General features: G+C 33.2%; 46 protein-coding genes (2 of these 46 cut by a window edge). 40 read left to right on the top strand and 6 right to left on the bottom strand.

Annotated elements, in window-relative coordinates:
• The 12 genes from ABZP37_RS14810 to ABZP37_RS14865 all read left to right on the top strand — a co-directional run.
• Window positions 1–1,405 carry the 3' portion of an MBL fold metallo-hydrolase gene (locus ABZP37_RS14810; protein WP_366183870.1) on the top strand. 17 nt of this gene lie to the left of the window's left edge, so only the last 1,405 of its 1,422 coding nucleotides appear in the window; its start codon lies off the left edge, out of view; the stop codon is at window positions 1,403–1,405.
• Window positions 1,406–1,446: 41 nt separating this feature from the next.
• Window positions 1,447–1,836 carry a DUF202 domain-containing protein gene (locus ABZP37_RS14815; protein ID WP_366183871.1) on the top strand — a complete coding sequence of 130 codons (390 nt, stop codon included), beginning with the start codon at window positions 1,447–1,449 and terminating at the stop codon, window positions 1,834–1,836.
• Window positions 1,829–2,659, top strand: a complete 831-nt coding sequence (locus ABZP37_RS14820; RefSeq protein ID WP_366183872.1) for a methyltransferase domain-containing protein — start codon at window positions 1,829–1,831, stop codon at window positions 2,657–2,659. Before ABZP37_RS14815 ends, ABZP37_RS14820 begins: the two co-directional genes overlap by 8 nt.
• On the top strand, window positions 2,656–2,865 hold the full coding sequence (locus ABZP37_RS14825; protein ID WP_366183873.1) for a hypothetical protein: 210 nt from the start codon (window positions 2,656–2,658) through the stop codon (window positions 2,863–2,865). Before ABZP37_RS14820 ends, ABZP37_RS14825 begins: the two co-directional genes overlap by 4 nt.
• Entirely contained in the window at window positions 2,855–3,160 is a 306-nt protein-coding gene (gene trxA, locus ABZP37_RS14830) for a thioredoxin (RefSeq protein WP_366183874.1), read from the top strand. The genes ABZP37_RS14825 and trxA overlap by 11 nt, the downstream gene beginning before the upstream one ends.
• A gap of 190 nt (window positions 3,161–3,350) precedes the next feature.
• Window positions 3,351–3,944, top strand: a complete 594-nt coding sequence (locus ABZP37_RS14835; RefSeq protein ID WP_366183875.1) for a TetR/AcrR family transcriptional regulator — start codon at window positions 3,351–3,353, stop codon at window positions 3,942–3,944.
• Window positions 3,941–5,194, top strand: coding sequence for a TolC family protein (locus ABZP37_RS14840; RefSeq protein ID WP_366183876.1), 1,254 nt, complete (start codon window positions 3,941–3,943; stop codon window positions 5,192–5,194). Before ABZP37_RS14835 ends, ABZP37_RS14840 begins: the two co-directional genes overlap by 4 nt.
• 14 nt (window positions 5,195–5,208) lie before the next feature.
• Complete coding sequence (locus ABZP37_RS14845) at window positions 5,209–6,102, top strand: HlyD family efflux transporter periplasmic adaptor subunit (RefSeq protein WP_366183877.1); 894 nt, start codon at window positions 5,209–5,211, stop codon at window positions 6,100–6,102.
• 181 nt (window positions 6,103–6,283) lie between these two features.
• Complete coding sequence (locus ABZP37_RS14850; protein WP_366183878.1) at window positions 6,284–7,201, top strand: ABC transporter ATP-binding protein; 918 nt, start codon at window positions 6,284–6,286, stop codon at window positions 7,199–7,201.
• Window positions 7,198–7,923 (top strand): ABC transporter ATP-binding protein, encoded by a 726-nt coding sequence (locus ABZP37_RS14855; protein ID WP_366183879.1) that lies wholly within the window; start codon window positions 7,198–7,200, stop codon window positions 7,921–7,923. The genes ABZP37_RS14850 and ABZP37_RS14855 overlap by 4 nt, the downstream gene beginning before the upstream one ends.
• 253 nt (window positions 7,924–8,176) lie before the next feature.
• Window positions 8,177–9,283 carry an ABC transporter permease gene (locus ABZP37_RS14860; RefSeq protein ID WP_366183880.1) on the top strand — a complete coding sequence of 369 codons (1,107 nt, stop codon included), beginning with the start codon at window positions 8,177–8,179 and terminating at the stop codon, window positions 9,281–9,283.
• Window positions 9,284–9,309: 26 nt separating this feature from the next.
• A complete protein-coding gene (locus ABZP37_RS14865) occupies window positions 9,310–10,434 on the top strand; it encodes an ABC transporter permease (RefSeq protein ID WP_366183881.1) in 1,125 nt (374 codons plus the stop codon).
• Here the strand turns inward: ABZP37_RS14865 and ABZP37_RS14870 are convergent.
• On the bottom strand, window positions 10,431–14,951 hold the full coding sequence (locus ABZP37_RS14870) for a PAS domain S-box protein (protein ID WP_366183882.1): 4,521 nt from the start codon (window positions 14,949–14,951) through the stop codon (window positions 10,431–10,433). The two genes, ABZP37_RS14865 and ABZP37_RS14870, sit on opposite strands and share 4 nt — an antisense overlap.
• A 201-nt stretch (window positions 14,952–15,152) precedes the next feature.
• Here ABZP37_RS14870 and ABZP37_RS14875 point away from each other — a divergent pair, with 201 nt between their 5' ends.
• From ABZP37_RS14875 to ABZP37_RS14970, 20 genes are all read left to right on the top strand, one after another.
• Window positions 15,153–15,608 carry a MarR family transcriptional regulator gene (locus ABZP37_RS14875; protein WP_366183883.1) on the top strand — a complete coding sequence of 152 codons (456 nt, stop codon included), beginning with the start codon at window positions 15,153–15,155 and terminating at the stop codon, window positions 15,606–15,608.
• 8 nt (window positions 15,609–15,616) lie between these two features.
• Entirely contained in the window at window positions 15,617–16,249 is a 633-nt protein-coding gene (locus tag ABZP37_RS14880; protein ID WP_366183884.1) for an NAD(P)H-dependent oxidoreductase, read from the top strand.
• 25 nt (window positions 16,250–16,274) lie between these two features.
• Window positions 16,275–16,841, top strand: a complete 567-nt coding sequence (locus ABZP37_RS14885; RefSeq protein ID WP_366183885.1) for a YceI family protein — start codon at window positions 16,275–16,277, stop codon at window positions 16,839–16,841.
• A 224-nt stretch (window positions 16,842–17,065) separates the two neighbouring features.
• Window positions 17,066–17,632: a YceI family protein gene (locus ABZP37_RS14890; protein WP_366183886.1), complete on the top strand. Its 567-nt coding sequence runs from the start codon at window positions 17,066–17,068 to the stop codon at window positions 17,630–17,632.
• Window positions 17,633–17,896: 264 nt separating this feature from the next.
• Window positions 17,897–19,297: an anthranilate synthase component I family protein gene (locus ABZP37_RS14895; protein WP_366183887.1), complete on the top strand. Its 1,401-nt coding sequence runs from the start codon at window positions 17,897–17,899 to the stop codon at window positions 19,295–19,297.
• Between the two features lie 78 nt (window positions 19,298–19,375).
• Window positions 19,376–19,942 (top strand): aminodeoxychorismate/anthranilate synthase component II, encoded by a 567-nt coding sequence (locus ABZP37_RS14900; RefSeq protein WP_366183888.1) that lies wholly within the window; start codon window positions 19,376–19,378, stop codon window positions 19,940–19,942.
• A gap of 62 nt (window positions 19,943–20,004) precedes the next feature.
• Window positions 20,005–20,847: a cytochrome c gene (locus tag ABZP37_RS14905; RefSeq protein ID WP_366183889.1), complete on the top strand. Its 843-nt coding sequence runs from the start codon at window positions 20,005–20,007 to the stop codon at window positions 20,845–20,847.
• Window positions 20,848–20,954: 107 nt separating this feature from the next.
• The gene (trpD, locus tag ABZP37_RS14910; RefSeq protein ID WP_366183890.1) at window positions 20,955–21,947 is read left to right on the top strand and encodes an anthranilate phosphoribosyltransferase; all 993 of its coding nucleotides are present in this window, start codon (window positions 20,955–20,957) and stop codon (window positions 21,945–21,947) included.
• Window positions 21,948–21,976: 29 nt separating this feature from the next.
• The gene (locus ABZP37_RS14915; RefSeq protein WP_366183891.1) at window positions 21,977–23,212 is read left to right on the top strand and encodes a sodium:proton antiporter; all 1,236 of its coding nucleotides are present in this window, start codon (window positions 21,977–21,979) and stop codon (window positions 23,210–23,212) included.
• 94 nt (window positions 23,213–23,306) lie between these two features.
• Window positions 23,307–24,086, top strand: a complete 780-nt coding sequence (gene trpC / locus ABZP37_RS14920; protein ID WP_366183892.1) for an indole-3-glycerol phosphate synthase TrpC — start codon at window positions 23,307–23,309, stop codon at window positions 24,084–24,086.
• A 108-nt stretch (window positions 24,087–24,194) separates the two neighbouring features.
• Window positions 24,195–24,824, top strand: coding sequence for a phosphoribosylanthranilate isomerase (locus ABZP37_RS14925; protein WP_366183893.1), 630 nt, complete (start codon window positions 24,195–24,197; stop codon window positions 24,822–24,824).
• A 44-nt stretch (window positions 24,825–24,868) separates the two neighbouring features.
• Window positions 24,869–26,050: a tryptophan synthase subunit beta gene (gene trpB, locus ABZP37_RS14930; protein ID WP_366187549.1), complete on the top strand. Its 1,182-nt coding sequence runs from the start codon at window positions 24,869–24,871 to the stop codon at window positions 26,048–26,050.
• Window positions 26,051–26,287: 237 nt separating this feature from the next.
• Entirely contained in the window at window positions 26,288–26,608 is a 321-nt protein-coding gene (locus tag ABZP37_RS14935; protein WP_366183894.1) for a gamma-glutamylcyclotransferase family protein, read from the top strand.
• A 55-nt stretch (window positions 26,609–26,663) separates the two neighbouring features.
• Complete coding sequence (gene trpA / locus ABZP37_RS14940) at window positions 26,664–27,425, top strand: tryptophan synthase subunit alpha (RefSeq protein ID WP_366183895.1); 762 nt, start codon at window positions 26,664–26,666, stop codon at window positions 27,423–27,425.
• Window positions 27,426–27,754: 329 nt separating this feature from the next.
• Window positions 27,755–28,585: a DUF4339 domain-containing protein gene (locus tag ABZP37_RS14945; protein WP_366183896.1), complete on the top strand. Its 831-nt coding sequence runs from the start codon at window positions 27,755–27,757 to the stop codon at window positions 28,583–28,585.
• Window positions 28,586–29,736: 1,151 nt separating this feature from the next.
• A complete protein-coding gene (locus ABZP37_RS14950; protein WP_366183897.1) occupies window positions 29,737–30,108 on the top strand; it encodes a PH domain-containing protein in 372 nt (123 codons plus the stop codon).
• A gap of 518 nt (window positions 30,109–30,626) precedes the next feature.
• Window positions 30,627–32,015, top strand: coding sequence for a hypothetical protein (locus ABZP37_RS14955; RefSeq protein ID WP_366183898.1), 1,389 nt, complete (start codon window positions 30,627–30,629; stop codon window positions 32,013–32,015).
• 281 nt (window positions 32,016–32,296) lie between these two features.
• Complete coding sequence (locus ABZP37_RS14960; RefSeq protein WP_366183899.1) at window positions 32,297–32,959, top strand: hypothetical protein; 663 nt, start codon at window positions 32,297–32,299, stop codon at window positions 32,957–32,959.
• 246 nt (window positions 32,960–33,205) lie between these two features.
• Window positions 33,206–34,003 (top strand): carbohydrate-binding family 9-like protein, encoded by a 798-nt coding sequence (locus ABZP37_RS14965; protein WP_366183900.1) that lies wholly within the window; start codon window positions 33,206–33,208, stop codon window positions 34,001–34,003.
• Between the two features lie 189 nt (window positions 34,004–34,192).
• On the top strand, window positions 34,193–35,035 hold the full coding sequence (locus tag ABZP37_RS14970) for a tetratricopeptide repeat protein (protein WP_366183901.1): 843 nt from the start codon (window positions 34,193–34,195) through the stop codon (window positions 35,033–35,035).
• 14 nt (window positions 35,036–35,049) lie between these two features.
• Here the strand turns inward: ABZP37_RS14970 and ABZP37_RS14975 are convergent, their stop codons facing one another.
• Window positions 35,050–36,846: an SLC13 family permease gene (locus tag ABZP37_RS14975; RefSeq protein WP_366183902.1), complete on the bottom strand. Its 1,797-nt coding sequence runs from the start codon at window positions 36,844–36,846 to the stop codon at window positions 35,050–35,052.
• A gap of 414 nt (window positions 36,847–37,260) precedes the next feature.
• On the opposite strand from ABZP37_RS14975, the gene ABZP37_RS14980 reads away from it, so the two are divergent.
• The gene (locus ABZP37_RS14980; RefSeq protein WP_366183903.1) at window positions 37,261–38,382 is read left to right on the top strand and encodes a hypothetical protein; all 1,122 of its coding nucleotides are present in this window, start codon (window positions 37,261–37,263) and stop codon (window positions 38,380–38,382) included.
• A 107-nt stretch (window positions 38,383–38,489) separates the two neighbouring features.
• On the opposite strand, the gene ABZP37_RS14985 is transcribed toward ABZP37_RS14980, so the two are convergent.
• Together ABZP37_RS14985 and sucC are read right to left on the bottom strand one after the other, a co-directional pair.
• Complete coding sequence (locus ABZP37_RS14985) at window positions 38,490–38,828, bottom strand: hypothetical protein (protein WP_366183904.1); 339 nt, start codon at window positions 38,826–38,828, stop codon at window positions 38,490–38,492.
• Window positions 38,829–39,214: 386 nt separating this feature from the next.
• Entirely contained in the window at window positions 39,215–40,408 is a 1,194-nt protein-coding gene (gene sucC / locus ABZP37_RS14990) for an ADP-forming succinate--CoA ligase subunit beta (protein WP_366183905.1), read from the bottom strand.
• A 416-nt stretch (window positions 40,409–40,824) separates the two neighbouring features.
• Here sucC and gltB point away from each other — a divergent pair, with 416 nt between their 5' ends.
• From gltB to ABZP37_RS15010, 4 genes are all read left to right on the top strand, one after another.
• The gene (gltB, locus tag ABZP37_RS14995; protein ID WP_366183906.1) at window positions 40,825–45,339 is read left to right on the top strand and encodes a glutamate synthase large subunit; all 4,515 of its coding nucleotides are present in this window, start codon (window positions 40,825–40,827) and stop codon (window positions 45,337–45,339) included.
• Window positions 45,340–45,343: 4 nt separating this feature from the next.
• Window positions 45,344–46,798 (top strand): glutamate synthase subunit beta, encoded by a 1,455-nt coding sequence (locus ABZP37_RS15000; protein ID WP_366183907.1) that lies wholly within the window; start codon window positions 45,344–45,346, stop codon window positions 46,796–46,798.
• Between the two features lie 1,396 nt (window positions 46,799–48,194).
• Complete coding sequence (locus tag ABZP37_RS15005; RefSeq protein WP_366183908.1) at window positions 48,195–48,977, top strand: ABC transporter ATP-binding protein; 783 nt, start codon at window positions 48,195–48,197, stop codon at window positions 48,975–48,977.
• Between the two features lie 160 nt (window positions 48,978–49,137).
• Window positions 49,138–49,989, top strand: a complete 852-nt coding sequence (locus ABZP37_RS15010) for a hypothetical protein (protein ID WP_366183909.1) — start codon at window positions 49,138–49,140, stop codon at window positions 49,987–49,989.
• Window positions 49,990–50,066: 77 nt separating this feature from the next.
• Here the strand turns inward: ABZP37_RS15010 and ABZP37_RS15015 are convergent, their stop codons facing one another.
• Together ABZP37_RS15015 and ABZP37_RS15020 are read right to left on the bottom strand one after the other, a co-directional pair.
• Window positions 50,067–50,522, bottom strand: coding sequence for a tRNA (cytidine(34)-2'-O)-methyltransferase (locus ABZP37_RS15015; RefSeq protein WP_366183910.1), 456 nt, complete (start codon window positions 50,520–50,522; stop codon window positions 50,067–50,069).
• A gap of 31 nt (window positions 50,523–50,553) precedes the next feature.
• The gene (locus ABZP37_RS15020; protein ID WP_366183911.1) at window positions 50,554–51,141 is read right to left on the bottom strand and encodes a pseudouridine synthase; all 588 of its coding nucleotides are present in this window, start codon (window positions 51,139–51,141) and stop codon (window positions 50,554–50,556) included.
• Window positions 51,142–51,357: 216 nt separating this feature from the next.
• Between ABZP37_RS15020 and cas9 the strand changes: the two genes are divergently transcribed.
• From cas9 to cas1, 3 genes are all read left to right on the top strand, one after another.
• Window positions 51,358–55,401, top strand: a complete 4,044-nt coding sequence (gene cas9, locus ABZP37_RS15025) for a type II CRISPR RNA-guided endonuclease Cas9 (RefSeq protein WP_366183912.1) — start codon at window positions 51,358–51,360, stop codon at window positions 55,399–55,401.
• A 1,346-nt stretch (window positions 55,402–56,747) separates the two neighbouring features.
• A complete protein-coding gene (gene tnpA, locus ABZP37_RS15030; RefSeq protein WP_366183913.1) occupies window positions 56,748–57,179 on the top strand; it encodes an IS200/IS605 family transposase in 432 nt (143 codons plus the stop codon).
• Window positions 57,180–57,364: 185 nt separating this feature from the next.
• On the top strand, window positions 57,365–57,671 hold the start of the coding sequence (gene cas1, locus ABZP37_RS15035) for a type II CRISPR-associated endonuclease Cas1 (protein WP_366183914.1). It continues 587 nt past the right edge of the window; only the first 307 of its 894 coding nucleotides appear in the window; the start codon lies at window positions 57,365–57,367; its stop codon lies off the right edge, out of view.

The following is a 57,671-nucleotide window of genomic DNA, read 5'->3' on the forward strand; positions in this document are numbered from 1 at the left end:
ATATACCGGTTGTCTAGCACAAGGAGCTTACTACATCACTTCCAACGGCGAGGCGGCTATCATTGACCCATTAAGAGAAACACAACCGTACATTGACCGTCTTGAAAGAGACAAAGTAAAATTGAAATACGTTTTTGAAACCCATTTTCACGCTGATTTTGTTTCTGGACATGTTGATTTGAGCGAAAAAACAGGAGCGCCAATTGTTTATGGACCAAATGCTAATCCCGAATTTGACGCTATTATCGCTACAGATAATCAAGAATTCAAAATTGGTGATATTACTATCAAAGTTTTGCACACACCAGGTCATACGATGGAAAGTAGCACTTACTTACTATTAGATAAAAACGGAAAAGAACACGCTATTTTCTCTGGCGATACCTTGTTTATTGGCGATGTAGGTCGTCCTGATCTAGCACAAAAAGCCGCTTCGATGACGCAAGAGGATTTAGCCGGAATTTTATTCCACTCACTACGTGACAAAATTATGACTTTGCCAGACGACGTGATTGTATATCCTGCACACGGAGCAGGAAGTGCTTGTGGAAAAAACATGAGCAAAGAAACCGTTTCGACTATTGGCAACCAAAAAGAAACTAATTACGCCTTGAGAGCCGACATGACCGAAGCCGAATTCATCAAAGAAGTAACGGACGGACTATTGCCTCCTCCCGCTTATTTTGGAATGAACGTAGCCATGAACAAACAAGGGTACGAGAGTTTTGAAACCGTACTAAACAACGGAATGCAAGCCATAAATGTAAGTGATTTTGAGGCCATTGCCGAAAATTCAGACGCTTTGATTTTGGACAGTCGCGACAGTCAACCTTACTCAGAAGGACATATTCCGCAATCCATCAACATTGGTATTGACGGGAGTTTTGCACTTTGGGTGGGCGAATTAATTATCGATGTCAAGCAACCAATTATCCTGGTTACAGAGGCTGGTCGTGAAGAAGAAACCGTAACTCGTTTAAGCCGCGTAGGTTTTGATAATTTACTAGGACATTTAAAAGGTGGTTTTGAAGCATGGAAAAATGCCAAAAAAGAAACCGATACCGTACACCGAATCACAGCTACAGCTTTTGAAAAAGAAGTAAAAATTGGCGAAAGCAAAGTAATCGACATCCGTAAAGAAAGTGAGTACAAAGCCGAACATGTAGAAGATGCTTATTTGAGACCACTAGCAAACATCAACGATTGGATTGAAGACATCAACCCAAAAGAACATTTTTACCTTCATTGTGGTGGAGGCTACCGTTCCATGATTGCGGCTTCGATTTTACAGTCCAGAGGTTTTAGAAATTTCACCGAAATAGATGGTGGTTTTGCAGCAATTGCTAAAACTGATTTGCCTAAAACTGATTTTGTTTGTCAAAGTAAAATTTTGAAAAAGGATTAAAAAAACGTATTTTTAAGGTTGCTATTTCAAAAACATAATTTATGATTTCTTTATCAAAGATAGATTTTGCAAGATTGTTAAAATTTAGGCGGAAAGTAAAAGAAAATGAACCTTCAGTGAGACCTAACAAGGTAGTAGAAACTTTAAAAAAGGATTTAATACTAAGAGAACAACTTGCTTTGCAACGTACCATATTAGCCAATCAAAGTACTTTTTTAGCTTTTCTACGTACTTCTATGTATTTTTCTATTGTAGCTTTAAGTGCTCGTAATTTACTTCAAATAGAAAATAGTTTATTGGTTGAGATTATATTTTTTATAATCTCTGGGTTTATTTTGCTTTTTGGTATTATTAATTTTTTTCGACATAAAAGAATGATTAAGAACAACAGAAAACACATAGGAGACTATCAACTACAATATCATGAATAAAGAAAAATGCTGCACCATTTCTTGCGAAAAACCCTTGGATCAAGACTATTGGGACGCTCAATACAAAGCCAATAGTACGGGATGGGATTTAGGTTGTGTTTCACCTCCAATTCAATCTTATATCAATGCGTTAACAAATAAAGAACAAGCTATTTTGATTCCAGGTTGCGGAAATACGCACGAAGCAGAATATTTGTTGCAAAAAGGTTTTTCCAATGTAACAGTAATTGATATTGCTCCTACATTAGTTGAGATCCTAAAACAAAGATTTAAAGTCAATCCCAACATTAGGATCGTTTTAGGAGACTTTTTTGAACATCAAGGTAAATATGATTTAATATTAGAACAAACATTTTTTTGTGCTTTACCACCTTGGATGCGACAAAAATATATTTGGAAAATGCACCAACTTTTAAATACAAACGGAATATTAGCAGGTGTATTGTTCAACAAAGAATTTGAATCAGGCCCTCCATTTGGTGGAAACCAAAAAGAGTATGAACATCTTTTTAAAAATGCTTTTGAACTAACGTCAATAGAGACCGCTTGTAATTCAGTGCTACCGAGAGCCAATTGTGAATTAGCTTTTAAGTTTAAAAAAAATAATGAAGTTGTTGTAACGCTTTATTCGATTGAAGGAATCACTTGTAAAGGATGTAAAGAAATCGTTATCCAAAAGTTTTCTGAAATAAATTCCATTTTAAATGTCAGCATGAACAACACCTTTACGTCTATTTTAATAGTTAGTAAAACCGAAATTCAACTAACCGAATTGCAATCTATTATTGCTAATGACGGTAACTATAAAATAACAAAATTATGAAAAATATAATATTCAATAATTGGCATACTATGCGCTGGATCCGTTTAGCTATTTCTCTATTTCTGATCCAACAAACGATTCAACATCATGAAATATTATTCGGATTTATGGCTGCATTTTTTTTATTCCAAGCAGTATTCAACCGAGGATGTGGTTTGAATAGCTGCACAATTCCAACTTCTAAAATTAAGAATCATGAACAGTAATTTTAACAACATTATCAATTCAGACAAACCTGTATTAATTGACTTTTTTGCCACTTGGTGCGCACCTTGTAAAACACTCAGTCCTATACTTAAAGAAGTAAAAGACAGTCTAGGTGAGAAAATTACCATTGTAAAAATTGATATCGATAAAAACCCTTCAGTAGCGAGTAAATACCATGTCAGAAGTGTTCCAACAATGATTTTATTTCAAAATGGTGAACAACTCTGGAAACAATCAGGAGTGTTAGATAAAAACGAAATCATTACTACAATCGTTCAAAAAGCTAAAATTTAAACATTCAAACAAACCACTAATAACTAGGATTTTGAACATTAAATTAAAAAGTGAAAATTGAACTAAAAACAACAAATTAAAACTATAATTATTTAGTTTTTTTTAAAAGATTAAAATTAAAAAAAGTAACCCATTACTTTTTTTTCTATCTTTGTTAACCAAATGGTTAAACTGATTAGTTAAATACGAAATGAACACTGAAGAAAAAATATTTGAAGCTGCGAAAGTTATTTTTCATAAAAAAGGATTTGCTGGAGCACGTATGCAAGAAATAGCAGATGAAGCAGGTATCAACAAAGCCATGCTACACTACTGTTTTAAAAGTAAACAGGTATTATTTGAAGCCGTATTCAAAAAAGCTTTTAGTCAATTGGCTCCACAAATAAATACAATCTTTACTTCAGAGAAAAGTTTGTTTGAGAAGATTACAGAATTTACCCAAAGCTATATTTCGTTTGTTATTGAAAATCCATTTTTACCGGCGTTTATTATTCAAGAAATGAACAACAATCCTGAATTTGTAATGTCATTTATGAAAACTGAAAACAGGCCAAACCCCACTGTTTTAATTACACAAATTGAAAGCGAAATTGAAGCAGGAACGATTAAAGCAATCAAACCCAAACAACTATTATTGAATATATTTTCATTAACTGTTTTTCCTTTTGCCGCACACATGTTAGTCAAAAGCATGCTACATCTTTCGCCTGAAGAGTTCCTTCAAATGATGGAAGAACGCAAAACAACTATTGCACAACAAATTATTAATTCGATTAAAAAATGAAAAAAACACTCCTCCTTTACTTGATCATTTTTCCTTTTTTCTCCTTTGGGCAACAAATCCTAACACTCGAAAACTGTTATGATTTGGCAACCAAAAATTATCCAACAGCCAAGCAAAATGATTTGCTATCTCAAAAATCAGCTTTAGAAATTGAAGCATTAAACACCGGAAAATTACCTAAAATTGATATTAATGCACAGGTAACCTATCAATCGGAAGTGACACAATTACCTATCAAATTACCCGATTTGACCGTTACACCGCCCAACAAAGACCAATACAAAGCCACTTTAGATGTGCAACAGTTGATTTATAACGGCGGTGTGATCCAAGCCAATACCGACATAAAAAATGCACAAACCAAGACACAACAGCAACAACTAGAGGTGAGCTTGTACCAACTCAAACCAAGAATCAATCAATTGTATTTTTCAGTTTTACTGTTACAGGAAAAATTTAAAATCTTAAAATCAAAGCAAGATCAACTTTTGGTAAAAATCAAAGAGATAAAAACGGGGGTGAAATTTGGTGCACTCCTTCCTGCCTCTGAACAAGTTGTAGAAGCCGAAAATTTAAAAATAAAACAACAGTTGATTGAGATTGATTTTGACCGAAAAAAAGGACTCGAAAACCTAGCGTCGCTCACCTACTCGACTATTGATAAAAACACCCAACTGGCTTCTCCTTCGATAAAAATAAATAGTGTAGTAGAAAATAATCGTCCAGAATTGAAATTGTTCGATTTCCAAACAGAACAACTAACCGCTGCCAAAAACGGAATTACAAAAGGCAACTTACCCAAAGTAAACGCTTATGGACAAGCAGGATACGGAAACCCCGGTTTGAATATGTTGGACAACTCTTTTCAGCCTTTCTACATGGTTGGTGTTAAAGCGAATTGGAATGTTTTTGATTGGAATAAATCCAAAACAGAAAAACAAGCTTTGACGGTTTCAGAATCTATCATTGCAACCGAAAAAGAGACCTTTTTACTGAACACTCAATTACAATTGCAAGAAATCGATTCAGACAGAAACAAATTGGAAGCTATTATTGCTACTGATAATGAAATTATTCAACTGCGGGAATCAATTTTAAAAACTACTGACTCTCAATTACGTAACGGCGTCATCACCAGTTCTGATTATATCATTGAGATTACCAATTTATTTGAAGCCAAAACACTTCAAAAAACACACGAAATTCAGCTCGCACTAGCACAAGCAAATTACCAATTAGTAAAGGGTTAAAATAAAAATTGACAATGAAAACATATATAACAATGAGAAAAATAGTTATTTTAACACTAACATTCAGCTTTTTGGCTTGTTCCAAAAACGATGACAAAGCCGATGGTTATGGAAACTTTGAAGCTACTGAAATCACGGTTTCAGCTGAAGCAAATGGACAAATCAATTACCTCAATGTAGAAGAAGGTTCAGTTCTAGAAGCTAACACTACTGTTGGATTGATTGACACCACGCAATTGTATTTTAGCAAACAACAATTGAAAGCTTCGATTAACACTGTCACGTCCAAATCTGCAAACATATTGTCTCAAAAGAGCATTTTACAGCAACAACTAAATACCACTACTATTGAGCAAAAAAGAATCCAAAATATGTTTGCAGAAAATGCCGCTACGCAAAGACAAGTAGATGAAATCAACGGACGTGTAAAGGTATTGCTAGAGCAAATGAAAAGCATTGGAACTCAAAATGCTCCTATTGCTAATGAAACCAAATCGATTGAGGTACAAATTGAAAAAATTAACGACCAAATTGAAAAAAGCAAAATCATCAACCCTGTTCAAGGAACAGTTTTAGCAAAATATGCTGAAGCCAAAGAAATTACGGCTTTTGGAAAACCAATTTATCAAATCGCAGATCTTTCTGAAATGACTTTGAGAGTGTACCTCAGCGAAACACAATTGCCTCAAATAAAAATAGGGCAAAAAGTAACTGTAAAAATTGATGGTAAAAAGGAAATGAAATCATATAACGGAACTATCTCATGGATTGCCGCTCAAGCTGAATTCACGCCAAAAACAATTCAAACCAAGGAAGAAAGAGTCAACCTAGTCTATGCCGTGAAAGTGAAAGTAAAAAATGATGGTAGTTTAAAAATTGGAATGCCCGCAGAAGTGTGGATACCGTAAACCATTTTTTATCTAAATTAATTTAACAACAAAGAGAATACAAGGTTTATAAAACTTTTTTGAAATTATTTTTTGATTAACGAATAACGATTTTTGATGTAATCGGTGAAGATGACGTTATTATTTAAATTGCCTTTTGACATTACAATTGATTTTAGATTTTTTTTTAATTCACAAACACATGAGTATTCTTGTACAAAATATTTCTAAATCTTATTCTTCTACCCTAGCCGTGGATAAGGTTTCTTTTGATGTAAATGAAGGAGAATTATTTGGTTTAATTGGTCCAGATGGCGCTGGGAAAACCACGGTTTTCCGAATTCTGACAACGCTCCTACTTGCTGATGAAGGAATTGCAACGGTTACAGGATTTGATGTAAAGGAAGAATATAAAGCCATTCGGAATTCCGTTGGATATATGCCTGGTAGATTCTCCTTATACATGGATTTGACTGTAGAAGAAAACCTCACTTTTTTTGCCACTATTTTTGGGACTACTATCAAACAAAATTACGATTTGATTCATGATATTTATGTTCAAATCGAGCCTTTTAAAAATAGACGTGCTGGAGCTTTATCTGGTGGAATGAAGCAAAAACTAGCCTTATGTTGTGCTTTAATACATAATCCAAGTGTACTTTTTTTAGATGAACCTACCACTGGAGTAGATCCTGTTTCTCGAAAAGAATTTTGGGAAATGCTTCAACGTTTAAAACAAAAAGGCATCACAATACTAGTCTCAACTCCTTACATGGATGAAGCAGCTTTGTGTGACCGAATTGCCTTAATTCACAAAGGGAAAATTTTGCAAATTGATAGTCCGCAACATATAATTGACAGTTTTACTAGAACGATTTACAATGTTCAAACTAAAAACATGCACCAATTGATTGAAGATTTAAAACAATATTCAAGTCAACATAGTGTATTTGCTTTTGGTGAATACGTCCATTATATGGATCAAAAAACCGACTTTTATCCTGAAAAACTTTCAAATTACTTAAAGGATAAAAACCATTTAGATATTAAAATTGATATAGCCAATACAACGATTGAAGATGTTTTCATGGATTATACTGCACAAAAAACCACAAGATGAAAATCATAGAAGTAAAAAACCTCAGCAAAAAATTTGGTGATTTCACGGCAGTGAATTCCATTTCGTTTGATGTTAAAAAAGGAGAGATTTTCGGTTTCTTGGGTGCCAATGGTGCTGGAAAGACGACAGCTATGAAAATGTTGATCGGGATTTCAACTCCCACGGAAGGCGAAGCTTTAGTAGCGGGATTTGATGTGAAAACACAAACGGAATTAGTCAAAAAAAGCATTGGATACATGAGTCAAAAATTTTCAATGTATGATGATTTAACACTCAAAGAAAATATCACATTTTTTGGTGGAATCTATGGATTAAGTCGAAAACAAATTAAAGAAAAAACAGCACAACTTATTACTGACTTGGGCTTAGAAGATGTGGCGAACAAACTCATTAGTGAATTACCGCTAGGATGGAAACAAAAACTATCCTTTTCAGTTGCTTTGTTACATGAACCCAAGATCGTTTTTCTAGACGAACCCACAGGTGGTGTAGATCCTATTACCCGCAGGCAGTTTTGGGAAATGATATACGCTCAAGCTGCCAAAGGTACCACGATATTTGTGACCACACACTATATGGATGAAGCGGAGTATTGTGATCGGGTTTCGATCATGGTGGATGGAAAGATTGAAGCATTGAATACTCCAAAGAATTTAAAAGCTCAGTTTGGTGTGAATAGTATGAATGCTGTGTTTTTGAAATTAGCCAGAAATATTGAATAGGAATAAGAAATGAGAATAGAAACAAGCGTAAAGATTGAAAATCTACGACCATATATGACATCCGTCTTTATTTTTTTTTAATAGATTCGTGCCATTTTTTAAGGCATAAAATATAGAACACTATAACCAATTTGTGTAATATGAGTTTGCTTGTTTTTAATAGATTAGTGGGAGTTTGTAAAATTAGTGTTTGCTTTTATTAAAACACAACGGTTAATAATAAATACTATCAAACAGTAAGAATTAGAATAATATGAAAAGATTTAGAGGTTTTGTACAAAAAGAGTTTTACCATATTTTCAGAGATAAGCGTTCTATGTTTATTCTTTTTGGGATGCCTATTGTCCAAATTATGCTTTTTGGTTTTGCCATTACTAATGAAATCAACAATGTCAATATTGCGATTCTAGATCATGCAAAAGACACCGAATCGAAAGAGATTGTAAACAAAATAAATGCTTCAAAATATTTCCATATTCTACAATCTTTAAAAAGTGAATCTGAAATTGAATCGATTTTCAAAAAAGGCCAAATTAAGGCAGTTTTAGTTTTTGAACCTGATTTTGCTAAAAATAGAGAAACAAAATATGTTGGAAAAATTCAAGTAATTTCAGATGCAACTGATCCTAATATTGCGAATTCTATCACAAATTATGTGAATGCTATTTTACAAAATTATGCTATTGAGAAAAATAGCAGTAATCAAGCATCCCCTTTAATACAAACGCAAACTCAGCTGTATTATAATCCAGAACTCAAAGGCGTTTTTACCTTTGTCCCTGGCGTAATGACAATCATTTTGATGTTAGTTTCAGCCATGATGACCTCAATTTCTATCACACGTGAAAAAGAATTAGGAACAATGGAAATTTTATTAGTCTCCCCTTTAAAACCTTTTCAGGTGATTATAGGCAAGGTATTCCCGTATATTTTCTTATCGATAATCAATGCTATGATTATTTTATTGTTAGGTTATTTTGTCTTTAAAATGCCAATGCAAGGAAACTTATTTTTATTAGCTTTTGAAACTGTTTTGTTTATTGTTACAGCATTATCACTAGGTATTTTAATTTCAACCATTTCAAACTCACAGCAAACTGCCATGATGATCTCACTAATGGGACTGATGCTCCCGGTAATCATATTATCGGGGTTTATATTCCCCATTTCAAGTATGCCATTACCCTTAAGAATAATTAGCAACATCATCCCTGCCAAATGGTTTATCATCATACTTAAAGCTATTTTACTAAAAGGAGCTACTCTTAGTACGATTTGGAAAGAAACGGCAATTTTATTAGGGATGACTATGTTTTTCATGGGATTAAGCATTAAAAAATATAAAATCAGACTGGAATAATTTTAAATAATTAGTACAAAAAAATTATGAAAACAATATTATTCATCATACAAAAGGAATTTAGACAAATATTTAGGAACAAAGCCATGTTGCCTATGTTGTTTATCATGCCCTTCATGCAATTATTGATCTTATCAAATGCTGCTAGTTTTGAAGTGAAAAACATTGCTTTTTCATACATCGACAACGATCATTCTTCTTCCTCCCGAGAGTTAATCAGTAAATTTGAAGCATCACCTTATTTCAACGTTAAAGCCTCTTATCCATCGAAAAAAGAAGCCGTACTCGATATGCAGAAAGGAAAAGTATCCGTCATCGTAGAGATCCCTCAGAATTTTGAACAAAATATGGTTAAGAACCATAAATCAATGCTTTCAGTTGCTATTGACGCAATTGATGGTGCCGCTGCAGGGGTAGAAAACGTATATATTTCTCAGATTGTTTCTAATTATAGCCAAAACATACAAACTACATTATTACAACACAATAATGGGAGCTTTATTGTACCCAAAAACATACTTGTAATCCCTTCTTTTTGGTATAACAAAACCTTAAATTATAAAACCTTTATGGTGCCTGGCATCTTGGTTTTATTAGTTACAATGTTATCTCTTTTCCTTTCATCTATGAATATAGTCCGAGAAAAAGAATTGGGAACATTGGAACAGATTAATGTAAGTCCTATACAAAAACACCAATTTATCATTGGAAAATTATTTCCGTTTTGGATTATTGGATTGGTTATTTTAACAATTGGATTATTGATTGCTAAACTAGTATTTGATGTTCCTATGTTAGGTAATATTGGGTTGATTTACTTATTCACTACTGTTTATTTATTGGTCGTTTTAGGTATTGGCTTATTCATATCCAATTATACAGAAACCCAACAACAAGCCATGTTTATTGCTTGGTTTTTCATGGTAATTTTTATCCTAATGAGCGGACTTTTCACCCCAATAGAAAGCATGCCTAACTGGGCACAGACGATTACATTATTCAACCCTATTCGGTATTTTGTTGAAATTATTCGTTTAGTACTATTAAAAGGAGCTACTTTTTCTGACATAAAGATTCAATTCTTAATTATCTCCTTATTTGCTCTTTGCTTAAATACAATTGCCATTTGGAGTTACAAAAAAACTAATTAATTACTACACCATTTCACTAACATTTGCTCTAAATCTAAGAAAATAATAGGCTTAGATAAGTAATCATTCATACCAAATTGAAAACATTTTTCTTTCTCACCTACTAATATTCCGGCAGTCAAAGCAATTATCGGAACATTAGCGTATGATTCTATCTTTCTAATTTCATCAGAAGCTTCATAACCGTTTTTTATAGGCATTTGAATATCCATAAAGATGACATCTATTTGTTTAGATATACATTTCTCTATAGCCTCTAAACCATTATAAGCTTCAAGTATTACACAATTAGGCATCACTTTTTTGATTAATATTTTAGCCAAAAGCATATTAATTTTATTATCTTCAACTAATAAAATAGTTTTGGAACTTAATATTTTTAAAACTGGAGGGGGCACATTACCTGTTTCATTTTTATTTTGAAATACGCTCTTAAAACGTACCGAAAAAAAGAAATCACTACCCACACCAAATTTTGATTTTAATTCTAACTTACTTCCCATTAATTCCAATAACTGATTGGAAATTGCCAATCCTAAACCTGTTCCTCCAAATTTTCTACTAGTGGAGTTATCTTCCTGTACAAATGAATTAAAGATTTTACTATTATTATATGATTTAATACCAATTCCTGTGTCTTTTACTGAAAAATGAATGTTCGTAAAATCATTATCGCCCGCTACTTTTGGATAAACCATCAATCTCACCTCTCCAAGTTCTGTGAATTTCAGTGCGTTACCCATCAAATTAACCAAAATTTGTTTCAATCGAACGGCATCTGTCAATATAAGTGGTGGAATATTTTGATCAATATCTAGCACTAAAGCTATATTTTTTTGATTAGCTTGATGTTTAAACAAATCAATAATCTGATTACATAATTCTACAAGATTAACTTCATTAACCTCCAATTCTAGATTACCTGATTCAATTTTAGAAAAATCAAGAACATCATTAACAATCTGCATTAAGCTATTGGCTGATTCATTAATTGTAGTCAAATATTCTTTTTGGTTTTCAACAGAATCAGAATCTATCAACAAATGAGAAAAGCCTATAATTCCATTTAAAGGCGTTCTAATTTCATGACTCATATTAGCTAAGAAATCTGTTTTTGCTCTATTTGCTGCTTCAGCTTCTTCCCTAGCTTTCGTGATTTCATTTTCCATTAGCTTTTGTTCTGTAATATCAATAAAGCTAATTACTATTTCATCAATTTCTCCATTCTCATTCCACAAAGGAAAACCATTAACTAAAACCCAAACTATCGAATTATTCTCAGGGTTTTTGAAAGCTGTTGTTAAATTTTTAATCGATTTATTGGTTCTTATTATCTGGTTTACTGGATAATTATCAAAAGGAATCTCTTTTTGATGGTGATCTATAAAAATCAACTTTGATACAACTTGCTTCAAAATTTCTTTATTCTCAGCATCAATACGAAACAACTCCGAAGCTTTATTATTACTCATAATAATAGATTTATCAGGACTGAATACAATAATTGCAGCATCTAGATTCCCTAACAAACCCCTATATCTTCTTTTGCTTTTTACTAGTGATTCCTCTATTTTTTTAGTTGGTGTAACATCTCGCGAAAGACATATGAAATTAGTTTCAGTAAAATCCTTATTCTCTAATGTTGACATGGAAAGTTCAAACCAATGTTTGCCACTAGGTAGTTCTAACCAATATTGTTTACCTGTAGAATAACCTTTTTCAAAAGATTCATTTATAGCCTCTTCACATATTTTTGCCGCTTGAGGGGGTAATATTTCACTGTATTGTTTTCCTAAAAATTGTTCTGAGGGAACGGTTAATAATTCATCTCGATGAGAATGATAACTTTTAATAATTCCATCTCCACCTATTTCAAATAATAAGTCAGGAAGTGCATTAAGCACCCCTTCTAATTTTTTATTTACCTCTCTAAACTCTTCTTCTGTTTTCTTGAGTTCAGAAATATCCAACATTGAGCCCAAAATTCGAATCGGTTTTCCTGACTCATCTCTAATGATGACATCTCTTTCATAAAAGAAACCATAATTCCCATCTTTTTTCAGAAATCTAAATTCTGATGCCCAATAATTCAAATTTTGTTCGATAACATCCTCGAATGATTTAATTATTCTCTCTCTATCTTCAGGATGTAACCTAGAGCGCCATAACTTTTGATTCTCTTGTGCAGTGAAGTTATCATCATAAAAACCTAAAATTTCATTATAACTCTTATTGTGCCAGCTTTTACCACTTACTAAATCTAATTCAAAAACGATATCATTTGTAGTTGAAGTAATTTTTTCAAACCTTAAATTGTTTGTCCTTATTTCTACTTCTGCTAATTTTATTTCTGAAATATCAGTTAAACTACCGATAAAGCCTACCACCTGATTCAAAGAATCTTTTTCAGGAATTGCATTTCCTAAAACCCAAATAATTGTTCCATCAGATTGTACAAAACGAAATTCTTTAGATTGCTCTTCTCTTTGATCAATTAAATCATTCCATAAATTAACGACACACTTTCTATCATCAATGTGCACTGCTTTTATCCAATCACAATTTTTAAAATCTTCAAATGACAAACCAGACATTTGCTTCATATTAGAACTAGCATAGGTAATCATCCCGTCTAAATTAGAACGAAAAATCCCAACAGGTGACACTTCCGCTAGGGTATGATACCTTTGCTCACTTTCTATTAACTCCTTTTCGACATTGATTCTCATTGCTTCTTTATCAAATAACTCTAAAGCAAATGCAACATCTCCTGTAGCCTCTTCAAGTAAAGCTTCTTCTTCTTTATCAAAAAAATCAACTTCATCTGAATAAAAGACAAAAACCCCCACAACAGATCCAAATTTCTTAATAGGAAGCGACATCAAGGAACGGAAATCACGTTTTAAGGCTTCTTCTCTCCATGGAGCCATAGTTGGATCAGTAGCAATGTCATTACAAAAAACGATTCTACCTTCTCTTAAACTTTTCCCTACAGGCCCTCTACCAAGGGGAATATCACCAATAGTGATCGTTTTTAAAATCTCTAAATACCCATCGTCAGCTCCAGCTGACATCTGTGGAATAAATTTTTTGGTGTCTTCATCCAGCAAACCAATACAGGCCATTTTAAACTTACCTAGGTCTACAGCAATTTCACAAGCTTTACTGAACAATGTTTCTTGATCAGTTGTTTGAACAATCATTTGATTGATTTGGCTAATAAAAAAATATAGACGACTGGCTTTTACTATTTTTTTATTAGCATTCACTTTTTCAGTGATATCAGTGATTATTCCATGACAAATAACCGTGCCTTCAGGTTCCAAATCTGGTAATGAGTTGACTTCGTGCCAAAGCATGCCTTTTACTGGATGGTAATAACGGTATTCATGCCTTAAGGGGACCAACTCAGATTTAGCTTTATGGATTTTACTCATTAACGCTGTGATATCCTGAGGATGAATGGACGAGAAAATCAAATTAGGATCTTTATCAATTTCATCATAGGTAAAACCACAAATCGTTTGTATAGCCTTACTTGCATACGGAAAAGATAATGAATCGTCTAGATTCTGTCTCATGGAATAAATCATTCCTGGTGAAGTAGCAGTAATTTTAAGAAACTTATCACGCTCAATAGTTAAAGCATTGGTGATTTTTAATTTTTCAGTTACATCTCTTATGTTTACAATAATTCCTTCAACAGCTACATCACCCAGTTTATTAATCATTGAGCCCTCTAGCCATATATAATTCCCGTGCTTGTGTTTCACTTGTATTAAAATAGGAACTAACACATCAGGACTAGCAACGGATTCTTTTATTTTATCAGCTAAATATTCCAAATAATCTGGATGAACATATTCTTCTGTCGAAATCCCTTCACGTTCTTCATGTGACCAACCTGTAATTCTAGCAGCTGCAGCACTCCTGAAAACCAAATTCATATTTTTATCAATGATCGAAATAATTTCGTCATTATTTTCAACTAAAGCCCTGAATCTTTTCTCACTTAATTCTAGTAGCTCTTTATTTCTCTTTTGGATAGTAATATCTTTAAAAAACACAGAAATTCCGTCGAGTGAAGGGTAGATATGATTTTCAAACCATAAATCAAGTGAAGGATAATATTCTTCTAAGTAAGCATATTCTTGATTTTTAAATGCTGTATGATAAACCTCGTAAAAAGGTAACTCTTGGCCCAAAGGAAATACATCCCAAATGCATTTACCAATAATTTCTTTTGGATTAAATTCTAAGTACTCTCCCGCTTTTTGATTTATATAGGTATAACACCAATTTGAATCTAGTGCAATAAACGCATCTGTTATTCGCTCAAAAAAAGTATTTAGGATTACCTCTCCATCTTTATTATTATCAAAAACGGTATTGTCTTTTTGGCTATTTTCAATACTAGAACTCAGTTTTTCTTTTTCATTATACAACCCATCAATAACTAACTCTAGTTCAGCTATTTTTAATTGTAATTCTTCGTACGTAGGTTTCACTTCATCCATAATAGATAACTTATATTGTAATCAATCCCCTATATCCTTAAACAATAAATATAATATATTTTTATTAAAAATAACAGTTTTTAATAAAAAAGACTTTGAAATGTTTCTAAAAAAAAACAAAGGTGTTAAAAAAAACAAAATTTGTATATACAAATAAAATAAGTGTTACATTTGTACCAACAAGTATCAAACAATTCCTTTATGAAAATAGAAGACATAACAAAAACGAAAGGAAACTTAAATGATTCTACAAAAATTATTTTAAATATTCTGTATACTGAAAAAGTCATTTCAGAGCAATTTAGCGAGGTATTAAAACCCTACGACTTATCAAGTGAGCAATATAACGTATTACGGATTTTGAGAGGACAAAAAGGGAACCCAGCTAATATGAGCATTATTCAAGAACGCATGGTAGCCAAAACTAGCAATACTACCCGATTAGTTGATAAACTTTTATTAAAAGAATTTGTTACCCGAAATGTATGTCCTGAAAACAGAAGAAAGATTGAAGTTTTAATAACCCAAAAAGGTTTGGACACCCTAACCGAATTAGAACCAAAAGTTAAAGAACATGAAAAATCATTTTCAAAAAAACTTACCCCAGAAGAGTTAAAACAATTGAACGAATTATTAGAAAAATACAGAAATAAATAAAACAAATCATGAATACATTTATTGAAAAACAGAACTGGAGATACGCAACAAAGAAGTTTGATGCTACAAAAAAAATAACCATTGAAGATTTAGACTTCTTAAAGGAAGCGATTCGGTTGAGTTCCTCTTCTTATGGGTTACAGCCCTACAAAGTTTTAATTATTGAAAACCCCGAATTAAGAGCTAAAATTCAACCAGCAGCTTGGGGACAATCACAAATTGTTGATGCTTCACATTTAGTTGTTTTTGCTAACGTTACCGAAATAGCAGAGCCTGAAATTGATAGCTATGTACAAAACATAAGCGCTACTAGAAATTTACCTCTTGAGGCTTTATCTGGTTATGCCGATTTCATGAAGTCTAAAATCCTTAGTCTTAGTCCGGAATTCAAAAACACTTGGTCTGCCAAACAAACCTACTTAGCCATGGGGAATTTGTTAAATGCTGCCGCTGAGAAAGAAATTGACGTAACACCAATGGAAGGCTTTATTCCAGAACAGGTTAACGAAATTCTTGGTCTTAATAAATTAGGCCTTAATGCGTCACTAATTGCTACAATTGGCTACAGACATACTGATGACGATACACAACATTATAAAAAAGTTAGAAAATCACAAGAAGAATTATTTATCACACTATAATTATCCATTACAAAAATTAGAACAAATGAAAAACTTAAAAACAATTGCACTAGCCTTAGCGTTAGTATTGACAACGGCAACAATCAATGCTCAAACAAAAAAAATTAATGCTTCAACAAGTAGTATAAACTGGGTAGGAAAAAAAGTAACAGGAAAACACAATGGTACTGTCAATTTCAAAGAAGGAAAACTTACTTTCAAAGCCAATAAATTAGCAGGCGGAACATTTACCGTGGACATGACATCATTGACAGCCACTGATCTTAGTGGTGAGTACCAAGGAAAACTAAACGGTCACTTAAAATCAGAAGATTTTTTTGGTACTGAAAAATATCCAACATCTACTTTAGTAATAAAAAAAATTACAGCTAAATCTAATGATGTTTATACTGTAATGGCTGATTTAACAATCAAAGGAAAATCAAATCCTGTAAACTTTGAATTAACAGTAAAAGGAAATACAGCTTCGACTAAATTTAATGTGGATAGAACCAAATATGATATAAAATACGGTTCAGGAAGCTTTTTTGATAACCTAGGTGACAAAGCAATTTCAGACGAATTTGAACTAGCAATTGATTTAAAATTCTAAAAAAAAAATCAACGCATTATACAATACCTCTAACATTCTACGTTGGGGGTATTTTTTTTTTACAGCAACGGTCCGTTACAGTTAATATTTTCACTGAGAACCAATTGTTTATTGATTTTATTGTATAAATATTATGATTTTATTGTAACTTTGAGAAAGAACATTATTATTTATCAATAATAAAACTATATACCTATCAATTATTAACCTAAACCATCTATACAATGAAAAATCTAAAACTACTTCTACTCACACTCTTTGTTCTTTTCAGTTTTTCAAAAGCTGAAGCACAAGACAAAAAAATAGACGTTTCTAAAAGTATTATCAATTGGACTGGAAAAAAAATAACAGGACAACATGAAGGAACCATCAAATTTAAAGAAGGAATCCTAATGTTTAATAACAATAAAATCGTTGGCGGAAGATTTGTAGCTGATATGACCTCACTAGACAATACAGACCAAACCGGAAGCTCAAAAGCTAAACTGGAAGGACATTTAAAATCAGATGACTTTTTTGGAATCTATAATTTTGACACTGCTTTACTATTCTTTAAAAGCGTTACAGACAAAGGAAACAATACCTATACCGTTATTGGAAGTTTGACTATCAAAGGAAATACACATCCTATTATTTTTGATTTAGTTGTGAAGGGAAATACAGCATCAGCTAAATTGGATGTAGACCGTACTAAATATGATATCAGATATGGCTCAGGAAGCTTTTTTGATGATTTAGGTGATAAAACCATTTACGATCAATTTCAACTTAATGTAAACTTAGTCTTCTAATTCAAATTAGAATAAATTAGTTAACATTTAGTATTTAAAAATTTGAATAATCAAATTTCATTTATATATTTGTAGCAACAAAATAATTATGAGAGCAATTACAAACAATACTTGGTGGTGGAACAATTTACGTCAGTCGTCGTGAACAAAGCTCCTATAGTATTCGTAAACTATAAATATTTAAAGGCTTGTCATCACGACAAGCCTTTTTTACGTTTAAGTTAATTAATATTTTCACTTATTAATCATTAAAAATTATTTCTATTGAAACCTTTTATACTCAAAACACATTACAAGCAAATTCTAGCAGACACCATTACACCTGTAAGTGTCTATCTAAAAATTAGAGACAAGTTTCCGAACAGTTTACTCCTTGAAAGTAGTGACTATCATGGGAATGATAATAGTTTCTCCTATATCTGTTGTAATCCTATTGCATCGTTCAAAATTGAAAACGAAATAATCTATAAAAATTACCCTGACGGAACTTCTGAGACAATCGTAATTGATACTAAAACAGATATTCCTCAAATTATTCAAGAATTTTCGGGTCAATTTAAATCCGAGAAAAACAATTTCAAATTTATCAACAACGGATTATTTGGTTACATCTCTTATGACGCCGTTCGCTATTTTGAAAAAGTGACGATTGCAAAAAAAGAAAATAGCAACACCATTCCAGATGTATATTACGCTGTATATCAAAATATCATTGCCATAAACCATTTTAAAAATCAAGCGTATATTTTCAGTCATAGTTTAGACGGTCGCAATAATATTTCTGAAATAGAACAATTATTACAATCCCGCAACTTAACTACCTATAATTTTGCAAGAGAAGGTGAAGGTTTTTCAAACCTTACTGATGAGGAATTTAAACAAAATGTAGCCTTAGCTAAAAAACACTGCTTTCGTGGAGATGTGTTCCAGTTAGTATTGTCTCGACGATTCACACAAGGATTCAAAGGAGATGAATTCAATGTATATAGAGCATTGAGAAGCATCAACCCTTCTCCTTACCTATTCTTTTTTGATTATGGTGATTTCAAAATATTTGGTTCTTCACCTGAAGCTCAAATTATCGTGAAAGACCGTAAAGCCGAAATTCACCCTATTGCGGGAACGTTCAAACGTACAGGTGATGATGAAAAAGATGCTGTATTAGCCAAACAATTATCGGAAGATAAAAAAGAAAATAGTGAACACGTCATGTTAGTAGATTTAGCTCGTAATGACCTAAGTCGTCATGGACACAACGTGAACGTAGAACGTTATAGAGAAGTACAATTCTTTTCACATGTAATTCACTTGGTTTCTAAAGTTACAGGTCATTTGCATGACAATGCTACAACCATGCAAGTCGTTGCAGATACTTTTCCAGCAGGAACATTGAGTGGCGCTCCTAAACACAGAGCCATGCAGTTGATTGAAGATTACGAAAAAACAAATCGTAACTTTTATGGAGGTGCCATAGGGTTTATGGATTTTGAAGGCAACTTTAACCATGCTATTATGATTCGTACTTTCTTGAGTAAAAATCATGAGTTACACTCACAAGCTGGTGCTGGAATTGTAGCAAGCTCAGATGAAGAAAGTGAAATGCAAGAGGTATATAATAAATTAAGAGCCTTGAATACGGCTTTGGATTTGGCAGAAACTATTTAAAAAACAAATATGTTAAGTGTTAAATGTTAAGCGACAAAACGTATAACAGATAACACCAAACAGATAACTTTAATGAAAATGAAAAAAATACTAGTTATAGACAATTACGATAGTTTCACTTACAACTTAGTGCATTATCTAGAAGATTTGAATTGTGAGGTTACCGTGTATCGTAATGACGAATTTGATATTGATGAAATTGCCCATTTTGACAAAATAGTACTTTCACCAGGACCTGGAATTCCAGATGAAGCTGGATTATTAAAAGCTGTAATTGCAAAATATGGATCGACAAAAAGCATCTTTGGCGTTTGCCTTGGTCAACAAGCTATAGGCGAAGTGTACGGCGGTACGCTTTCTAATCTAGATAACGTGTATCATGGTGTGGCTACCAATATAAAAACGGTGGTGGATGACGAAATTTTATTTCAAGGTTTAGACAAAGAAATTGAAGTAGGTCGTTACCATTCCTGGGTAGTTGACCCAACTTTACCAGAGGTTCTAGAAGCGACTTCTTTTGACGAAAACGGTCAAGTAATGTCTTTACGTCACAAAACTTTCGATGTCAGAGGCGTACAATTTCATCCGGAAAGTGTATTAACACCAAACGGAAAAAAAATGCTAGAAAACTGGGTAAATGGATAGTGGGCAGTATTCAGTTTTCCTACCTTGTGTATTAGTGCTTTAGCGGCAAAAAAACCAATTAAATGAAAATTTCAATAATTCGATTTTTAGTAGTTATTGCATTTGTTTTTAGTTTCTTTTCTTGTCAACAAAAAAAGAAACTAAAAACAAATGAGGCTATCAGGTCCCAAACGGAAGTTACACTAGATTTAGTCGCTTTATTTAAACAAAACAAACAAGGCAAAGACACTATTATCACTGTAATTGATGACCCTGTATATCACAAAACAAAAAAATACAAAGCAATTAATGCTATGTATTTATTGCAAAATGAAGCTGATTTTTCTGAAATTGACATAAAAAAAACCAAAATAGTCTTTGAATGTAAAGACGGTTACAAACCCGAAATGCCTTTGGATTTATTTTTAAAAGCAAGGCCATATATCGCGTTTCAGGACATGGAGGCCCCCAAAGGAGCAAATTGGGAAACCATCCTGAAAAACGGAAACCAAATGGATGCTGCTCCTTTTTATTTGGTTTATCCAAAGGTTTCACCTGAAGATAATCAATACAAATGGCCTTATAATTTGGTAAAAATAAAGTTAGAACCACTTGATAACACAAGAGAAGCTTTATTTCCCAAAAACAATAAAAAAGCAACAATTGGATATCAATTATTTCAAAAACATTGCACCACCTGTCATGCTTTAAACGGAATTGGAGGTACAATGGGACCGGAATTAAATTATCCCAAAAGTGTCACCGAATATTGGATTGAAAAGCAATTAGTGCAGTATATCACTAATCCAGCTGCTTTTCGACATAATGTAAAAATGCCCGCTTTAGGAATTACAACTAATGATTCACAAGAAATTGTGAATTATTTAAAATACATGTCTGAAAATAAAATAGTGAATAGCAATTAGTTGCAGTTTTTACAATAAAATAAAAACGTAGAAACGTAGTAAATTTTAAAAGAGCTTACAAACAAAACTTTGTGTCTTAGCGGCTTAGCGGCAAAAAACCAAAAAAAATGAAAAACATACTCAACAGATTAATCAATCACGAAATACTCTCTAAAGAAGAGGCCAAAAATGTTTTGGTCAATATCTCAAGTGGAAGTTACAATCCAAGTCAAATCGCTGCATTTTTAACAGTCTATATGATGCGATCTGTTACTATTGATGAATTAGCTGGTTTTAGAGAAGCATTGTTAGAACTGTGTATTCGAGTAGATTTCTCTGATTACAATACTATTGATTTATGTGGTACCGGTGGTGATGGTAAAGACACTTTTAACATCTCTACTTTGGCATCGTTTGTAGCTGCTGGTGCTGGTATAAAAGTAGCTAAACACGGTAATTACGGCGTTTCATCCATATCCGGTTCTAGTAACGTAATGGAACAACTAGGAGTAAAATTCAGCAATGACACCGACTTTTTACATAAATGTATGGATAAAGCTGGGATCAGTATTTTGCACGCACCGCTGTTTCACCCTGCAATGAAAAACGTAGGTCCTATTCGTAGAGAATTGGGGGTAAAAACTTTCTTCAATATGTTAGGTCCAATGGTAAACCCTGCTTTTCCTCAAAATCAATTGGTAGGAGTTTTTAATTTGGAATTAGCTAGAATGTATGGTTATTTATATCAAAATACAGATAGAAATTTCACCATATTACATTCCTTAGACGGTTATGATGAAGTATCATTGACTTGTCCAACCAAATTTATCACCAAGACTAAAGAAGGGATACTAAACCCATCTGATTTTGGAGTCCGTATGTTATTACAATCGGAAATTAAAGGGGGAACAACTATTGAAGAGTCGTCACAAATGTTTACTACTATTATTTCAGGAAAAGGGAATGAAGCTCAAAACAATGTAGTTTGTGCTAATGCTGCCATGGCAATTGCTACCGTTACTGGCTGCACACCATTACAAGGTTTTGAACAAGCTAAAGAAAGTTTACTTTCAGGTAAAGGGTTGAATGCTTTGAAAAAATTACAGGAATTGAGTAAATAAAAAGACGAACAACATACATAACATTCAAAATGGAATTATTCCCCCTCATATCCTTACTTATCGTTCTATCGGCAAGTTTTGCTTACATCAATTTCAGGTACTTAAAACTGCCAAACGCAATTGGATTAATGCTCGTTTCCTTGTTATTTTCATTGGGTATTATTGGAGTTAGTTTTGTCTTTCCTTCGTTAAAAATAAATGTAGCACATCTATTAAACGGTATCAATTTTAGCGAATTACTACTTGAGGTCATGTTGAGTTTCATGCTTTTTGCAGGAGCGATTCACATAAAATTCAAAGACTTAAAAGCTGAAAAGTTAAGCATCATGCTTTTCTCAACGCTCAGTGTAATTATAAGTACCTTTATAGTTGGCTACATCAGTTTCTGGTTATTGAACGCGTTTAATCTAGAAGTTAATCTTATTCAATGTCTGCTTTTTGGCGCATTAATTTCTCCAACTGATCCAATTGCTGTCTTAAGCATTTTAAAAACAGCAGGAGTTACCAAATCACTAGAAACCAAAATTGCTGGAGAATCACTATTTAATGATGGTGTAGCCGTAGTGGTTTTTATAACTATCCTTCAGTTAGCTAAACCAGCTGCTGACGTTTCCTTTTTAAGTATTGCAACCGTTTTTGGTCAAGAAGCTATTGGTGGTATTATTCTAGGAGCTATCGTGGGATGGGTAGGTTACAAACTTATCGCAAGTATTGACAGTTATAATGTAGAGGTTTTAATCACGCTAGCTATTGTTATGGGTGGTTATTCTCTAGCACATTTTACCCACGTCTCTGGTCCTTTGGCAATGGTAATCGCAGGACTTATCACGGGAAACCACGGAAAAACACTTGGAATGTCAGACATCACAGCTGAATATGTAGATAAGTTTTGGGAGCTAGTAGACGAAATTCTAAACGCCTTATTATTTGTTTTAATTGGTCTAGAGTTACTAGTCATCAACACCGATAGCACTATTATTCTAGTTGGAATAATCCTTATTTTTATTGTACTCTTAACTCGTTATGTTTCTGTTTTAATCCCATCGCTATTCATTCGATTAAAAGAAGAAATAAGCCAAAAAACAATCATGATATTAACTTGGGGAGGGTTAAGAGGCGGAATTTCAATTGCTTTGGCGTTATCTATTCCAACCGAGTTAGGAAAAGACATTTGGGTTACGATTACCTATGTGATTGTTTGTTTTTCTATTCTAGTACAAGGGATGACAATTGGAAAATTTGTAAATTCGCTTAAAAATAAATAAAAAAAATAGTTTAAAGTTTAAGGTTTAAAATTGTTTAATCGAACTGTTAAGCAACTTGAAACTTTAAACAAAAGAAACTTTAAACAAAAAAATAATGAACATTCTAGATAAAATTATCTTCGATAAAAAAAGAGAAGTAGTTCTCAAAAAATCAATTATTCCAGTTTCACAATTGGAAGCTTCGGTATTTTTTTCGAAAGAAACGATTTCGCTAAGCCAAAATTTAAAAAACAGCAACTCTGGAATCATCGCCGAACATAAGCGTCGTTCTCCTTCTAAATCGGTCATCAACCACGGTTTTACTGTAGAGGAAGTGGTTCAAGGTTATGAAGCTGCTGGAGCTTGTGGAATTTCTGTTTTAACAGATGGAAAATACTTTGGTGGCTCACTAGACGATTTATTATTGGCGAGAGCCTCAGTAAACATTCCGCTTTTGCGAAAAGAATTTATTGTTGATGAATACCAAATTTTAGAAGCTAAAGCCCACGGAGCCGATTTGATTTTGCTTATCGCTGCGGTTTTAACCCGTGACGAAATCAAATCGTTATCCCTATTTGCTCAAAGCCTTGAACTAGAAGTTTTATTGGAAGTTCATAATCTGGAAGAATTAGAAAAGTCAATTATGCCAACCTTAAACATGATTGGTGTCAACAACAGAAACCTAAAAACTTTCGAAGTAAGTCTAGATTTCAGTAAGCAATTAGCAGACAAAATTCCAAACGATTTTGTAAAAGTTTCCGAAAGCGGCATCAGTTCTATTGAAGCAATCAACGAATTAAAACCTTATGGCTACAAAGGGTTCTTAATTGGTGAAAACTTTATGAAAACGGATAATGCGGGCAAAGCGGCGATGGAGTTTATTCAAAAGTTATGAGTTAGAAGTTAAGATTTAAACTCTATACGATTAAACTTTGCGCTTAACAAAATAAAACTTTGCGAGCTTTACGATAACTTCGTAAACTTTGCAGTTAAAAACAATAGTATGAAAATCAAAATCTGCGGCATGAAATACCCCGATAATATTACCGAAGTAGGTGCACTCCTACCCGATTATATGGGGTTCATATTTTGGGAACGATCCGCTCGATTTTTTGATGGTGTGATTCCAGATTTGCCAAAAAACATCAAGAAGACAGGGGTTTTTGTGAATGAAACCATTGAAGGCGTTTTGCTGAAAGTGAGCCAACACGATTTACAAGCAGTGCAGCTACATGGAAAAGAAACTGTGGAATTTTGTACCGAATTGCAAAGCAAATTAAAAAACAGGACAGAAGTAATTAAAGTTTTTTCTATCTTAGACGACTTTAACTTTGAAGTACTAACCCCTTATGAATCAGTGTGTGATTACTTCCTTTTTGATACAAAAGGAAAGCTTCCTGGCGGAAACGGAGCCACATTTGATTGGAAAGTACTTGAAAGCTATCCCTCTAGTAAACCTTTTTTCCTTAGTGGCGGAATCGGTTTGGACGAATTAGAGGCTGTAAATGAAATAATGAAAACCAATTTACCCATTTATGCCATTGACGTAAATAGTAAATTTGAAATAGAACCAGGATTAAAAAACATACAATTATGTAGAGATGCATTACAGTCTCTATCAACAATAAAGTAAGGACGAACCGCAGTGCGTCTCATTAAAAAAAAAAAAAAAAAATGATATCATATAACGTGGACGAAAAAGGGTATTATGGCGAATTTGGTGGTGCGTACATCCCCGAAATGCTGTATCCTAACGTAGAAGAATTACGTCAAAATTACCTAAAAATCACAGAGGAACCCGAGTTTAAAGCCGAGTTTGACCAATTGTTAAAGGATTATGTAGGACGCCCTAGTCCGTTGTTCTTTGCAAAGCGTTTATCCGAAAAATACAATACTAAGATCTACCTTAAAAGAGAAGATCTTAATCATACAGGTGCACACAAAATTAACAATACAATCGGGCAAATCCTAGTGGCTAAGAAATTAGGAAAACACCGCATCATTGCCGAAACTGGAGCAGGTCAACACGGCGTTGCTACTGCTACCGTATGTGCTTTGATGGGTTTGAAATGTATTGTGTATATGGGGGAAATTGACATCAAACGTCAAGCTCCAAACGTGGCTCGTATGAAAATGCTAGGTGCTGAAGTTCGTCCAGCATTATCTGGTTCACGTACTTTGAAAGATGCCACTAATGAAGCCATCCGCGATTGGATCAACAATCCTGTAGACACCCATTATATCATTGGTTCGGCGATTGGACCACATCCTTATCCTGACATGGTAACCCGTTTTCAAAGTATCGTTTCAGAGGAAATCAAATGGCAGTTAAAAGAAAAAGAAGGTCGCGAAAACCCTGATTATGTTGTCGCATGTATTGGTGGCGGTAGTAATGCCGCAGGTACTTATTACCACTTTTTGCACGAACCTGAAGTGGGTATTATAGCAGTTGAAGCTGCAGGAAAAGGGGTTAATAGCGGTTATAGCGCAGCTACAAGTAAGCTTGGAAAAGTGGGCGTCATCCACGGTTGTAAAACCTTATTGATGCAATCTCCTGACGGACAAATTACCGAGCCTTATTCGATTTCGGCAGGGTTAGACTACCCAGGAGTTGGTCCTATGCATGCGCATTTGGCAACCTCAGGACGTGGAGAATTCTACTCGATGACCGATGACGAAGCGATGCAAGCAGGATATGAATTATCCCAATTAGAAGGTATAATTCCTGCGATTGAGTCGTCACATGCTTTAGCTGTTTTAAAAGTAAAAAAATTCAAACCCGAAGATATTGTAGTCATCAACCTTTCGGGGCGTGGAGACAAAGATTTGGACACCTATATCGATTATTTTAAATTATAGTTGGGCGTTCCCGCAAAAAAAGCGGGCGGGCATTAAGAAAAGAGTATAAAGTTAAAGGATTTTCGAATGAAGATTAACGATTAAAGATTTCAGATTTGGTGGTAATAACTACAATTTCGCCTAGTTTTAATAGTCTCACAGATCAAAAATCGTTAATCAAAAATCTTAGATTTTTTTTTCGCTTCCATCCCTAACGCACACACAACAACATTAAGCATTACATTAAAAAAAATCATCATGGCAAATTTATTCGCATACGGAACATTAAAAGACGCTGATGTTCATCAAAATATTTTCGGTCGCCTTTTAAAAGGAACTCCAGATAGCTTAATTGGCTATACCATTACCCAAATAGAAATCGAAGAAGAATTTGGAATGGAAACCTACCCAATCATCACCGCTACAGAAAACCCAAAAGACATCATCAGTGGTTGGCTTTATGAAGTAACCGACGAAGAAATACAGTTAGCTGACACTTATGAAGGCTTACATTACAAACGTGCTGAGGTAACTGTAGAATCAAACGTAAAAGCTTGGGCTTACATCGTTACCGATTAATAAAAGCAATCACACAAAAGACAGAGATTCCTCTGATAAAAATATAGCCATTACAATGAACAGAATCCAACAAAAATTACAAGAAGATAAAAAAATACTATCCATCTACTTTTCGGCTGGATACCCAAATCTGAACGATAGTGTTGCTATTATCCAAGATTTAGAAAAAAACGGCGTTGATTTAATCGAAATAGGCTTGCCATTTAGCGATCCATTGGCCGATGGACCAACAATTCAAGAAAGTTCAACTAAGGCCTTGCGTAACGGCATGACCACTGAAGTATTGTTCAATCAATTGAAAGACATTCGTAAAACCGTATCTATTCCCTTAATTATCATGGGCTATTTCAACCCAATGATGCAATATGGCGTAGAAGCTTTTTGTGCCAAATGTGCCGAAATAGGTATCGATGGATTGATCATCCCAGATTTACCTGTAGACATATATGCCGACGAATATCAAGCTATTTTTGAAAAATACGGTTTGTTCAACGTATTACTAATCACTCCACAAACCTCAGACGAACGCATTCGTTTCATAGATAGCGTTTCAACTGGATTTATTTATATGGTAAGCTCCGCAAGTGTTACGGGTTCACAATCTGGATTTGGCAGCACCCAAGAAGACTACTTCAAACGCATTGCCAACATGAACCTCAAAAACCAACAAATAGTAGGTTTTGGAATCAACAATGCAGAGACTTTCAACCAAGCTACTCAATACGCCAAAGGTGCGATTATTGGTAGTGCCTTCATCAAACATTTAACCGAAGAAGGAACTGGGAAAATCTCAGAATTTGTTAAAGCGATTCGATAGGTTTGTTTTTTTTTTATAAAATTTAGAAGGCGTTTAATCTCTATTTAAAAGGAGATTAAACGCCTTTTTTTATGTTTGAAAATGAATTGTAATAGTTCAAAAATTGATGCTCGAAGGTAAGAGAAAAGTATTCAAGAAATAAAAAGTTTCAAATATTTTAGTAAGAAAAAATTAATATATTTGAAAATAAATAAAGCCTAACTGCTTTCATATCTATTCATCCATTTATGGATTGACATATTTAAAGCTATCAGACACATATATTACTTAGTAGCAAGAATTCATCTACAAGCCAGAAAAAGAAAATTTAAAAAAAAGAAAATACATTTATGAGAAAATATTTTATTCACAATGGACAAAGTGAAGTTGGCCCATTTGACTTTGAACAATTAAAAACGATGCAGCTTAAAAATGCAACACCAATTTGGTATGAAGGATTGCAAAATTGGACAACTGCAAACAATATTGAAGAATTGAAATCAATATTAAACTCAAATGTTTCTCCACCTAAATTTGAAAACTTTACTCAACATAATTTAAATGTACATCCACCATTATTTTCAAAACCAGTGTATGAAAATAATCAAAACTATGCACCGAAAAAGAAAAAAACATTACGAAATATATTAATTGGCTTTGGTGTTTTAACCGTGTTGTTTTTTGGCCTGATAATTTACGCATCTACAAGTTCGGAACCGACTTATATCGAAAACGGAGAATTTATACCAAATGAAAGTATTGATAATCAAGCCGCAGAAAAAGCCAGAATAAATGCCGAACTAACCGAAAAAAACAGAAGTTATAGAAATAACATCGAACAATATGTTGGAGCAAGTACAAATCGATATTCGTATAACGAACTTGGCGGAATTAGTAATTTAGATATTATCGTTACAAATAATACTGAATATTTGCTAAATGAAGTAAATATAGCGGTTGACTATATAAAAGATAATGGTGGAATTTATAAGACTGAAATAGTAACAATTTATAATATTCCAGCAAAACAAGATAAATCCACATCAGCACCTGAAAGCAACAGGGGAACTTCTGTAAATGCAAAAGTTCAATCAATTTCATCTAATAAATTACATATGTGTTATGACAATTCATTTGCACCAAAAGCGGGTGAAATTGACCCATATTTTTGTAGACAATAAAAATATAGCCACTAAAAGCCATTTTGATAAATTGGGGTTTTAATGGAATTGCAATCGCGCTTCAACTTTTCTTCATAACCGAAAGTTGAAAGGTTACTAATTCCCTACCATCTCAAAGCAGCGAAACGGTAGTAATTATACACAACGCACTAAAACAAACATAATGGACTATAAGTTTTGGATTTCAATGTACGCTGCATCAATTTCAACTATTGTATTTGTTTGGCGCTTATTTGAATTTTATTATGACCGTGTTGGAAAATTAAACATCTCTATCAAAACCACTTGGCGGACTAATATATATATAGCACAGGCGAAAGTGGTAAAACTGAGCCATTTTTAATAGTTGTAGTTGTAAATATTGGAAAAAACAAAAGATTTATTGAACAACCTAGGTTTCAAAGCAATGCAAATTTTGAAGGTAAAAAGCACCTTAATCTTGTTCGAACCGATGTAATAAAAACCTATCCTATATGCCTCGAGCCTGGCGAAAAATTTGAATATGATTTACCATATGAGGGAATTGAAAGTGATTTAAAAAAAGCTGGAGTTGCAAAAATAAAAGCAAGAGTTTATGATACGCATGGAAAAGTGTATTGTTCAAAATGGTTTAATTTATAAAAACTGCGTACAATAGCCAAAGTTTCGTTGGGCTTGAAAAGCCAACAATGAAACTCTCCTTTATTCGAAGTCTTCATCGATCCAATAAATATCATTACGGACTGCTGTGCGAAGTCCCCCCGCTATTCGAAGTCTTCATCCATCCAATAAATATCATTAGAACTGCTGTGCGATTCCGATAGCTATCGGAACCTGACTTCGTACCCGTTCCAATTGTCACGGCTTATACAAACTTAAAAGACTGCAACCACAAGCTAATTTGATCCAATTATACCAGCAAATTGGATTAACTATTAACGGCTGTAATTCTATAAACTTAATTAAATTTTAAAAACAGCAAGAGAAACGACTAAAGTATCTCATTCAAAAATTAAAATTAAAAGGCTGAATGAGGTAAACCGTAAAACAATCCTAAATATTAACTTTATTTTCGCTCAAATAAAACTGGAGAACAGTAGCAATAATATAAACTTATTGATATTGAAGAGCCAAACCAATTACTCAAATAATTAATTTTAAAAAACAGCAAAATGGGCAAGTACATTGACAACAATTTAATCAAAGATGAGAAAGTTGAATTAGAAACAACTTATCACTGGATAATTTTCTGCAACTTAAGATCGATAATTACACTGGGGCTAGCGCCAATAATTGACAAATACACGGATGAATTCGCAATTACAAACAAGCGTGTTATCATCAAAACGGGTTTAATCAGTAGAAAAACTTTTGAGATGAACCACTCAAAAATTGAAAGTGTCAACGTTGACCAAGGTATCTTGGGAAGGATATTTGGCTACGGAACAATCAGAATTGTCGGTTCAGGCGGAACAAAAGAAGTTTTTCCAAAAATTAATAGTCCTTTAGAATTCAGAAAGAAATTCCAAGAAATGTCAAACTAGTTACCATAACCTTATCAGTAGGGCATCCGTAATAGTTAGCGCATAATAACATACTGTGCCACCAACAGTAGTACATTAACAATTGAAATGATTAGAAGTACAGTCTAAAGCTGTGCTTTTTTTTGCTTATAGAAATGTACCCCGTTATTCGAAGTCTTCATCCATCCAATAAATATCATTAGGACTGCTGTGCGATTCCGATAGCTATCGGAACGCGACTTCGTACCCGCTCCAATTGTCACGGCTTATAGACTTAAAAGATTGCCCCTTAAAAAAACCTTATACTCCTTATATATTGACATTAAAAACAGGAATTTAAACACTTATTTCTGTCAATTTAATTAAAAATCATATTTAGACTCAAGCACAATTTAGAAAGTATTTTTCAGTTATTTAAATTTACCTTTTGAATTCCGTTCAAACTAAGTATTGACTCCAAGAGACATATTATATACCCTAGAAAACATAATTGATAAATGATTTAATTAAATTTGTTATTAAATAAATTAATAAATATCATGAAAGCATATATTCCTAAATTATTTCGAATTTATTTGGCTTCGGTTATTTGTGTGTCATTATTTGCTTGCGCATCAGACTCGGAACGTGATTCCAATGAAGAAAAAAAAGTAGTAAATCCATTGGTATATGAAGGAACAACAACTTCCGACAGATTAACTGATAACGAAGATAGATTCTATGTAAATAAGATCCCATCTAAAGAAGTAGTTATCGTGCTTAATGGTAACTGTAGCTCGGCGGATAGTCAACTATTAAATAAAGAGATCGCCACTTTATCTAGTGCCGGAGGTGGTGTTATTAGAATCCGAAAAGGGACTTATTGTTTAAAAGACATTCTATTAAGATCCAATATCCATATCAAAATTGACTCAGATGTAACCATTCAGCCAGATTTAACTGGTGTTGTTGCAGGCAGAAACATTAATATGTTTATAGTAGGCGAAGATTTCTATGTTGAAAATGTAGCTATTACTAATTCAGATGAAAATAGTACAGATTCTTCTACATGGTTTAAGGGTCTTATCCCTGCAGGAGATGATATAGGCGTAAGATTTGTTGAGTTTGGTTATGTGAAAAATTTCAAGTTTTCTGGTTTAAGCTTAACTGATAATTATTCAAGATTTTCAAATATAGTCCTTAATTTACCTTCGAGTGAAAATGTAGATGAAGCATCTACTAACGGTATTATAAAGGATATTATTATGACCGGCATGCATGTTGGTTATGGTGTGGTGCAAATGCAAACTGGAAAAAGTGTTTTATATAAAAACCTTGATGGACAAGGCGGAGTTACTTTAAGAGTAGAAACAGGTGCATCTGCAACTAATCAAGTAAATAAGGTAACTGTTGATGATGTTGTTGGAAGAAATATAACCTCACGTTTTGGAGATGCAGCATTTAACATGTCCCCTCATAGAGTGGACCAAGGTAGGGTTGACATAGAGGGTGTAGTGTCAATTAACTCAACTCATGCAGTACAAATAGCAGCTGGATTCATCAGTACAAAAACAGGTTTAATTAATCGAAAAGGGGTTTTCGATAGTCGTTCCTATATTGGGAATATAACTGTCTCTGGAGGCTCAGGTGCTCAAATTAAAGGTAAAGATTTTCAATTTTTTGATTGTACGGATAGAAGGGAATTGATATTAAAATGTCAAAACCCAGATAATGAAAGCACTCCTGGTCATTCCATCGGAGCAGTTAGAAATAATGCAAGTGCCAATGGAGGTTGTACTAATCCAGAGGATGGTTGCTATGAAGTGGTTGTAGGTAAGATAACCAAGACCAACACAGATTTTGAACAGGAAGATTTTTTCATTTATCCCACCAATGCCATCAGTGGCTGCCCACAGGTCACAAAACCCACCAATGGAAGTTGCAACTAGATTATTTAATTATCCTTGCTAGTTCAGACGTCTTGCTTTTGCATGCAAAGTTGACTCGTCCTAAAATAAGCTTACTTATAAAAAACCTAATCCCAGTATTTCGAAATCATAGTCCATTCAATAAATAGTATTAGAGTGTTGCGTGAAGTCATCGCTATTCCTGTGAAATATAGGATATTTTAACATACAACTTTTCTGTCTAATACGTCAATTATTTACTTATATTTGAGTCAAATAAACGGAGGTTTTTTCACAGACTGACGTTAGCTAAAATTAAAAATATGAAATTAAAATATTTAATTATTGCATCGACTATTTGCTTAATTACAAGTTGTTCTTCAAGCAAAAAAATCATTTCTAAATACAAAACAATGAATCTTTCGGAATTGAAAAATAAGAAAGATAGTATTGACAAACAATTAAGTTATTCAAAGTTAGCGTTTTATCTTCAAAACATAAAAGAGGGAAAAAGTAGATATTCTTTGGCTACACAAAAAGATAAAAATCTTTTGTGGATTATGCATGAATCGCCTAACTATGAAAACCTAAAAAAAATATGGCAGGAAGCTGTTGATGAATATATTGCCTTTGTAGACGAATATTCTCCCCAAATAAAGAAACATCGAAGTTTAAATTACAAAAACAAAGAGAAATCTTTAAGCAACAGAAATGAATATAATAAAATATATTTACCATTACTTGATGAGTTAAAACATAGAGAATATGAAAAATACATCTATTATGAAAAAAACTTCTCGGACAAACTTGCAGACATGTGGTATGATGGTGGATCCTACTTATTAAACTTTCACAAATCTAAAAACTTGGAAGTTCCGACAGACTGGTTAAATGATAAAGATATATTTGGAATTGAAAATTACTCCAACTACAATGAATTAAGGAGGCATTTAAAATATATTAATAAAGCAATCTTAACTAAATAACTTTAGTTAACCCCGCTGGCGCAAGAGTCCCGCTTGTGCCAGCAAAGTATAACTACAAACAAACTTAAAAGTCATTTATATCTTATTCAGTAAACATTCCAATGATTTACATTAAACAAATGAAGGTCTTTGCGTGATTGCTTAGTTCATCGCAATGACCCGTTTTGTCGACATACTGTCCCGTTATATAAATACAATGAAGGTATAATTTATTATATTAGCTACAAAAACCAACAACCACTCCAAATGAATAAAATAGCAATTTGTATGCTCGCCACTTTGGCACTACTAACAGTTTCATGTGATAAAAAAAAGGATGCAGCAGCAACTCCTAATTCTGATAAAAAATTATCATTAGGCGAACAACCCATTTTTAAAGTTTCTAACACGACTGAAACTATCGCTATCGATGGAAAAATGGATGAATCTAGTTGGAGCAAAACCGAAAGCAGAACTTTTGATTACATCTACAATGTTGAGAAACCCACTGATAAACAAAAAACAACTTTTAGAATGTTGTGGGACAAAGAGAATTTGTACTTATTTTATGAATTTGAAGATAAGTATCTAACAGCTAGAGAAACCAAACATGATGGCAAGCCTTTTTTTGATGATTGCGGCGAAATATTTATCATTCCTGTTCCGGATAGTTTGGATACTCATTTTGGTTTTGAGCTGAATATGTACAAAGCATCAAATGATTTTGTCTTTTTTAATAATTACTACAAGGGAAATGATTTTGCACTAAAAACTTTTAATCCAGATTTCAGCAGCGGTGTCACCTACAATGGCACAATCAACGATAACTCGGATATTGATAAAGGCTGGACATTGGAACTAAAAATCCCTATTGCTACTTTTGGATTTTTGGGTGAAATAGTTCCGGTTCAAAAAGGTAACAAATGGGCTTTCCTAGCCATTCGCCAAGATCGAAATGAAGTCGAAGGCGAACGCCGCATTACTTCTACCCTATTTCCTATTTATGATATATCCAAAGATGTACATCAAGCCAATCGTTTCGGTCTGATGGAATTTATTGAATAAGCAATTTGTAGCACTAATTTCGAACAAACTTCCCGATCGCTCGCATATCGACAAGCGTTGGCGCAGAATTGCTCCTGAAGATTCAGGACTATGCCCGCAACAGTAGGATATTTATAAATTGAATTCATCAAAAGCACAGTAATAGATGTACATTTTTTAGAACGAAACAGTAAACCAACCACAATAAAAATGAAAAACATTTTTTTACTCCTATCCTTATTCAACAGCCTACTTTTTTTTGGTCAAGACAAATTAGTTTTTGATACTAAGTTTACGCAAAGCGAAGACAAATGGGTTGCTTTTCCAGCAGATTCTACTGGAGCCTACGGATATGGTTTTATTTACATTGATCTGCAAGCAGGCTTAACATTGGATTATGCAGGAAAATTTAAAATAGGAAGTGACGGGAAATTTGAATCTACTACCAAAGCAGCTACTGCCAGCATGAAATATCGACTACAGCCCAACAACACGTTGGTAGCCGTTATTCCAGATTCTCATTTTGCAGAACTTAAACTAGCTAAATTCCCAGACTGGTTGAAAATAGACAAAGGAGACGAAAAAAGTATTGGCTATTTCTACAAATTGGGCTACATATACAACGGTTTGAAGGAATGCCAAAAAGGATTAGAATTATTACAGAAAGCAGAAAAAATAGATCCTGACTATAAAGGATTACGAGTAGAATTGGCTTTTTCGTACAATTGCCTTGGGAATTTTGAAAAGTCGATTGCCATCTTAAAAATGGCCCTCAAAAAAGAACCCAACAATGCTTATATAAATAAAGAACTCATTTATTCTCAAATTAACAATAACCAAATTGAGATCGCAATCACTACTTATGAAAAGTCGGTGACGGAGCTTCTAGACAAAACCTATAATTCTGAAAATTCATTTAATATTCTTGGTGCCTTTTACCGAAAAGGGAATCTAGATCAATTTAACAAATGGATAGAAAAAACCAAAATTGATGAAGACCAAAAATTTAAAGGATATATAGCGCAAATGAAGAATGAATTGGAAAAGAAATAATAGCAACTCTAGTTTTATTTTGCTTCCAAATACAACATTGGCAATAAAAAGGAAGCTAAAATCAGTAATACAATAGATAGCACACCACCGATAATCAAGAAATGTTTGAATTTGTAAATCCCTAAACCGTAAATAATCGCATTGGTTTGGTAGCCCATTGGCGTATAAAAACTAAAATTAGCACCAAACATCACGGCATATAATAATGGTTTGGGATCTAGGTTTAATTTGGCTGCAATCGCGATTACAATTGGCGCGATGATAATTGCTGTGGCATTATTAGAAACAAAACCACTCATCAACATCGTAAAAGCAAAAATAATCGAAATGGTCACTGAGGTAGGAACCGACTTCAAAACGCTGTACAGGTGCTCAGCCATATACACGTCTGTTCCGGTATTTTTCATAGCTATTCCCAGTGGAATCATTCCTGCTAATAAAAAAATTACTTGCCAATTAATATCTTCATACGCATCTTTGAGTTGAATACAGCCCGTAAATAAGGCTAAAGCCACCCCTAAAAGACAACTTTTGAGAATCGAAAAAGTATTTGTTGCTGAAAGAACAATCACTACCAAAATAGCGGCAAATGAAATTACTTTTTTATAAGTAGGAATGTGTGGATTTGTAATTACGGTAGTGGTAAAAAGTAAATTATTATTATTGGCTATTTTTTGAATTTCACTTAAATTTCCCGTTAGCAAAACACGGTTTCCAGGAATGATAAATTTCTTCGAAAAGAATTTCTTGAAATAATTACTGCTATGACGATCACTTAAGTTACTACTTACACCTTTCACATACACGTTATCAGGCAAGGTATCGTTAAATTCTTCTATAGACATATTGATAAAACGGGAATTAGGTAAAATAATCACCTCATGGTATTCGTTGGTAAAATGTTCTTCGATTAAATCTTGATCTACACCCAAGATATTCAATCCTAGACTTTCGGTTTGAGCTGTCAAATCTTCGATTGTCAAGTCAAGCCAGAGAATGTCGTTTTCTTCTAGTATTTCTGACCGTAAATCAGTTTTCAAATAGTGTTTCCCCCTTTGAATTTTAATTAAATGAATATCATTTTCATTCCAAATCTCGGTTTCATACGGTTTTTTACCTATTAATTTAGAACCTTCTCTAATTTTCACAGTAGTTATATATCCAAATTTTTTATGCAAATCGATAGTTTCTACCTCTGGAGTTTTGGGCAAAAATTTCTTAGCAAGTATATAAATAATCGGGATTGAAATGAGTAAAAAAAGCATACCTGCTGTAGAAAATTCAAAGAAACTAAAACGACCCACGCCACTTTTTCTGGATATATCAGATACAATCAGATTGGTACTCGTCCCCATCAAAGTACAACTACCTCCTAAAATTCCAGCAAATGAAATTGGCAATAATACTTTTGCACGATCTATTTTACCTAATTTATCAAGCTCATTAATTAATTTGATAAAAACAATAACTACCGCCGTAGTTGCAACAAACGAAGATAAAAAGCCAACTATAATCATCAATAAAGGCAGGAAAATCCAGACTGGTAGTTTAATTAGTGGGATTATTTTTTGAACCATCCAGGAAACAACTCCATTTTTCTCTAACCCAATGGCAATAATCATTAAACACAAAATAGTCAAAACGGCATTGTCTGAAAATCCAGAAACAGCTTCTTCCGGAGTTACTATACCTGTAAGCAACAAGCTAGTCAATATAAAAAAAGCAGTTTTATCCACCGTATATTTTTCACTTACAAACAAAGCAAATGCTATAAGCAGAATTGCGATTACGATGGCTATAACTAGTGTCATAATTTTTATTATTAGAAAATTAAAGATATTTCTAAATCAATCCTCTAAAGTTATACAATTTTCACTAAAGGTTACAACCTGAAAACTATGTACTTGCATAGAAAAACATACTATTTCACTTAAAAATGATTTTAATTATATAAAATCTCGATTGGCCAATTATAAAACTTACTAAAGAATTTAATATACAAAGAAGTAAATTTCATTGCAGTACGTATTTTTCCCTTCTACAGAACAGTAAAAAGGATGAATTAAATTAAAAATTTCATCCAAAAATAGAAATAGTTCCTTTCAATTATTTTTAAAAATAGCTTCATTAAACAAATTACAAAAATTTGCAAATAGCTGTAAATAGCACTTATATTTGAATAAAAATAGAATTGATTTTTTTCTAAACTTAATATGTCCTAAAAAATGAAAATATACACCTGGATTATAGCACTACTATTTACCTCTGCAGCCATTAGTCAAGAAAAATATACCGTTCAAAAAATAAATATCAATTCTACTCTGTTTGCTGACACAAAAAACGAAATTCCAAAAGTCGTAGCTCTAAAGAAAGAATATGCAGCTGTTGCGAACATCATAAATAAGCAAATTTTGGAGGAATATAGTTTGACAGGATTTCAGCTAAATAAAGACGAAGAGTTTCGGTTTTCGGGTTGCACTTTTTCTTATCAAATAAACACCACTCATTTGTTCTTAAAAATTGAAGGCGAATATTTAGGTCCGTACCCAAGTCAATTTGACAATGAATACATTTTTAATTTAAAAAATGGCGCTTTAGAAAATAATGACAACATTCCGTTTCAAGCTTTCTTTACACTCAATGGCTATTTGGATTTTATGGACAACTATTGGTTAAACGATATCAAGAAGCAATTTGATATTTCTATCAAGGATTGTGAGGGCTCAGAACCTTATTGCACTTATTATGACATTGACAAATATGAAGTTCAAAACAACCAATTAAGTATTTCACTAACCAATGACTGCTATCCTCATGTAGTTAAAGTTTGCACTCCTTATTTAACCAAATCATTTTCTAAAGAGATTATGAAAAAGTATTTGAGTGAATGGGGATATCGTATTTTATTTAATGCCAATTATGTTGCATACAAAGGAATAGAAAAGTTTTTAATCAATCAAAAAGAAAGAGACAATGCCGAAAATAATATTTTCCTTTTTGGAAAAACAAACAAATTGTACCCAATAAGTATGGCATTACAACTTTCGAAAAAAGACAATACGGTGAGTGGTTACTACTATTATGATAAGAAAAAAATCAAAATTAAACTCAGCGGAACATTTACAGGAAATTCTATTTCGTTAAACGAATATACCAACAACCAAAACACAGGGAGTTTTAGTTTAAAATTTGAAGAGAACTATAAGCCCGATGGATTTTCTATTTACGAAAATGATGATAAATCAAAATACTTAACTGGAAATTGGTCGAACCAAAAGAGTCAATTTAAAGTTATTTTCAGTGAAGTGTTATTAAATAAAGAGTCGAAAAATATTCTCGGTAAATAGATTCAATTATAGCAATTACATCTTTCGAACTAAAAAGAAAAATCTACTTTAAACAAAAAAATCCTAAGTCAGCAGACTTAGGATTTTCATTTTATATAAAATTGTATTTACATCTGAAAATTGACATCGAATACATATTCCTTATCAAGACCTAATTCAAATGACGAGAGTTTTTTATAATTTAAACTTACTTTGATATAATTGCTCAATTCAGCATTTGTTGTATTGGTTTGCAACACAACAATTTCATTATCAGCATTAATTCTAATTTTTACTTTCACAACTGTTTCATTTTCTAAATCACCTACAGCACCATCAGGAGCTAAAAGGGTAGCGAGTTCACTACTTACATTAGAATATGTTTTTTTGGGTTTTAATTCATTTGCAGATACAAATGCAGTACACATTAATAACACTAAGGCGATTGATACAGATAATTTTTTCATGATTTCTTTTTTTTTACGTTTTCTACGTTTTTTATTTTTTCTTTTTCGAGTCAAAAGTATCTCCTTTATCAAAGCTTTTTTCATTGAAATAACGAACTTAACACAATGGTAAAACCAACAAAAAATTCTAAAAAACGACGCTTAGTAATTTAATTCACTTAAAAATATCAAGCGTATAAAATATGAACTACCCAACTGAAAAATGCGCAATAAAAAACCCAAAACATTATCACTTATTCAAAAAAGAAGTCCTCAATTGAATTAACAATGTCATAACTTTAAAATTCAGTAATGATTGACTTAGCATAAAACAAAAAAATCCTGAGTTTTCACCCAGGATTTAAATTATAATAAAACTAGCAATACTAGCTAAAAATGTATTTCAATTATGAAAGTGCTTTTTTAACTTGATCTGCTGCTTCTTGAAACTCTACTGCAGATAAAATTGGCATACCTGAATTATCAATTAATTCTTTTGCAATTCCAGCATTTGTTCCTTGTAAACGAACAATGATTGGCACTTTAATAGCGTCACCCATATTTTTGTAAGCATCAACAACTCCTTGAGCAACACGATCACAACGAACGATACCTCCAAAAATGTTGATCAAAATTGCTTTTACGTTTGGATCTTTTAAGATAATACGGAAAGCCGTTTCAACACGTTTTGCATCTGCAGTTCCACCTACGTCTAAGAAGTTTGCAGGCTCAAAACCAGCATACTTAATTAAATCCATAGTTGCCATTGCAAGACCTGCACCATTTACCATACATCCAACAGTTCCATCAAGATCTACGTAGTTCAATCCTACTTCTTTAGCTTCAACTTCGATTGGGTTTTCCTCACGAACGTCACGCATTTCAGCGATTTTTACTTGTCTGTATAAAGCATTATCATCAATGTCCACTTTAGCATCTACAGCCAAAATTTTATCATCAGATGTTTTTAATACTGGATTGATTTCAAACATAGAAGCATCAGTACCAATATATGCTTTGTATAAAGCGTCGATGAATTTCACCATTTCTTTCAATGCATTTCCAGAAAGGCCTAAGTTAAAAGCAATTTTTCTTGCTTGAAAACCTTGTAATCCAACTGATGGATCAATTTCTTCTGTAAAAATTAAATGTGGTGTGTGTTCAGCAACTTCTTCAATATCCATTCCTCCTTCAGTAGAGTACATGATCATATTACGACCAGTACCTCTATTCAAAAGCACGGAAACATAAAATTCAGAAACTTCACTTTCACCTGGATAATAAACATCCTCAGCTACTAATATTTTGTGAACTTTTTTACCCTCTGCAGAGGTTTGAGGTGTTACCAATTGCATTCCGATAATTTCACCAGCAATTTTTTCCACTTCTGCTAAGTTTTTAGCAAGCTTAACTCCACCACCTTTTCCACGTCCACCTGCGTGAACTTGAGCTTTAATAACATGCCATCCTGTACCGGTTTCAGCAGTTAATTGTTTTGCAGCAGCAACAGCTTCAACTGCGTTATTAGCAACTATTCCGCGTTGAATGCGAACTCCGTAGCTAGCTAAAATTTCTTTACCTTGATATTCGTGTATGTTCATAATATAGATTTTATCTGGACTCTGAATTTGTTTCAGAATAAATAAGTGGCACAAAAGTAGCAAAATACATCCTAAGAGAGAAATATTTTTAAAATTTAAAAATCATTAATTTAATAACAAATGTTAAAAAAAAAGATATTCATTTTTATTTAATGAATTCATAATGTTTTAGAAAACAAAGCCCTAATAACGTTTGAATTTTCGTAAAAATTTATAAAAAAACAACTCGAAATTAGTCAAAATAGGCTTTAAAACTGAATTAAAATTATGATTTTACCAATACAAACAACAAAAAAACAAATTATTTGCAATTATCACCCTCTTTTATGCTTTTATTACAAAAATACAGCCAACATAACGTTTTCGATTCATAATGTATAATGAAATCTTTAAATTTGTAAAAAAATTTATCAAGCATGAAACTTAAAGAACAAGGCCTTTATTTGCCAGAATTCGAGCATGAAAACTGTGGAGCTGGTTTTATTTGCAACCTTAAGGGTGAGAAAACGAATCAAATTATACATGACGCATTAGAAATTCTAGTAAAACTAGAGCACCGTGGTGGTGTAAGTGCTGACGGAAAAACAGGAGATGGAGCAGGACTTTTAATTGACATACCACATGAGTACTTCAATAGAGTTTGTGATTTCAAACTACCTGCTACACGTGAGTATGCTGTTGGAATGGTATTTTTGCCAAAAATAAAAAACCAATACGTTTTTTGTAAAGACATATTTGAAAAAGAAATCAAAACACAAGGACTTACCGTTTTAGGATGGAGAGAAGTTCCTGTAGATTCTACTCAATTAGGTGAAATAGCTCTTGCTTCTGAGCCTGCAATTGAACAATTATTTGTTGGAAAAAGCGAAACTATTGATGAAGCTACATTTAAAGCTAAGTTATATGCTGCTCGTAAAATTACAGAACATGCTATTGTAGGTTCTAAAATCTCGCAAAGCGATTATTTTTACGTTCCAAGTTTATCTACTACTACCCTAATATATAAAGGTATCATTATGCCTGAGGATATTGGTCCATACTATACTGACTTACAACAAACGGATTTAGTAACTCGTTTGGCGTTAGTTCACCAACGTTTCTCTACTAATACAATGCCTACTTGGGAATTAGCTCAACCTTTTAGATACATGTGTCAAAATGGTGAGATCAATACACTAAGAGGAAACGTAAGTAGAATGCGTGTGCGTGAAGAAATCATGAAAAGTGATGTCTTTGGTCCACAAATCGAAAAATTATTCCCAATCATTTTACCAGGTAAGTCAGATTCTGCTTCTATGGATATGGTGGTTGAGTTATTAACACATACCGGAAGATCATTGCCAGAAGTAATGATGATGATGATTCCTGAAGCATGGGAGAAACACAAAACCATGTCTGATGAAAGAAAAGCATTCTACGAGTACAACGCTTGTATCATGGAGCCTTGGGACGGACCAGCTTCTGTACCCTTCTCTGATGGTGACTACATAGGAGCTTTATTAGACCGTAATGGTTTGAGACCTTCACGTTATACCGTAACAAAAAGTGGTAAATTAATCATGGCATCAGAAATTGGTGTTTTTGAAGTTGATCCTGCTGATGTTGAAAGTCATGGTCGATTAGAGCCTGGAAAAATGTTCTTAGTGGACATGAATAAAGGCCGTATCATTAATGATGAGGAAATTAAGAGCAAAATTGTTTCTGAAAGACCTTACCAAGAATGGTTGGAGAAGTACCGTTTAAACTTAAAAGACGTTCCTGCAACGTCTAAAGTTTGTCCAATCGAAACTATCGATTTAAAAACTAGAGAACGTTTATTTAATTATACATTAGAGGATATTCAAGAAATGATCGTTCCAATGGCACAAGCTGGTAAAGAAGCTTTGGGTTCAATGGGAATTGACACACCTCTTGCAGTATTGTCAGACAGACCACAATTAATCCCTAACTATTTCAAACAATTATTTGCACAAGTTACTAATCCACCTTTGGATGGTATCCGTGAGGAAATTGTAACTGACATTAGTTTGGCCTTGGGTCAAGACAGAAACATCTTTGATATTTCTAGTAAACAATGTAGAAAATTAAGAATTCAAAATCCGGTAATCTCTAATGACGATTTAGAGAAAATCAGAAACATCTCTGTAGATAATTTCAAAGCAGAAACAATTGAAATCTTGTATGCAAAAAGCAAAGGATTAAATGGTCTAGAAAATGCTTTGGAAGACATTATCATCCAAATTACAAAAGCAGTTGAAAGAGGAACAAACCTTATTATTTTATCTGATAGAGGTGTAAACCAAGAGTTTGCTCCTATCCCTGCCTTGTTAGCTTGTTCATATGTTCAACACCAAATGAACCGTTTGCGTAAGCGTTCTTATTTTGATATGATTATCGAATCTGCCGAACCACGTGAACCACATCATTTTGCTACCTTATTTGGTTATGGTGCAAGTGCAATTAACCCTTATATGGTTAATGAAATAATTCGTGTACAAGTACAAGAAGGATTCATCACTGGTATCAGCGAACAAAAAGCAGTTGACAACTTCAACAAGGCTATTGGTTCTGGTATTCTGAAAATCATGAACAAAATTGGAATCTCAACATTACACTCGTATAGAGGTTCTCAAATTTTTGAAATCGTTGGTTTCAACTCTAAATTTGTTCAAAAATACTTCCCTTACACAGCTTCAAGAATTGAAGGTATTGGATTGTATGAAATTGAAAGAGAGATCAATGAAAGATACCAATACGCTTATCCTGATGTATTAGTTCCAAGCCGTTTAGGGTTAAACATTGGTGGAGAATACAGATGGAGACGTAACGGAGAAAGACATATGTTCAACCCTACTACTGTTGCTAAATTGCAACAAGCAGTACGTTTGAGCGATCAAGATAGTTATGATGTGTATGCTAAAACAGTAAACGATCAAGCTACAAGTTTGATGACCATCCGTGGTTTATTCGAATTTGACAACCTTGACCCTATTCCATTGGACGAAGTAGAGCCTTGGACTGATATCGTAAAACGTTTCAAAACGGGTGCGATGTCTTACGGATCTATCTCTAGAGAAGCACACGAAAACTTAGCTATTGCCATGAACCGTATTGGAGGAAAATCCAATTCTGGTGAAGGTGGAGAAGATAGAAAACGTTTCCAACCAGATGTAAATGGTGACAGTCGTAACTCGGCTATCAAGCAAGTAGCATCAGGACGTTTTGGAGTAACTTCTCACTACTTATCTAGTGCAAAAGAGATTCAAATTAAAATGGCTCAAGGTGCAAAACCTGGAGAAGGTGGACAATTACCAGGTGAAAAAGTATTGCCTTGGATTGCTGAAGCACGTAACTCAACTCCATTTGTTGGATTGATTTCGCCTCCACCCCACCACGATATTTACTCAATTGAAGATTTAGCACAATTAATCTTTGACTTGAAAAATGCTAACAGAGAAGCTCGTATCAATGTGAAATTGGTTTCAGAAGTTGGTGTTGGTACTATTGCTGCGGGTGTTGCAAAAGCAAAAGCAGATGTTGTACTTATTGCTGGTTATGATGGTGGAACTGGAGCATCTCCACTAACATCGTTGAAACACGCAGGTCTTCCTTGGGAACTTGGATTGGCTGAAGCGCAACAAACATTAGTATTGAACAATTTAAGAAGTCGTATTGTTGTAGAATGTGATGGCCAGTTGAAAACAGGACGTGACGTAGCTATTGCTTGTCTATTAGGTGCTGAAGAATTTGGTTTCGCTACTGCTCCACTTGTTGCTTCTGGTTGTATCATGATGCGTAAATGTCACTTGAACACTTGTCCAGTAGGTATTGCAACTCAAGATAAAACATTGCGGAAAAACTTTACTGGAACTCCTGAGCACGTTATTAACTTCTTCTTCTATGTTGCAGAAGAGTTAAGAGGTATCATGGCGTCATTAGGTTTCAGAACAATGGAAGAAATGATTGGGCAAACGCACAAAATCAATTCTAACAAAGCGATTACACATTATAAAGCAAGAGGTTTAGATTTATCTTCTATCTTACACAGACCAGATACTTACAAGTATTTGACAGTAAGAAACACAGAAAAACAAGACCATAATCTAGAAAATGTTTTGGATTTCCAAATCTTGAAAGATTCTCACCGTGCTTTGTATAGAAAAGAAAAAATGACTTTGGATTACCCTATTAGCAATATTAACCGTTCGGTTGGTGCTATTGTGAGTAACGAAATTTCAAAAATATACGGTCACTTAGGTTTACCTGAGGATACTTTAAACATTAACTTCACAGGTTCTGCAGGTCAAAGTTTAGGTGCATTTAGCGCACACGGATTGACTTTTACAGTTGATGGAAACACAAATGATTATTTAGGTAAAGGGTTATCTGGAGCTAAATTAATCATCAAGAAACCAGCTACTGCTACATTTGTCGCTGCAGATAATATCATCGTAGGAAACGTTTGTTTGTTTGGAGCTGTCGAAGGACAAGCTTACATCAACGGTATTGCAGGAGAACGTTTTGCAGTTCGTAACTCTGGAGCTACTGCGGTAGTTGAAGGTGTGGGAGATCACGGTTGTGAGTACATGACAGGTGGTAAAGTAGTTGTTCTTGGTAAAACAGGAAGAAACTTTGCAGCAGGTATGAGTGGTGGTATCGCTTATATCTATGATCCAGAAAACAAATTCAAAAATGGTTTATGTAACACAGAAACTATTGAATTTGAAACAATCGAAGGTACTGATGCGGATGAATTAAAACAATTAATCGAGAAACATGTCCTTTATACAAACAGTACTCGAGGAGCTGATTTATTGAGTGATTGGAACGTAAGCTTAGAAAATTTTGTAAAAGTAATGCCTACTGAATACAAAAAAGCATTAAAACGTTTAGAGACTGAAGAACAAATGGTAGAAGAATTAACAGCATAATACAATGGGAAAAGTAACAGGTTTTAAAGAATTCGAAAGAATAGATGAATCATACACACAAGTTGAAAAACGTGTAGAGAATTATAACGAATTTACAGTTCCTTTGAGTGAAGCTGAAATTACAAGTCAAGGTTCACGTTGTATGGATTGTGGTATCCCATTTTGTCATAGTGGATGTCCGTTAGGGAATTTAATCCCTGATTTCAATCACATGATACATCAAGGAGAATGGCAAAAAGCATCTTGGATATTACACTCTACAAACAACTTCCCTGAATTTACAGGACGTTTGTGTCCTGCACCATGTGAAAAAGCATGTGTATTAGGGATTATTGCAGAGCCAGTATCTATTGAAAACATAGAAAAAAATATCGTTGAACGTGCCTTTAAAGAAGGATGGATCAAACCACAACCTCCAAAAGTAAGAACAGGTAAAACTATTGCTGTTGTTGGGTCAGGACCTGCAGGTTTAGCAGCTGCTCAACAATTAAATAGAGCGGGTCATACCGTGACTGTTTTTGAAAGAGACAATGCAATTGGTGGTTTATTACGTTATGGTATTCCTAATTTCAAATTAGAAAAAGGAATTATCGACAGACGTGTAGCAATCCTTGAACTAGAAGGAATCATTTTCAAAGTAAACACTAATGTTGGTGTAAACTATGATATTAATGATTTAAAAGCATTTGATTCTATCGTACTTTGTGGTGGTGCTACAGAAAGAAGAAGCTTACCTACTCCAGGTATTGATGCTGATGGAGTTGTTCAAGCAATGGATTTCTTGACACAACAAACGAAAGTAGTTTTTGGTGATAAAATTGAAAACCAAGTAATGGCTACTGGTAAAGACGTAATCGTTATTGGTGGTGGTGATACAGGATCTGACTGTGTGGGAACTTCAAACCGTCATGGTGCGAAATCAGTGACCAACTTTGAGATTATGCCAAAACCTCCAGTAGGAAGAAGCGAGACTACTCCATGGCCTTATTGGCCGTTGCAGTTAAAAACATCTTCTTCTCATAAAGAAGGTGCTAACAGAAACTGGTTAATCAATACCAAAGAATTCGTAAAAGATGCTTCTGGTAAATTAATCGCATTGAAAACGGTAACTGTAGAATGGAAAATCGTTCCAGGACAACGTCCTGAATTGATCGAAATTGAAGGTTCAGAGAAAACTTGGCCATGTGACTTAGCTTTATTAGCTTTAGGTTTTACAGGTCCAGAGAAAACTTTGGCAGAACAATTAGGACTACAAACAGATTTCAGAAGTAATTACAAAGCGAACAATTACCAAACTAATGTACCAAACGTATTTACTGCGGGAGATATGAGAAGAGGTCAATCATTAATTGTTTGGGCTATTTCTGAAGGTCGTGAGGCTGCAAGAGAGGTAGATTTGTACTTAATGGGAACTACTAACCTTCCTACTAAAGAAGGTGGTGATTTACCAGGAGTATAATATACTTTTATAAAATTTCAAAAGGCTGTCTATTTTTTTTAGACAGCCTTTTTTTTTGTTTACTAGCACCAGAATAGGTCATGTTATGCACATTTACATACACACCAGAGTACTTAGCAAAAACCCAGATAAAACAGCAGAGCGCGATGATCTGCAAATAGGTGCCGCACAAACGTAATTTTTGAAAATCATAGCACCCTCTCGTTGATCAACTAACCCATATTCGTCGTAACAGCCTATTTATCAACATTTAAATAGCTACCCCCAGTCGTTTAAATCATCTATTGCCATAATAATACTTGGCTTTTTGTTTAGCTACAAAACTCAGCAAAAGAAACATAAATGTTCTACAATTTGAACTAAGTACTGAAGCTTGCTTAATGTCGTATTTGTAAAAGAATTAAAAAACCATCAAAGTCTAGGATTTAAACTACCTGTCGTGATATGTGTACTTTACGACTTTAAAACTTTCAACTTACTTAAATACATTCATTGAAATTTATTTTTAATCTTTAAATTATTTGTTATTCCAAAAGTAGTTACATACTTCAAAAACTTTGTTGGTAAGGATAAAGAAAATATTTCTGCGGGTCTCAAATAAGTAAACATAAGGCTTAACAACGCATTTACCAAACGAAATTATAATTTCATCTAACAAGGTAATTGAATTATATTGAATATATAATTGGTATTATTTAAACCTTGCCGAATTCATTAGCAATCATTTTAAACATTAATAGTAAGGTTCGCTCTTATTGCTCATTTCTAACATCAACATGTTTATATTTCAAAGTTCTATTAAATCTATCTAACACCTTTATAAAACTAAAAACTAATTTCATTGAGAAGTCCTATTCCTTCATAAATCTTTGTGTCCACTTGCAAAAATAATTTCATTTGCTTTTATCTCAAATTCAGAGACTTATCCATCCCAATTAATTGACTTTATTTTGCATAAAGCTATTATAAATTCACAAATGAACTTGCCCCCTTGCTAAATTGAGTTCTACTTTAAAATGCTCTTGTAAGACCTAAATCAAAGCTTTATCTTTGTGCTGAAGACTGGTGTTTTCCATTGCTTTGATTATGTAAACACAATCTTGTTATTTGTAAAATAACTATCTTTTTTTACAAATTCATTGTGACTGATTAACTGATTAACTGATTAAAAGCAAAATATACTTTTATAATGTATTAAAAAGATACAGACAAAGAAATCTATATCTCTAATTGTTTAAAAAACTAATATGAATCTCATTAAAGCAAAACAATTAAACAATATAGATCATAGAATTGTATACTAAAGTAAACACAACGCTATAGGTCCTATGAGAGAGATACGACTAAATTATTAACCAAGAAAACGGTGTCTCTATGTGTTTAAAAATAATATCCAATGAATAACAAATCCATCTTACAAGCATCCAACCTAAGCATCGGTTATTTTCATAAAAAAGAAAATACTACCATTGCAACCAATATTAGTCTGTCCTTAACACAAAGCAAACTCATTGCTTTGATTGGTGCAAATGGAATAGGAAAATCAACCCTCTTACGCACTTTAACAGGTATCCAAAAACCCCTTTCGGGCGATGTTTTACTCAATAACAAAAAGATAGAAAATTACAGCCCTCTAGAATTGGCACAAAACCTCAGCGTAGTTTTAACTGAAAAACTACCTCCAAGCAATTTGACCGTTTTTGAACTCGTAGCACTTGGAAGGCAGCCGTACACCAACTGGATTGGCAAACTCACCGAAACGGATATTACACAAGTTAATCACGCCATAGAACTCACGCAAATCAGTCATTTGACAAACAAAAAACATTTTGAAATCAGTGATGGACAATTACAAAAGGTTTTGGTAGCACGAGCTCTGGCTCAAGATACTCCACTCATCATTTTGGATGAACCTACTACACACTTAGATTTATTACACAAAGTAGCGTTGTTCAAACTCCTCAAAAAATTGAGTCAGGAAACACAAAAATGCATTCTATTTTCGACCCACGACATTGATATGGCAATTCAACTCAGTGATGAAATGATTATCATGACACCCGAAACAGTGGTGCAAGATGAACCTTGTAACTTTATTTCCAAAGGAACTTTTAGCACGATTTTCAAGGACGAACACATTAGTTTTGATGCTCAAAAAGGAAAGTTTATTATTCGCTAATACATGAATCAGCAACTGCATTTTATTTTTATATTAAAACACAAAAACAAACCCATATTCAAGTATTTGAAACTATATTTTTTGTAACTTTATATCTCTTTATGGCGCCCCAAATTTAACTTATCTACATTATTATATTAATCTTGTAAATTATTAAATTATGGAAAATTTCATTACGTTATCAAAAAAAATCGCGCTATTATGCACCGTTTTACTGCTCTATTCTTGTAATCAAGATGAATTCACAAATGTTGAAGTCCTAAGCAACTCGACTTACTCTCTTACTGGTAAAACTACTACATCTAAATTGAATGTTTTTAAAGGCCCTGAAGTGACAGTCGGTTTTGGAAAAGCTCGTTCATGGATAAGTTTAAATTCTGAAGGATTTCCAATGGAAATAGGTATAGAAATCACTCAAAAAGCGTTATTAAACCCCGAAAGAGATAAAAAAATGGCTCCAGAACCAGGATCAATAATTATTCTTCCCTTACATCTTAAAGCAAAACAAGCCACGCCATTTAATCATATTGGACTAAATTGGAATCCAAATGGGCATGAGCCAGATCATGTTTTTGATGTACCTCATTATGATATTCATTTCTATATGATCTCAATTGAAGAGCAATTAGCAATACCTAATTGGTCAGCTGAAACAGACGCATTGTTTAACAATTATCCAGCAGCTGAATTTTTACCCGCAGATTATTTTACTCCTCCAGGCGCGGATACTGCCGAAGGTCAAATGGGAAAACACTGGCTTCCAGTAAATTTACCAGCTTTTCTTCCTTTCAGTAAAATAATGATTTATGGGACTTACGATGGCAAAGTAGCTTTTGTGGAACCTATGATTACAGAAGCTCTATTACTCTCTGGAGAAGCTACTAGCGAAAACTATTCACAACCAATGAGTTTTCAAAAAAAAGGAAATTATCCCACAAAGTACAATATATACCATGATCCAATAACCGGTAATACCTACATCACGCTAAGCGATTTTGTTGCTAGAAATTAACCAAAAGAAATGAGGAAGTATTTCCTAAGTACTTCCTCATTTCTTATTTTGCAATAAACTAGATTCAATTAAAAAATCTATTTTTTAAAACTAATCTGCCTCTTCGCTTCTCCAATAACAAATGCCACCGAATTAGCAATATTAAAACTCCTAATTTTATCTGACATTGGAATCGTTAAGTGATTCTCAAATTGAGCCAAAACTTCATCACTTAAACCTTTACTTTCTTTTCCAAAAACCAACCAGTCTCCATCTTGAAAATCGATTTCCAAATACGATTTTTCAGCATGTGAACTCATCAAGAAAACACGAGATAAATCAGGAATTTGAGACTTCCATTCGGTTACATTTTGGTATTCGGTTACATCCAGATGCACCCAATAATCCAATCCTGATCGTTTTAAGTTCTTATCATTGATCACAAACCCAAAAGGATGTACCAAATGCAAGCGACTCTCAGTACCGACACAAAGACGTCCAATATTTCCAGTATTATTAGGAATTTCAGGTTCTACTAAAACGATATTTAACATTAGAAAGATTTTTGATTGTTGATTAACGATTCTAGATTTCAGAATTTTGCATTTTGAAATCCTCTACTTCGATTACTTCTCCAGCTTTTAAGTTTTGCAAATGTACATTTCCTATTCGGACTCTTACCAATCGTAAGGTCGGAAAACCTACAGCTGCAGTCATTTTCCGTACTTGTCTAAACTTGCCTTCATTGACAGTTATCGATGCCCAAGTAGTGGGGCCATGACGCTCATCGCGTATCTTTTTACCTCTTGGACCAAAATCAGGAATTTCGGGAATCAAACGAGCATCACATTTTTTGGTTCTATATTTCCCTCCATCAAAACCTATTTCAACACCTTCTTTTAGCAAATCAATAGCTTCCTGAGTGATGATGCCGTCTACTTGTACAAAGTATTCTTTATCGACTTTTTTGGAACGTATTTGTTCGCTTACTTTTCCATCAGTAGTCAAGAGCAAGAGTCCTTCTGAGTCTTCGTCTAATCGACCAATGGCCATCGTACCTTCTGGAAAATCATGCAGCTCACCCAAGAGTTTCTTCTTTCGTTTTAATTCGTATATGAACTGACTTAAATAACCGTAAGGTTTGTGGATGATGAAGTGGTGGTGATTTGACATGGATATAAAATAAAAAAGCGACACCAATTAAGACGCCGCTTTGAATGTTTTCACAACGGAATAATCCTTATTGTGAATTGCTTCAAAATTGTACTGCAATAATACAACAAATTTTTTAATGTTGGTTTACGGTTTCCCGTAAGAAAAGTAATTTTCTTTTTCTTATTTTTAGAAAATCATAAAACAGAAAAATCATCACAATTAGAAATATATAGAATGAAAAAAATATTAGGATTGGATTTGGGAACTACATCGATTGGATGGGCATATATCAATGAAGCTGAAAGTGATAATGAAACTTCTGCTATCATAAATTCTGGGGTTAGAATAGTACCATTAACTACAGATGAAGAAGCCGATTTTAAAAAAGGGAATACAATATCAATAAATGCAGACCGAACTTTAAAGCGTGGCGCTCGAAGAGGATTACAACGTTTTAAACAAAGAAGAAATGCTTTATTGCAAGCTTTCAGAGGAATCAATTTTATAACTTCCAATTACGTTTATGCCGAAACAGGTAAACAAACTACTTTTTCATCTTATAAATTGCGAGCCAAATCTGCCACAGAGCAGATTTCAAAAGAAGAATTAGTTCAGGTTTTACTAATGCTCAACAAAAAAAGAGGTTACAAAAGTAGTCGAAAAGCAAAAACTGCTGAAGAAGGAGATGCAATTGACGGAATGAAAATTGCCAAAGAATTAAATGATAAGAATCAAACACCTGGCGAATGGGTTTATAATTTACTATTGAATGGAGGTAAATTTATTCCTGACTTTTATCGCTCGGATTTGCAAACAGAATTAGAAAAAATTATCATTTTTCAAAATCAATTTTATCCAGAAATTGTGACTTTAAAACTACTTGAAGAAATCCAAGGTAAAACTAGAACCGCAACTTCACAGCATTTTACTAAATCTTTAAAAATTGAATTATCCGAAAATAAAGGTACTAGAGAAGAAACCAAATTACAACATTACAAATGGAGGAATGACGGGCTATCTTGTGCATTAGATATAAAAGTTATAGCGTTTATTCTAACCGAAATCAACAATCAAATCAACCAATCTAGTGGCTATTTGGGAGCGATAAGCGACCGAAGTAAAGAATTATATTTTAACCAAGAAACAGTTGGTCAATTCCAATTTAAGCAATTGGAGCAAAATTCACATGCAAAACTAAAAAATCAAGTTTTTTACAGACAAGATTATCTAGATGAATTTGAGCAAATTTGGGAAACACAATCAAAATTTTATCCTGAATTAGATGAAAAGTTAAAAATTGAAGTTCGAGACATTACTATTTTCTATCAACGAAAATTAAAATCTCAAAAACATTTAGTTAGTTTTTGTGAATTTGAGAAAGGGCATAAAGCGATTCCTAAATCGTCACCTCTATTTCAAGATTTTAGAATTTGGCAAAATTTAAACAATATTGTTGTTAAAAACGAAACCACAAAGGAGCCTTTTATTTTGGATGAAGAACTGAAAAAAAATATCGCTCAAGAATTATTGTTTAAAGAAAGTATGACCGATGTTCAAATGTTAACTTTTTGTGAGCTAAAGAAAGGAACTTATACCGTTAATTTCAAAAAAATTGAAGGAAACAGGACAAACACTGCACTTTTCAAAGCTTTTGAAAAAATAGTAGCAATAGAAGGTTATGATTTAGATTTTACTAAAATGTCTCCTTTAGAGATAAAAGACGCCATATCTCCTTTATTTGAAACTATAGGAATCAATACCAATTTATTATATTTTGACACTTCTATTGAAGGAAATGATTTTGACAAACAACCTTATTATCAACTTTGGCATTTATTATATTCAGCCGAAGAAGATGAAGTTTTAAAACAAACTTTAATGAAAAAATTTGGTTTCAATGAAAACCACATCCCTTTTCTTTTAAATATAAATCTACAAGCCGATTATGGTAGTTTGAGTGCAAGAGCAATTAAAAAAGTACTTCCTCATTTGATGGATGGCCATATTTACGACAAAGCTTGTTTACTGACTGGGTACAATCACTCCTCTTCACTGACTACGGAACAAAATGAGAGTAGAATTTTAAAAAAACAATTGGAATTACTGAAGAAAAATAGTTTACGTAATCCTGTAGTTGAGAAAATACTCAATCAAATGATAAACGTTATCAATGCTATTATTGAAGACCCAGCTATGGGTAAACCTGATGAGATTCGAGTGGAACTGGCTAGAGAACTCAAAGCCAATAATGAGCAACGTAATGAGATGACTAAAGCAATAAACAATGCTACAAAAACTCATGACGATATTCGTAAATTATTAGCTGTAGAATATGGGATTGCTAGAGTTACCCGAAATGACATTATTAGATATAAACTTTGGAAAGAAACTGGTGGAATATCTTTATATACAGGTAAACCAATCGAGCCTTCAAGATTGTTTACCAAAGATTATGATATTGAACACATTATACCAAAATCTAGATTATTTGACGATAGTTTCTCCAATAAAACTTTATGTGAAAGAACTTTAAATATCGAAAAGAGCAATAAAACTGCTTATTCTTTTCTACAAGAAAAATTTACAGAAGAAGAATTTGACCAATTTGAAAAGAGAATTAAAAGTATGTTCGGTAAAATTAGTAGAACGAAGCAAAATAAATTATTGATGGCTGACCATCAAATTCCCGAAGGATTCATTGATCGCCAACTAAGAGAAACGCAATATATAGCCAAGAAAGCAAAAGAAATTTTACTAGAAGTCTCACGAAATGTAACCGCAACTATCGGAAGTGTAACCGATAAATTACGTGAAGATTGGGAATTGATTGATGTCATGCAAGAACTCAATTGGAATAAATATGATACCTTAGGTTTGACCTATGAGGAGAAAGGAAAAAATGGGGAACGCTTGTACAAAATTAAAGATTGGACCAAACGTAACGACCATCGCCATCACGCTATGGATGCCATCACCGTAGCTTTTACCAAACCAGCTTACATTCAATATTTGAATAATCTGAATGCCAGAACAAATACAGATAAAAAAGGGAATTCTATTATTGGAATTGAAAACAAATACTTAAAAAGAGACAAGAACAACAAGCTTCGTTTTATAGAACCTATGCCTAACTTTAGAAGCGAAGCAAAAAAACAACTTGAAAGTATTTTGATTTCGTACAAAGCCAAGAATAAAGTAGTTACCAATAATAAAAACATCACCAAGAAAAGTGGCGGTACTAATCAAAAAATTCAACTTACCCCACGTGGACAATTGCATAAAGAAACTGTTTATGGTAAAATGCAGCAATATGCCACAAAAGAAGAAAAGGTAAATGCTAATTTCACTCAAGATTACATAGCCAAAGTAGCAAAAAAAGAATATCGTGAAGCCTTATGGAAACGTTTGTCAGAAAATGATAACGACCCAAAAAAGGCATTCACTGGAAAAAACACATTAGCTAAAACACCCATTTACATCAGTTTAGAAGATAATATTGTAGTTCCCGAAAAAGTAAAAATGGTTTGGCTAGAAGACAATTATACTATTCGTAAAGATATTACTCCAGATTTAAAACTAGAGAAAGTAATTGACGTTGGTTTAAGAGAAATTCTTCAAAATCGTTTAAATGAGTTTAAGGGAGATGCAAAAAAAGCTTTTGTAAACCTTGACGAAAATCCTATTTGGCAAAATAAAGTCAAAGGGATTGCTATGAAAAGAGTAACCATTAGCGGCGTAAGTAATGCGCAAGCTTTGCACACCAAAAAAGATAATTTTGGAAATGAAATTTTAGATAAAGACGAAAACCCTATTCCTGTTGATTTTGTAAGTACTGGAAATAATCATCATGTTGCCATTTATAGAGATGAAAAAGGAAATTTACAAGAAGAGGTTGTTTCTTTTTATGATGCGGTGGTTCGTAAAAACCTTGGTTTGTCTGTAATTAATAAAACGCATAAAAATGGATGGGAATTTCTTTTTACCATGAAGCAAAATGAATATTTTATTTTTCCATCAGATTCTTTTGAACCGCAAGAAGTTGATTTATTAAATCCTGAAAATTATCATTTGATTAGTCCTAATATGTTTAGAGTGCAGAAGTTTGGTTCACTTCTCTCGGGATTTTGGTTTAGACATCATTTAGAGACTCAAATCGAAGTTCCCAAAATTTTAAAAGGTATTACTTTTAAAGTGATTCAAAGTAGTAACAATTTAAAAGATATAATTAAAATAAGAATTAATCATCTCGGGCAAATCGTCCAAATAGGAGAATATTAGTTCAAACACGATTAATTGAATAGGATTGGGTTTTAACCCATTCAACACAATACAAACACACAGAACAGGCTTTAGCCGAAACATTTGGCTAAAGCCCTTTCTAAAATCAAACCTTTAATCCCTCCATTTAAAAATGGAGGCAATTCAATAATAGAGATCATTCAAAAATCAGGATGATTTGACAAATAGAAATTAAAATCAAAATTCCATTTTTTGCAGTGCAACAGATTCAATAGGATTGGGTTTTAACCCATTCGATACAATAAAAACACACAGAATAGGCTTTAGCCAAAACATTTGGCTAAAGCCTATTCTAGAATCAAATTTTAATCCCTCCATTTAAAAATGGAGGCAATTCAAGAAATAGAGATCATTCAAAAAATAGGATGATTTGACAAATAGGAATCAATATCAACAATCATTTTTTTGCAATACAACAGATTCAATAGGATTGGGATTTATCCCATTCAACACAATACAAACATACAAAAAAAGGCTTTAGCCGAAACATTTGGCTAAAGCCCATTATAAAATCAAACCTATAATCCCTCCTTTTAAAAATGGAGGCAATTCAATAAATAGAGATCATTCAAAAATTAGGATGATTTAACAAATAGGAAATAATCTAAAGATTGTTATTTATTCATAACAACAAATTCAATAGGATTGGGTTTTAACCCATTCGACACATTATAAACACACAGAAAAGGCTTTAGCCGAAATATTTGGCTAAAACCCATTCTAAAATCAAATTTTTATCCCTTCATTTAAAAATGGAGGCAATTCAAAAAATAGACACAATGCAAAAATTGGGATTATTTGCCAAATAAAAATCAAGATTCCAATTTGTGCATTACAAAGGATTCAATAGGATTGGGATTTATCCCATTCAACACAATAAAAACACATAGAATAGGCTTTAGCCGAAACATTTAGCTAAAGCCCTTTCTAAAATCAAATTTTAATCCCTCCATTTAAAAATGGAGGCAATGCAAAAAATAGACACAATGCAAAAATTGGGATTATTTGCCAAATAAAAATCAATATCAAGATTTCAATTTGTGCATTACAAAGGATTCAATAGGATTGGGATTTATCCCATTCAACACAATACAGACACACAGAAAAGGCTTTATCCGAAACATTTGGCTAAAGCCCATTCTAGAATCAAATTTTTATCCCTCCATATAAAAATAGAGGCAATTCAAAAAATAGATACAATAAAAAAACTTGGATTGTTTGACAAATAGACATCAAGATTCCAATTTATGCATTACAACAAATTCAATAGGATTGGGATTTATCCCATTCAAACATAAAATATAAATCATTTAAAAACACAATTTATGCCTTATATAAAAACCTATATCCATTTTGTTTGGAGTACAAAGAATAGAATACCATTTTTGAATAATAAAGAATTAAGACAAAAAGTTTGGCGTCATATCAAAGAAAATGCAGAGAAGAAAGGAATTTTTGTTGATTTTGTCAATGGTTATTCTGATCACTGCCATTGCTTGATTTCATTGGGAGCAGATCAAACTATCCAAAAAACCATGCAACTGATAAAAGGAGAATCATCTTTTTGGATTAACCAAAACAAATTCTGCTTGAACAAATTTGAATGGCAGGATGAATATTTTGCGGTTTCTATATCCGAGTCAATGCTTGACAAAGTTAGGAACTACATCCGAAATCAAGAAGAACATCATAGTAAACATTCCTTTGAAGAGGAGTACAATGAATTTATTACCAAATATAAATTTCAAAAAGAATAAATTTGGCTAAAGCCATTGTAACTCTTTCCTATTTCCCCTCCAGCTAAAGCGGGAGGCAATTCAAAAGCAAGAAGGTTCAATATGCCGGTATGCAATCAATAGGATTGAGTTTTGATCCAATCGACACAAAAAACACTCAATAGGCTTTAGCTAAAATAATTTAAATGCATTTTAAATCTTAAAAAATGATAAAACGCACCCTATTCTTCGGTAATCCCGCTTATTTAAGCACCAAAAACGAACAATTAGTCATTTCTTATCCTGACAAGAATTTAGAAACCAAATCAGTAGCTATTGAAGAAATTGGCGTCATTGTACTTGAAAGCCAACAAATTACCATTACAAATGGTTTATTAGAAAAACTAACCAACAATAATGTAGCATTAATTAATTGCGACCAATATCATTTACCAATTGGCCTGTTAATGCCTTTGAGTGGTCATACTGAACAAACAGAAAGATTTAGGAACCAAATTAATGCTTCTGTACCGC

The organism is Flavobacterium ovatum (assembly GCF_040703125.1).
Classification (GTDB): Bacteria; Bacteroidota; Bacteroidia; order Flavobacteriales; family Flavobacteriaceae; genus Flavobacterium; species Flavobacterium ovatum.

Excerpts from the sequence above, each read along its gene's own strand:
- ABZP37_RS14890 (WP_366183886.1), top strand. The coding sequence starts at position 17,066 with ATGAAAAATCTAAAACTACTTCTACTCACACTCTTTGTTCTTTTCAGT.
- ABZP37_RS14905 (WP_366183889.1), top strand. The coding sequence starts at position 20,005 with ATGAAAATTTCAATAATTCGATTTTTAGTAGTTATTGCATTTGTTTTT.
- ABZP37_RS14815 (WP_366183871.1), top strand. The coding sequence starts at position 1,447 with ATGATTTCTTTATCAAAGATAGATTTTGCAAGATTGTTAAAATTTAGG.
- ABZP37_RS14855 (WP_366183879.1), top strand. The coding sequence starts at position 7,198 with ATGAAAATCATAGAAGTAAAAAACCTCAGCAAAAAATTTGGTGATTTC.
- trpC (WP_366183892.1), top strand. The coding sequence starts at position 23,307 with ATGAACATTCTAGATAAAATTATCTTCGATAAAAAAAGAGAAGTAGTT.
- ABZP37_RS14885 (WP_366183885.1), top strand. The coding sequence starts at position 16,275 with ATGAAAAACTTAAAAACAATTGCACTAGCCTTAGCGTTAGTATTGACA.
- ABZP37_RS14900 (WP_366183888.1), top strand. The coding sequence starts at position 19,376 with ATGAAAAAAATACTAGTTATAGACAATTACGATAGTTTCACTTACAAC.
- trpA (WP_366183895.1), top strand. The coding sequence starts at position 26,664 with ATGAACAGAATCCAACAAAAATTACAAGAAGATAAAAAAATACTATCC.
- ABZP37_RS15000 (WP_366183907.1), top strand. The coding sequence starts at position 45,344 with ATGGGAAAAGTAACAGGTTTTAAAGAATTCGAAAGAATAGATGAATCA.
- ABZP37_RS14965 (WP_366183900.1), top strand. The coding sequence starts at position 33,206 with ATGAATAAAATAGCAATTTGTATGCTCGCCACTTTGGCACTACTAACA.
- trpD (WP_366183890.1), top strand. The coding sequence starts at position 20,955 with ATGAAAAACATACTCAACAGATTAATCAATCACGAAATACTCTCTAAA.
- ABZP37_RS14865 (WP_366183881.1), top strand. The coding sequence starts at position 9,310 with ATGAAAACAATATTATTCATCATACAAAAGGAATTTAGACAAATATTT.
- ABZP37_RS14870 (WP_366183882.1), bottom strand. The coding sequence starts at position 14,951 with ATGGATGAAGTGAAACCTACGTACGAAGAATTACAATTAAAAATAGCT.
- ABZP37_RS14975 (WP_366183902.1), bottom strand. The coding sequence starts at position 36,846 with ATGACACTAGTTATAGCCATCGTAATCGCAATTCTGCTTATAGCATTT.
- ABZP37_RS14985 (WP_366183904.1), bottom strand. The coding sequence starts at position 38,828 with ATGAAAAAATTATCTGTATCAATCGCCTTAGTGTTATTAATGTGTACT.
- ABZP37_RS14950 (WP_366183897.1), top strand. The coding sequence starts at position 29,737 with ATGGGCAAGTACATTGACAACAATTTAATCAAAGATGAGAAAGTTGAA.
- ABZP37_RS15010 (WP_366183909.1), top strand. The coding sequence starts at position 49,138 with ATGGAAAATTTCATTACGTTATCAAAAAAAATCGCGCTATTATGCACC.
- gltB (WP_366183906.1), top strand. The coding sequence starts at position 40,825 with ATGAAACTTAAAGAACAAGGCCTTTATTTGCCAGAATTCGAGCATGAA.
- ABZP37_RS14960 (WP_366183899.1), top strand. The coding sequence starts at position 32,297 with ATGAAATTAAAATATTTAATTATTGCATCGACTATTTGCTTAATTACA.
- ABZP37_RS15020 (WP_366183911.1), bottom strand. The coding sequence starts at position 51,141 with ATGTCAAATCACCACCACTTCATCATCCACAAACCTTACGGTTATTTA.
- ABZP37_RS14925 (WP_366183893.1), top strand. The coding sequence starts at position 24,195 with ATGAAAATCAAAATCTGCGGCATGAAATACCCCGATAATATTACCGAA.
- ABZP37_RS14980 (WP_366183903.1), top strand. The coding sequence starts at position 37,261 with ATGAAAATATACACCTGGATTATAGCACTACTATTTACCTCTGCAGCC.
- ABZP37_RS14935 (WP_366183894.1), top strand. The coding sequence starts at position 26,288 with ATGGCAAATTTATTCGCATACGGAACATTAAAAGACGCTGATGTTCAT.
- ABZP37_RS14860 (WP_366183880.1), top strand. The coding sequence starts at position 8,177 with ATGAAAAGATTTAGAGGTTTTGTACAAAAAGAGTTTTACCATATTTTC.
- ABZP37_RS14835 (WP_366183875.1), top strand. The coding sequence starts at position 3,351 with ATGAACACTGAAGAAAAAATATTTGAAGCTGCGAAAGTTATTTTTCAT.
- cas9 (WP_366183912.1), top strand. The coding sequence starts at position 51,358 with ATGAAAAAAATATTAGGATTGGATTTGGGAACTACATCGATTGGATGG.
- ABZP37_RS14850 (WP_366183878.1), top strand. The coding sequence starts at position 6,284 with ATGAGTATTCTTGTACAAAATATTTCTAAATCTTATTCTTCTACCCTA.
- ABZP37_RS15005 (WP_366183908.1), top strand. The coding sequence starts at position 48,195 with ATGAATAACAAATCCATCTTACAAGCATCCAACCTAAGCATCGGTTAT.
- ABZP37_RS14945 (WP_366183896.1), top strand. The coding sequence starts at position 27,755 with ATGAGAAAATATTTTATTCACAATGGACAAAGTGAAGTTGGCCCATTT.
- ABZP37_RS14840 (WP_366183876.1), top strand. The coding sequence starts at position 3,941 with ATGAAAAAAACACTCCTCCTTTACTTGATCATTTTTCCTTTTTTCTCC.
- sucC (WP_366183905.1), bottom strand. The coding sequence starts at position 40,408 with ATGAACATACACGAATATCAAGGTAAAGAAATTTTAGCTAGCTACGGA.
- ABZP37_RS14820 (WP_366183872.1), top strand. The coding sequence starts at position 1,829 with ATGAATAAAGAAAAATGCTGCACCATTTCTTGCGAAAAACCCTTGGAT.
- trxA (WP_366183874.1), top strand. The coding sequence starts at position 2,855 with ATGAACAGTAATTTTAACAACATTATCAATTCAGACAAACCTGTATTA.
- ABZP37_RS14845 (WP_366183877.1), top strand. The coding sequence starts at position 5,209 with ATGAAAACATATATAACAATGAGAAAAATAGTTATTTTAACACTAACA.
- ABZP37_RS14970 (WP_366183901.1), top strand. The coding sequence starts at position 34,193 with ATGAAAAACATTTTTTTACTCCTATCCTTATTCAACAGCCTACTTTTT.
- ABZP37_RS14875 (WP_366183883.1), top strand. The coding sequence starts at position 15,153 with ATGAAAATAGAAGACATAACAAAAACGAAAGGAAACTTAAATGATTCT.
- ABZP37_RS14955 (WP_366183898.1), top strand. The coding sequence starts at position 30,627 with ATGAAAGCATATATTCCTAAATTATTTCGAATTTATTTGGCTTCGGTT.
- ABZP37_RS14825 (WP_366183873.1), top strand. The coding sequence starts at position 2,656 with ATGAAAAATATAATATTCAATAATTGGCATACTATGCGCTGGATCCGT.
- ABZP37_RS15015 (WP_366183910.1), bottom strand. The coding sequence starts at position 50,522 with ATGTTAAATATCGTTTTAGTAGAACCTGAAATTCCTAATAATACTGGA.
- ABZP37_RS14880 (WP_366183884.1), top strand. The coding sequence starts at position 15,617 with ATGAATACATTTATTGAAAAACAGAACTGGAGATACGCAACAAAGAAG.
- tnpA (WP_366183913.1), top strand. The coding sequence starts at position 56,748 with ATGCCTTATATAAAAACCTATATCCATTTTGTTTGGAGTACAAAGAAT.
- ABZP37_RS14915 (WP_366183891.1), top strand. The coding sequence starts at position 21,977 with ATGGAATTATTCCCCCTCATATCCTTACTTATCGTTCTATCGGCAAGT.